Below are 57,671 nucleotides of genomic sequence, written 5' to 3'. Positions count from 1 at the left end.
TGAACGAAGCACGCAACGCCGAACTCGCCAACCTCGAACCCCACCGCCTCATCCTCCTCATCGAGCGACTGACCGGCGAACTGGACGGCATGCTCCACCTCGTCGACGAGATCACCGGCGCAACACCACTACCCCCCGCCGACCACCATCAGTAAATAACTTTGTGCGGGCGCATCGCGTCCTTCTTGAAGCCCAGGCGGGGGCCGAGGACCAGGCACAGCGCCAGACCGGAGGCGCCGGAGGTGACCTCCACCGGCAGACCGCCCGCGAAGTCCAGGGCGCCGAGGTCGCTCACGATCCAGCCGCCGGGACCCCAGACCCAGTGGGTGACCGGAACGTATACGAGCAGCGCCCACACCGGCACGAAGACCAGCCACGCCGCGAACTTCGCCCGGTCCGCGATCGCCCCGCTGGTCAGGGCGGCCGTGATGACCGCGAAGGTCAGCTGGAAGGTGGCGAACAGGAGGGTGGGGACGGTGCCCTGGACGCTGTCCGGGCCGAGGCCGCCCATACCGAGGTGGTCGAGGTTCCCGATGAGGCCGCCGAACGCGTCGTCGCCGAACGCGAGCGAGTACCCGGCCGCCAGCCACACCACGGTGACCAGCGCGATCGACACGAAGCTCATCATCAGCATGTTGAGGACGCTCTTCGTCCTGACCATGCCGCCGTAGAAGAGAGCCAGGCCCGGGGTCATCAGCAGTACGAGGGCGGTGGCGGCGAGCAGCCAGGCGGTGTCGCCGGTGTCGATGCCTTTCGCGGCCAGGGGCGCGGCGAGGGGCGCGGCCAGGGTCACGGTCGTCACGGCCTTTCTCCAGCGGGTACGGGTGCGAAGCTCGTCAGAGGGTCACCGGAGTGCGTTTCCGGACGCATACGGGTGTGTTTCCGTGACGTTTCGTTGCGTGGGGATTTCGGAAAGCTCACGGTCGGCGCTGACGAGGGGGCGGGGCCGGACGAGGCGGGGAGGGCGTTCTCGCGGTCTGTGCGGCGGGGCTCCGGGGATCAGGGAGAATGGGCGCCATGAGCGTTCGTACCCAGTCATCCGAGCAGCCGGCCGAGGCCGCCCACCGTGCCGGTTTCGCCTGCTTCGTGGGCCGCCCCAACGCGGGCAAGTCCACTCTCACGAACGCTCTGGTCGGCCAGAAGGTGGCGATCACGGCGAACCAGCCGCAGACGACGCGGCACACGGTCCGCGGCATCGTGCACCGGCCGGACGCCCAGCTGATCCTCGTCGACACCCCGGGCCTCCACAAGCCGCGCACGCTGCTGGGGGAGCGCCTCAACGACGTCGTCCGCACGACCTGGGCCGAGGTCGACGTGATCGGCTTCTGCCTGCCGGCGAACGAGAAGCTCGGCCCCGGTGACCGGTTCATCGCGAAGGAGCTGGCGTCCATCAAGAAGACGCCGAAGATCGCGATCGTCACCAAGACCGACCTCGTGGACGGCCAGCGGCTCGCCGAGCAGCTCATCGCGATCGACCAGCTCGGCAAGGAGCTGGGCTTCGAGTGGGCCGAGATCGTGCCGGTGTCGGCGGTCGGCGACAAGCAGGTCGACCTGCTGGCCGACCTGATCGTCCCCCTCCTGCCGGAGGGCCCGGCCCTCTACCCGGAGGGCGACCTCACCGACGAGCCCGAGCAGGTCATGATCGCCGAGCTCATCCGGGAGGCCGCGCTGGAGGGCGTCCGCGACGAGCTGCCCCACTCCATCGCCGTCGTCGTCGAGGAGATGCTGCCCCGCGAGGGCCGCCCCGCCGACAAGCCCCTCCTCGACATCCACGCCTTCGTCTACATCGAGCGCCCCAGCCAGAAGGGCATCATCATCGGCCCCAAGGGCAAGCGCCTGAAGGACGTCGGCATCAAGTCCCGCAAGCAGATCGAGGCACTGCTGGGCACACCGGTGTTCCTCGACCTCCATGTGAAGGTCGCGAAGGACTGGCAGCGGGACCCCAAGCAGCTGCGGCGCCTGGGGTTCTGACCCGCCGAGCGGTCGTGTCCCACCGGTCGTGTTCCGCTCCCCGGGGCAGTGCGCGGCGGTCGCCTGCCTACCTCCGTCGGTCCAGGGCGAAGGGGTTTCCCGACGCCCGGCGTCGGCCGAGCGGTGACGTCATCCCGGTCCGCGGGGCGTCACGCGAACGTGCCGTCACCCCCGGCTGCCGGGGGTGACGGCACGTTCAGGTCGTGCGCGCGGGGGCCGCTAGCGCGTCCACCAGGGGGCCGACGCGTTGCGCAGGGTGTTCGTACCGCAGTGGATCTCGCCCATGCCCAGGTGGTACGTCTCCCAGTCGTCGATGTACGACACCTTCATACCGGCGGCGGTGTACGCCGCCGTCACCGCCTCGGTGAAGACGTCCTTGCCGCCGATGACGGGGCCCCACTGGCGCGGCGCCAGGTAGTGGGTGCGGCTGAGGACGATGCCGTTGACGGCGCCGGGGACGTAGGCGCTGGTCATGACGGACGGGGCGGGGGCGGCGGGGCTGCCGACGGCGCCGTCCGCGGACGGGGCGGGGCTGCCCGGCACGGCCCGGTCGAGCTCCCGCTGCTGGCCGTGGTCGCGGGCCACGTCGGGCAGTTCGGCGCCCGCGCCGAGGCGGGTCAGCCGGGGGAGACGGAGCTTCTCGTCACCCGACTCGCCCCGCTGCTCCCGGCCCTGGGTGAACAGGGCCGGAACCCGCACGACCTCGGCGTCCGTGACACCCGTCTCGCGCTTGAGGATGGCGAGGTTGGCCTCGATACGGCGCGTGGCGAGGTTGTTGTCGGAGACCAGCGTCTTGGAGGCGAGCGCCTGGTCGATCGTCTCCCGGGGGCCGCCTGGCACCGAGAACATCCGCTTCGAGCCGTGACCGGCGCTCTTGGCGTCCCGCAGCAGCCGCAGACCCGCCTCGGGGTCGGCGATGGCGAGCTTCCAGCCGCGCGGGGTGTCGGCGGGCAGGAACTGCACGAACTCGTCGACGTGGCCCACGTGCAGCCAGGAGGTGTCCAGGAACAGCGGGTCCTGAAGGCCCTGCGACTTCAGGAACGTCCGCATCACCTTGGCCGGCTTGGAGCCGCTGTCGGGGCGGTGGCCCATGATGATCCGGCCCGCGGGGAAGGAGCGGTCGCCGTGGGCGTAGGGCGGAATGGTCTCCACGTTGCCCATGGAGTTGAGCGTCCACTCCTCGGACGGGCGGGCGCCGGTCACCTGCACGGCGCCGACGTTCGGGCCGCGCAGCTTCTCGAACAGCTCCCGGCCCGCCTCACGGTCCATCTGAGCCGAGCGCAGCATCACCCGCATGACCTGTCGCTGCCCGTCCGCGCCGGTCATGCTGACGTAGCCGGGCTCCACGAAGTCCTGGGCCCAGATGTCCTGGTACTTGGTGAACTCGATCGTCGGCTTGGTGATACCGGCGGCCCGCGCCTCCTTGGCCAGGCCCTCGCGGAAGGCGCGGTTGAGCTTCGCGTAGTCGTCGGTGCCGGGGATCTTGGTGACCAGCATCTGCTGCGCGTTCTGCAGGTGGTGGTGGGTGAGGACCGGCGCCACCCGCAGGGTGACCGTGTCGGAGGAGGTGCCGGCGGAGGACTTCACGGACAGCCGGATCCGGGCGGTGCCGTCCCACTTGGCGGTGTCCCGGATGACGTCCCGCGCCTCGACGCCGAACTCGACGCCCGCGCGCAGCTCGGCGCGCGTCAGCCGGGTCTTCGCGGTGACGGGGACCCACTTGTCGGCCCGCTTCAGGAACACCCGGGTCCTGTCGGCGCCCGCGGTCACCTTCACGCTGCCCTGCGCGCCGGCCGGCAGGCTCTTCATCGGCACGGACCGGACCCGCGCCAGGTCGGCGGCGTCGGCCTTGCCGTTCACCTTGGTGTCGGAGGCGTCGTTGCAGGCGGCCAGCTTGGCGTCGGACAGCGGCTTGCCGCCCGAGCCCTTGGTGGGGCAGCGCTTGGTGTCGTCGTCGATGTTGGGCAGCATCAGCGCGCCCCGTCCGACCGTCCAGCCGTTCTCACCGGCGGTGTCGGTGGTACCGGTGAGGTCGATCCGGCCGTCCCGGTTGGCGTCCACCCGCAGGTCGGTCGGCGGCGCCCCGTCCGCGAAGGCGACGGGTGCCGCGAGCGACGGCACGGCGAGCAGGGTGCCGGAGACGGCGAGCACGGCTATCGCGCGCCGTGCGGGGCGGGTGAGGGCAGATCTCGGTGAACGCGTGGGCACAGGGCGTCCCTTCAGCAACGGGGGTGGTCGTCACAGAAGAGGGACGATCCGGCCGATCAGTTCCCTGTGCGTCGTCCGTGCGTCGAGTGATCTACTCCACTGCCCGGATCCGCCCCACGAACACCGCCCCCGCCAGGCCGATCACCGCCGCCACGAGGTACAGCGCCCGGTAGCCGCCGAGATGCGTCACGATCGGCGCGGCGAGCGCCGGCGCGGCCACCTGGGGAAGGGAGTTGGCGATGTTGATGACGCCGAGGTCCTTGCCCCGGTCGCGGGCCCTGGGCAGTACGTCGGTCATGAGGGCGAAGTCCACGGAGGTGAAGACGCCGAAGCCGAGCCCGAGGAGCGCCGCGGCGACGATCGTGCCCGGCCAGGTCGGCCAGAGCGCGATCAGTCCCGTCGCGGCCGCCATCAGCAGCCCCGACCAGTACACGAACGGCTTGCGGCGCCCCACGCGGTCCGACCACACCCCGGCGACCACCACCGTCGCCAGCAGCATCGCCGCGTTCACCGCCGTAAGGATCAGCACGCCCAGTTCGGGGTCGTGGAACCGGACGCGGTCCCGCAGGTAGAAGAGCAGGTAGAGCAGGCCGATGCTGTTGCTCAGGTTCACCAGGAAACGCGTCAGCCACGCCCAGGCGAAGTCCGGGTACCGGCGCGGACTCAGCCAGAAACCGGCCAGGAAACCCCGCCACGACCACACCGGCCGGTCCGCCGCCGACAGCCGCGGGTCGGGGTGGCCCAGCACATACGGCAGCACGCCCGCCAGCGTGAACACCGCGCACGCCGCGTACCCCGCGCCGATGCCCCCGCCCAGTGTCGCCAGCCCCGTGCCGCCGACCACGCCCAGGATCTGCGCCGCGCCCAACCAGCCGCCCACAGAGCCGCGTTGGAGCCGCGGCACCCGGTCGGGCACCGCCGCGGTGACCGCCGCCCAGGACGCGTTGAGCGTCAGCTGGACCAGGCACCAGCCGGCCGCCAGCGTCCACAGCCCGCCCGCTCCCGCGAGCAGCAGCAACGCCACCGCGCCGCCCGCCGAGCCCGCCACGATCCACGGTGTACGGCGCCCCCACCGGGAGGTCGTACGGTCCGACAGCGCGCCGAACAGCGGTGTGGCGACCAGCGAGACGACCGCGCCGGCGCCCGTCACCCAGGCCAGCATCGTCTCCTTCGACATCCCGGCACCCGGCGCGAAGTCCTCCGCCTGGGAGGCCAGCAGGATCTGCAGCGGGCCGTACCAGCCCACCCAGATGGCCGCGTTGGCCAGTGCCAGCGAGGCGGTCCAGCCCCCGCCCACCCGTTCGACGGGTTCGGCGAGGGCGCCGACCGGCTGTGTCGTCGTCATGCCCGGCGCTGCGCTCTGAGCAGGTCCCGGTACCACCCGTACGACGCCTTCGGCTCGCGCTCCAGCGTCTCGTAGTCGACGTGCACGAGCCCGAACCGCCGGGCGTAGCCCTCCGCCCACTCGAAGTTGTCGAGCAGCGACCACACGAAGTACCCGCGCACGTCGACCCCCGCCTCCACGGCCCGGTGGAGCGCCCGGACATGGCCGTCCAGGTAGGCGATGCGCTCCTGGTCGTCGACGCCCTCGTACGAGCAGCCGTTCTCGGTGATGACCACGGGCGGCAGCCGGTCGCCGTAGCGCTCGCGGAAGCCGGTGAGCAGTTCCGTCAGGCCCTCGGGCACCACAGGCCAGCCGAAGTCGGTCGTCGGGACGCCCTCGATCTCCTTGACGGTGAAGGGGAGTTCGGCGGGGATGGTCACCCCGCCGAACTCGATGTCCGTGCCCTCGGGGGCGCCCACCCGGGTCGGTGCGTAGTAGTTGATCCCGTACCAGTCGATGGGCTCGGAGATGACCTTCAGATCGGACTCGATGTCCGTGCCCGGCATCAACTCGCCGAGCCCCTCCGGGTATTCGCCCAGCAGGACCGGCTCCGCGAACAGACGGTTCAGCAGCAGGTCGTAGAAGCCGGCCGCCTCCACGTCCGCCTGCTCCCGCGACGCGGCCCAGGTCGGCCCGTGCGAGTTGGCGATGCCGACGTCCGTGACTCCGGCCGCGCGCAGCGCCCGTACGGCCAGGCCGTGGCCCAGCAGCTGGTGGTGGGCGGCCGGGAGCGCGTCGAACATGAGCTGCTTGCCCGGCGCGTGGGTGCCCAGCGCATGGCCCAGCAGGGTGTGCTCGGCGGGCTCGTTGAGGGTGATCCACTTGGTGACCCGGTCACCGAGGCGGGCGGCGACGACGGCGACGTACTCGGCGAACCGCTCGGCGGTGTCCCGGTTCAGCCAGCCACCCGCTTCCTGGAGCGACACCGGCAGGTCCCAGTGGAAGAGGGTCGGCACCGGCCGCACGCCCGCCCCGGCCAACTCGTCCACCAGCCGGTCGTAGAAGTCGAGTCCGCCGGGGGCGTTCACCCGGGGCCAGGACACCGAGAAGCGGTACGCGTCCACGCCCAGCTCGCGCAGGAGGGCCACGTCCTCGGGGTAACGGTGGAAGTGGTCGCAGGCCACCGCCGCGTTCGAGCCGTCCTTGACGCGGCCCTCCTCGGCCGTGAAGACGTCCCACACGGAGGGCTCACGCCGGTCCGCGGCACCCTCGATCTGGTGCGCGGAGGTCGAGACGCCCCACAGGAAGCCGGCCGGGAACTGGGGTATCGGGTTCGTCGCCATGCGCGGATCATCCGTACCACGGGTAACGGAAGTCAACGGCCGAGAACGATTGCCCTGTTACCGCCGGGTATCAGAAGGGCGCGGGACTCACGCCCCCTCTTTGAGCACCCTGCTGATCAGCTCCCGCTGCTCCTCCGTCAGCGCGGGATCCGCGCAGTGCACCGTCCTGCCGTCGACCGTGATCTCGTACGAGAACCCGTCCGGCACCCCCGGCGGTGCCGTGCCCCGGCCGGCGGCGAGCGCCCGCTCGGCCAGAGCCCGCCATTCCAGGGCATCGGGCCGCCCCGCGGTGTCCACCACCGCGTGCCGCTCGATGCCCGCGAAACCACCCGTGCGCCGCACCTCGATACGCATGGGTCATGTCTAGTACGGATCGGGGCCGGAGCGCAGCACCGCGCCGCCCGGTCCCGGGACTACAGCGTCCGCACGCCCACCTGCTCCCATGCCTTCAGTACGGCCGTCAGCTCGTCGCCCTGGCCGTACCGGTCCTTCGCCGCCTTCACCGTCAGCGTCGCGAAGTCCACGAACAGCGCCTGCTGCCTGAGTTCGCCGCCGGTCAGCACGTCGTACCAGATCTGACCGGCCCGCTCCCAGGCGTAGCCGCCGAGCGCGGTGGCCACCAGGTAGAACGCGTGGTTGGGGATACCGGAGTTGATGTGCACGCCGCCGTTGTCGCGGCCCGTGCGGACGTAGCCGTCCATCGTCGCCGGCTGCGGGTCCTTGCCGAGGACGTCGTCGTCGTACGCCGTGCCCGGGGCCTTCATCGAGCGCAGGGCGACCCCCGTGACGCGCGGCGCGAGCAGGCCCGCCCCGATCAGCCAGTCCGCCTCGGCGGCGGTCTGGCCCAGCGTGTACTGCTTGATCAGGGCGCCGAAGACGTCCGACATGGACTCGTTGAGGGCACCCGGCTGACCGAAGTACGTCAGGTTCGCCGAGTACTGGGTGAGACCGTGGCTGAGTTCGTGGCCGATGACGTCGACCGGGATGGTGAAGTCGAGGAAGATCTCCCCGTCCCCGTCGCCGAACACCATCTGCTCGCCGTTCCAGAAGGCGTTGTTGTAGTCGCGGTCGTAGTGCACGGTCGCGTCCAGCGGCAGCCCGTTGCCGTCGATCGAGTCGTGTCCGTACGCCTTGAGCAGCAGCTCGAACGTCGCGCCCAGGCCCGCGTAGGCGCGGTTGACCGTGGCGTCCCTGCCGGGCTCCTCGCCCTCGCCGCGCACCTTGCTTCCGGGCAGGGCCGTGCCGTGCCGGGCGTCGTAGATGGTGCGGTGGGGTGTGCCGGCCTCCGCGCCGGCGGGCGCGGCGACGGCCGGGGCGCCGACGACCGTGGTCAGCCGGCGGCGGGTGCGTTCGAGTGCGTCGCGCTCCAGGGTGCGGCGGGCGGCGCCGGAGAGCGCGGAGTCCTCGGCCTGCGCGAGCCTGTCGAGGACGTGTGGCGGTACGACGGTGCAGAAGACGGGCACTTGGCCCCCGTTTGTCGTCATGGTTCGCACGATTGCACTCCGTTAGGGGCGTGTCACTAGAGGCAACCTTGATTGGTGAAATGTCGCCGTATGGGTTGCGTTTCGTCGCCGTCCTGTTGCTGAGGGTTTCGTGCGTACTGCGGCGGGTCGGGGTTGGCCGCGCGGTTCCCGGCACCCCTTCATCGCCGACTGGTGTGGCCTTGCGCACCTTTTGTCCAGATTGCTGCCCTGGTCCCGCATACTGATACGACCCCGCGCGACAGAGAAGACTCGGCTACGCTGCTCCGCATCATGCGTTTCGGGCTGCTTCTCCTTAGCTGCCGCGGCGAGGGCCTGTAGTCGAGGCCGACCCCCTCCCCGCGGTGCTTTGGCGTTGCGTTGTCGGCCGTCCTTTCGGACCATCGAGGAGCCCACGCATCATGGCGAACCGCCAGCAGCCCACGTCCATGCCGATCCACAAGTACGGGCAGTACGAGCAGGTCGACATCCCCGACCGCACCTGGCCGGACAAGCGGATCACCGTCGCCCCCCGCTGGCTCTCCACCGACCTGCGCGACGGCAACCAGTCCCTGATCGACCCGATGTCGCCCGAGCGCAAGCGCCGGATGTTCGATCAGCTGGTCAAGATGGGCTACAAGGAGATCGAGGTCGGCTTCCCGGCGTCGGGGCAGACGGACTTCGACTTCGTACGGTCCATCATCGAGGAGCCGGGCGCCATCCCGGACGACGTCACGATCTCCGTACTGACCCAGGCCCGTGAGGACCTGATCGAGCGGACCGTGGAGTCGCTGAAGGGCGCCAGGCGGGCCACCGTGCACCTGTACAACGCCACCGCCCCGGTCTTCCGCCGCGTCGTCTTCCGCGGTTCCAAGGACGACATCAAGCAGATCGCCGTGGACGGCACCCGGCTGGTGATGGAGTACGCCGAGAAGCTGCTGGGCCCCGAGACCGAGTTCGGCTACCAGTACTCGCCGGAGATCTTCACCGACACCGAGCTGGACTTCGCGCTGGAGGTCTGCGAGGCGGTCATGGACGTCTGGCAGCCCGGTCCGGGCCGCGAGATCATCCTCAACCTGCCCGCCACCGTGGAGCGTTCGACGCCGTCCACGCACGCGGACCGCTTCGAGTGGATGGGCCGCAACCTGTCCCGCCGCGAGCACGTCTGCCTGTCGATCCACCCTCACAACGACCGCGGCACGGCCGTCGCCGCCGCCGAGCTGGCGCTGATGGCCGGCGCCGACCGCGTCGAGGGCTGCCTGTTCGGGCAGGGCGAGCGCACCGGCAACGTCGACCTGGTCACCCTGGGCATGAACCTGTTCTCCCAGGGTGTCGACCCGCAGATCGACTTCTCCGACATCGACGAGATCCGTCGCGTGTGGGAGTACTGCAACCAGATGGAGGTCCACCCGCGCCACCCGTACGTGGGCGACCTGGTCTACACGTCCTTCTCCGGCTCCCACCAGGACGCCATCAAGAAGGGCTTCGACGCGATGGAGGCCGACGCCGCGGCCAAGGGCGTCACCGTCGACGACATCGAGTGGGCGGTCCCGTACCTGCCGATCGACCCCAAGGACGTCGGCCGCTCCTACGAGGCCGTCATCCGCGTCAACTCGCAGTCCGGCAAGGGCGGTATCGCGTACGTCCTGAAGAACGACCACAAGCTGGACCTGCCGCGCCGGATGCAGATCGAGTTCTCGAAGATCATCCAGGCGAAGACGGACGCCGAGGGCGGCGAGGTCACCGGCTCCGACATCTGGGCGGTCTTCCAGGACGAGTACCTGCCGAACCCGGACAACCCGTGGGGCCGTATCCAGGTCCGCAACAACCAGTCGACCACCGACAAGGACGGCGTGGACACGCTGACCGTGGAGGCCGAGGTCGACGGCGCGCGGACCACCCTGGTCGGCACCGGCAACGGCCCGATCTCCGCGTTCTTCCACGCGCTGCAAGGTATTGGTATTGACGCCCGCCTCCTTGACTACCAGGAGCACACGATGAGCGAGGGCGCCTCCGCGCAGGCCGCCTCGTACATCGAGGTCGCCATCGACGGCAAGGTCATGTGGGGCATCGGAATCGACGCGAACACGACGCGCGCCTCCCTGAAGGCCGTCGTCTCCGCCGTCAACCGCGCGACGCGCTGACCAGCCCTACCGGCGGTTTGAAGGCCCCGTTCGCCGAATTCCGGCGGACGGGGCCCGTCGTTTACCGGCCAAACCCTGTGGAGGTCACGGGAAGGCATCGTCCGGAGTACTGACTCCGCCTCATCGATGTGGCTAACATCACGCAAGCGCGGCGATGTTGCCGTGGAGTTACGGAGGTGCGACGTGCTGCCAGGACGGGGACCAATCGGCCGTGCCGCCGGGCTCGCGCGCGGCGGACCGGCCGGAAGCGGCGGTTCTGCCGGAGGTGCCGCGCGGATCTCGCGTCTCATGGGCACCCGGATCGCGTGGACCGGCGTCGGCGACGGCGAGTTCTTCTGCCCCGGCTGCGGAGGCGACCGCAACTACCAGCGCCTCACCGGACGCCGCCGTTTCACCCTCCTCGGCGTCCCCGTGCTGCCGCGCGGCGAGACCGCCCCGGTCGTGGAGTGCGCGGCCTGCCGCCACCACTACGGCACGGAGGTCCTCGACCACCCCACCACCGTCCGCCTCTCGGCGATGCTCCGCGACGCCGTCCACACCGTCGCCCTGGCCGTCCTCGCGGCCGGCGGCACCCGTACCCGTACGTCCCTGAGTGTCGCCGCCGGTGCCGTGCGCTCCGCCGGCTTCGACGACTGCACCGAGGAGCAGCTCGACGCCCTCGTCGAGGCCCTCGCCGCCGACACGGGCCGTCTCTTCGGGGAACCCTGCGGGGCGGCCGGGCTGTCCATAGAGCTCCACGAGGCCCTCGACCCGCTCGCCCCGCACCTCGCCCCCGGGGGCCGTGAGGCGATTCTCCTGCAAGGCGCCCGGATCGCCCTGGCGGACGGGCCCTACACACCCGCCGAGCGCGACGTCCTCTCCACGGTCGGGGCGGCGCTCACCATCGGCGCGGACGAGGTGACCCGGTTGCTGGTGGCGGCACGGACACCGTCCTGACCCTCACCTGAGACCAAGGGGCGCACTCCGCACCGGGGCCCGAACGGCCAGGCGGACGGGCCGGGCGCCCGGCCACCGACGCGGGCAGGGTGTACGACTCCCTCGGCGGCCGCTGCTCCACACCACCGTCGCCGTCATCACCGTCCTGTTGATCGTCAACCAGTGCCCCGGCAGGCAGCGTTTGCGCGACGGGGCGAACGTTGCCTGGTGGGGCAATACAACTAGAGCAGTCCCGCCGCCGCGAGGAACTTGCCCACCCTCGCGACCTCGTCGTCCGACAGCGGCACCTGGGGCTCCGCCGTGGCCGGGCACGCGATGACGCCGCGCAGGTGCAGCGCCGCCTTGAAGGCGCCCAGGGCGGAGGAACCGGGGCCCATGCGGTGCGGGTCGCCGGAGCGGACCATGCCGAAGAGCGCGCAGAGCCGCTCCTGTTCGGCGCGGGCCCGGTCCCGGTCGCCCGCCCGCCACAGGCGGTGGAGGCGGACGTAGCCGGCGGGGTCGACGTTGGCCAGGCCGGGGACCGCGCCGTCCGCGCCCATGGCGAGCGCCGAGTCGACGAGCAGTTCGGAACCGGTGAGGACGGCGAAGCCGGTGACGCGGGCGTCGTCGCGGGCGCCCGTGACGACGGTGCGGAAGGCGGCCAGGTCCCCGCTGGAGTCCTTCAGCCCGGCGATGACCCCGTCCGCGGCCAGCTCCAGCACCACCTCGGCGGGCAGCTTGGTGTGGACGGCGACCGGGATGTCGTACGCGAGGACGGGGACCGGGCAGCGGGAGCCGAGCAGACGGTAGTGGCGGGAGATCTCCGCCGGGTGGGTGGCGGCGTAGAACGGCGCGGTCGCCACGACGGCTTCCGCGCCCGCCGCCGTCACGGCCCGCACATGGTCGAGGACGCGGGGCGTCGTCATGTCGATCGCCCCGGCGAGCACCGGGACCTGACCGCCGACGTGCCCCACCACCGTCTCCACCACCGTCCGCCGCTGCGCGTCCGTCAGGAACGCCGCCTCCGACGACGACCCCAGCACGAACAGCGCGTCCACACCGCCCGCCACCAGATGGTCGACCAGACGGACCAGCGAGGGGACGTCCACCTCGCGGTCCGGTGTCAGGGGGGTGCAGACGGGCGGGATGACACCGGTCAGCGGGGCGGGGACGGGCATGGCTGCTCCCTAGGTATCTCGTACGGCGCTCTCCTGCACGGCCACGGCGGTGGCCGGGGAGACGGACCCGGACGCGGCCTCGGCGACCAGGTCCCGTGTCGACTCCGTCTCCTCCACAGGATGGTGGCAGCGGAAACGGTGCCCGGGGGCCGACGCGGCCGCGAAGTCCGGCATCACCTCCGCGCACACCTCGTCCGCCCTCCAGCAGCGGGTACGGAACGGGCAGCCGCTCGGCGGCCGTGTGGCCGACGGCACGGGGCCGGCCAGCGGGATCGGGTCGATCGGGTCCAGCAGCCCCGGCGTCGCCGAGAACAGGGCGCGCGTGTACGGGTGCCGGGCGCGGCCGGTGACGGCGTCGGCCGGTGACTCCTCCACGATCCGCCCCAGATACATGGTGACCACCCGGTCGCTCATCCGCCGTACCGTCTGGATGTCGTGCGACACGAAGACCAGCGCCAGCCCGAGCCGCTCCTTCAGGTCGAGCAGCAGGTTCAGGATCTGCGCCCGCACCGACACGTCCAGCGCGCTCGTCGGTTCGTCCGCCACGACGAGTTCGGGGTCGAGGGCGAGCGCGCGGGCGATGGCGACCCGCTGGCGCTGCCCGCCCGACAGCCGGCCCGGCAGCCCGTCGGCCAGCACGGCGGGCAGCCCGACCAGCGCCATCAACTCCCGCACCCGTTCCTCGCGTTCGGCGGGCGTGCCGCGCCGGTGCACGTCGAGCGGGTCGCGGAGGATCCGCCGGACGGTCAGCCGGCGGTTCAGGGCCGTGGACGGGTCCTGGAAGATCATGCCGGTGCCGCCGCCCACGGTGACACGACGCTCGGCCGGGGCCATGGACCACAGGTCCCGCCCCCGGAAGGAGACCGTCCCGGCCGTCGGCCGCTCCACACCCACCAGCACCTTCGCCAGCGTCGACTTCCCGCACCCCGACTCGCCCACCACGCCCACCGTCTCGCCGGGCGCGACCGTCAGATCGGCGCCGGTCAGGGCGTACACCCGGTCCCGGGTGAGGAGTCCGCCGCCGCGCGCCCGGTGGACGACATGGGCGCCGGAGACCTGTACGAGTGCGCTGCTCACCGGGTCACCCCGTGCTCCGTCGCGGTCAGGTCCACCACCGGGTGGTGGCACGCCGCCGTGTGCGCACGGGGGCCCAGCAGGGCCGGGACCGACGTACGGCACACCTCGCTCGCGCGGGGGCAGCGGTCGGCGAAGCGGCAGCCCGCCGGGAAGTCGGCGGGGGAGGGGACGACCCCCCTGATCTGCGTCATCCGCTCGGCCGCCGACTCCAGCGACAGGACGCTGCCCAGCAGACCGCGTGTGTAGGGGTGGGCCGGTGCGCCCACGAGGTCCGCCGTCACGCCCGTCTCGACGATCCGGCCGCCGTACATCACCGCGACCCGGTCCGTGACGTCCGCGACCAGCGCCAGGTCGTGCGACACCAGGACCAGCGCGAAGCCCAGTTCCGCGCGCAGCCGCAGCAGCAGCTCGATGACCTGCGCCTGGACCGTCACGTCCAGGGCCGTGGTCGGTTCGTCGGCCACGATCAGCCTCGGGTCGCGGGACAGGGCCATCGCGATCAGCACACGCTGGCGCTGGCCGCCGGAGAGTTCGTGCGGGTAGCTGCGGAGGGTGCGCCCGGGGTCGAGGCCCACCATCTCCAGCAGCTCGGCCGGGGTGCGCCCGCCGCCCCGCCGGACGACCTGCCTCAGCTGGGCGCGGATCGTCATCGCCGGGTTCAGCGACGACAGGGCGTCCTGGTAGACCATCGCCATCTCATGACCGAGCAGCCGGCGCCGCGCCCGCATCGGCTCGCCCACCAGCTGCCGCTCCCCGAAGCGGACCCGGCCGCGCACCCGCGCACCCTTCGGCTCCAGCCCCATCACCGCCAGCGCGGTCAGCGACTTGCCGCACCCCGACTCGCCGACCAGCCCCAGGACCTCACCGGCCCGCACCTCGAAGCTGATCCCGTCGACGATGTCCACGCCCCGGTGCCGCTTCTCGAAGCCGATCGCCAGGTCCTCCACGGCCAGCACGGGCCGCCCGGCGGGCAGGGGCCGCGCCCGTGCCCGCAGCCGCCGGGCCGCCTCTGCCAGCCCCGGCAGTTCGACGAGGTCATCCGCGTCCGCCCCGGCTGCCTCCGGGCGCCCCTCCTCCGGACGGCCGCCCTCCGCCCTGTGCTCCACGTCCCGCCCCGCCGGCGCAGCCCACGCGTCGGAGACTCCCTCGGAGAGGACGTTCAGGGACAGCACCGTGACCAGCATCAGCAGACCGGGGAAGACCGTCGCCCACCAGCCGCCCGTCAGCACCATGTTCTTGCCGTCCGCGATGACGCTGCCCCACGACGGGTCCGGCGGTCGCACGCCCGCGCCGATGAAGGACAGGGACGCCTCGAAGACGATGGCCTCGGCGACCTGGACCGTGCAGAACACCAGCACCGGCGCGGCGCAGTTGACGGCCACGTGCCGGACCACGATGTGCGGGGTGCGGGCGCCGATGACCCGCTCGGCGGTCACGTAGTCCTCGCCGTACTGGTCGAGGACGTTGGCCCTGACGACCCTGGCGACCGGCGGCGTGAACAGGAAGGCGATCGCGCAGATCAGCACCTCGATGCCGCCGCCGAAGACGGCGACGAGCACGGCGGCGAGCGCGATGCCGGGGAACGCCATGACGACGTCCAGACAGCGCATCAGCGTCTCGTCCACCGCCTTGCGGGAGGTCGCGGCCACGGCCCCGACCAGCGCCCCGACCGTGAGGGCCAGCGCGGTGGCCCCGAGCCCGATCGCGAGTGACCAGCGGGCCCCGTGCATCAGCCTGCTGAGGACGTCCCGACCGAGGCTGTCCTGGCCCATCCAGTGCTCGGCGGAGGGCGCCCCCGTGCCGCCGGCGAGGCTCTGCTGGTCGAGCGGGTCGTGCGGGGCGAGCAGCGGCGCGAACAGGGCGGTGAGGACGACGAGCGCGAGGAAGCAGACGGCCACCCGGGACAGGACCGGCAGTCTGCGCCAGGCGCGGAGCCGGACCCCGGGCCCGGACAGGACGTCCGTCAGACGTCGGCGCGTGGTCACCAGCAGACCGAACATCAGCGCATCAGCTCGCATCCCTCAGTCGCGGGTTCACCAGCAGGTGGAGGACGTCGATGACCAGGTTGACGACGACGAAGCCCGCGGCCGTGGTCAGGACGACGCCCTGGACGACCGCCGGGTCACCGTTCTTCACGGCGTCGATCATCAGCTTGCCCATGCCGGGCAGCGAGAAGATCGTCTCGATGACGACCGCGCCGCCCAGCAGATAGCCGACGCGCAGCCCGAGCACCGTGAGCGGGTTGATCAGCGCGTTGCGCAGGACGTTCCGGCCCACCACGACCCGCGGCGGCAGGCCGCTGCCGATCGCCGTCCGCACGTAGTCCTTGTCCAGCTCCTCCACCACGGCCGTCCGCACGATCCGGGTGAGCTGCGCGGCCACCGGCAGCGACAGGGCGAACGCGGGCAGCGTCATCGTCCTGAGCCACCCGGTGAAGGAGTCGGCCGGATTGACGTACCCGCCGGTCGGGAACCACCCCAGGTCCACGGCCAGGTACTGGATCATCAGCAGCGCGAGCCAGAAGCCGGGCGCGGCGACCCCGGTCAGCGACACCACCCGGATGAGCTGGTCCGGCAGCAGGTCGCGGTGGATGGCCGCCGTGACCCCGCCGAGCAGCGCCAGCACCACCGCGATGCCCAGCCCCAGGAAGGTCAGCTGGAGGGTGAGCGGAAGCGCGGTGGTGACCTGCTCGACCACCGGGGCCCGGGTGAGCGCGCTGGTCCCCATGTCGCCGTGCAGCAGGTCCCCGACGAAGGCGGCGTAGCGCACGGGCAGGGGGTCGAGGAGCCCGTTCTCCTCCCGGAACTCCCGCAGTTGCCCCGGGGTCGGATTGGCGCCCTGGAAGAACGCGGACGCCGGGTCGACGTCCGAGAACCGCATGACGACGAAGACGAACAGCACGATCCCGAGCAGCAGGGGGACCAGCAGGGCGATCCGCCGGAGCAGGATGCGCAGGACGCCGATCACGCTAGACCCACTTGGCCTGGAGCAGGTTGATCCCCGGATAGGGCTGTGCCCTGATCCCCGACAGCCGCTTCGGGTCCCACGCCGTCATCAGCTCGTTGTGCACCACCGGGTAGAGCACGGCCTGTTCGGCGACGACGTCGACGCAGTCCTGGACCATCGCCTTCTTCCGGTCGGCGTCCGGCTCCCGCGTGGCCCGGTCCATGTCCTTGAACAGCTTCCTGGCCACCGCGTTGTCGGCCCACCGCGCGTACTGCATCCACAGGTTCTGCGGGCCGTGGTTGTACCGCATGATCAGATCGGCGTCGAGGCCGAACTGGTTCGGGTTCGAGGTGGCGGCCACGACCTGGTAGTCCTGCTTCTGGTCCATCTTGGTGAACACGGCGGTCGTCTCCTGCGGCGAGAGCGTCGTCTCCACCCCGATCGCGTCCCAGGACGCCTTGATGGTGGGCAGGCAGTCCACGATCCAGCTCACGTTCACCGCGAGGATGTCGATCCGCAGCCCGCTCACGCCCGCCTCGGCCAGCAGCGCCTTCGCCTTGCCGGGGTCGTGGCCGTACACCGTCCTCGCCGGCCGGTAGCTCGGATTCCCCTCGTCGAGGAAGGAACTCGCCGGCTTCCCGTGTCCCTTGAGGGCGACCTCGATCATCTTGTCGCGGTCGATGGCGTAGTGCAGGGCCTGGCGGACGCGGACGTCGTCGAAGGGCTTGCGCCGGGTGTTGAACATCAGGAAGAGGTTGTTCATCCCGGAGCCGCCCTGGACGGTCAGCCCGCCCCTCTCCAGCTGACCGATGTTGGCGTACGGGATGTTGTCGGCGATCTGCGCGCCCGCGCTCGCCCCCGAGATCTTCGCGACCCGGGGCGCCGCGTCCACGATGGTCAGCCAGTTCATCTTCCTGAACGCGGCCGGACGCGGCCCGTTGTAGCCGGCGTACGCCTCGAACGTCGTGTTGGACTTCGGGTGGTGGGCCGTCTGCCGGTACGGCCCCGACCCGATCGCCCTGCCCTTGATCGCCTCCTCCCAGGCGCCCGGCCGGGAGAAGACGTGCTTGGGCATGATCTTCGCCAGGGTCAGCCGGGAGATCCCGTCCGGGAAGGGGAACTTCAGGATCAGCTCGACGTTCCGCGCGTCGATCTTCCGGACCTCCTTCAGCCAGCTCGCGAAGAACCCCTTGGCGAGGGTCTGGGTGCCGGGGTCGAGGATCCGCTCGTAGACGAAGACCACGTCGTCGGCGGTGACCGGTTTGCCGTCGTGGAACGTGGCGCCGGGCCGCAGCTCGAACCTCCACGAGGTGCCGCCGAGGTCGCCCGGCACGGCCGTGGCGAGCGCCGGGTACGGCTCGCGGGAGATGGGGTCGGTGTCGAGGAGCCCCTCGTAGACGTGGTTGTTGGCGGCCATGCAGAACGCGGACGCGGTCTGGGTCGGGTCCCAGCTGCCGTCGTTGCCGTAGCCGATGACGGCGGTCAGGGTGCCGTTCCGCCCGCCGCCACCGCCGGTGTCGTTGGTGGACTCCGGCCCGGCCGAACAGGCGGCCAGCGCGGGGGCGAGGGCCGTGGCGGCGCCCAGCGCGCCGGAGTGCTTCAGGAACGAGCGTCGGGCCGGTGCCGGGGCGTCATGGGTCACATCGCGCACGGTTCCTCCAAAGAGGCGGCGAGGGAGCGAAGCGGTGGGGGCTCGATGACGGAGGTACGACGTCCTACGTCCTACAGGGGGCAGCGTGACCTTAGGAGCGCCGATGAGGGCGGTCAAGGGGTCGCACACGAATGGCGTACCTGCCAGAGGTTCGACCAATGACGGGGCAACACCGGTAGGAAATAAGGACAGTTGACGGTCCGTTGGATCAGCGTTCGCCGGGGGACCGTCTGTCGTTCACCCGGCGTTCCCCGGGCCGCTTCCCCTGGTTCCCGTCCGGAGGCGGGGCGTCGGGTGTCCGGCGAGCGTACGATGCGGCGCATGTCACAGGAGAGCGCCGGCCGGCGCCGGCCCGAGCGGCGGGTGAGCGGCCAGGTCCAGCGCGAGGTGATGCAGCTGATCCTCGACCGCAAACTGCGGGCCGGGGCGCCGCTGCCCACCGAGACGGAGCTGATGGAGGACCTCGGGGTCAGCCGCAACTCCGTCCGCGAGGCCCTCAAGGCACTCCAGGCCCTCGACATAGTCGACATCCGGCACGGCTACGGCACCTATGTCGGCGAGGCGTCCCTGACGCCCCTCGTCGACGGCCTGACCTTCCGCACGCTCGCCCGGCCCGACGGCGACACCGCCGCGCTCGCGGAGATCCTCCAGATCCGCGAGGTGCTGGAGGAGGGCCTCGTGCGCCGGGTCGCGGGCACGCTCACCGAGGCGGAGCTCGACGCCCTCGCGGCCGTCGTCGACCGGATGGAGGCGGCCGGCCGGGCGGGCGAGCCCGTCGCCGAACTCGACCGCGACTTCCACGAACTCCTCTACGCCTCCCTCGGCAACGCCCTCGTCCCCCAGCTGCTCGGCGCCTTCTGGACGGTCTTCCTGCGCGTCGCCGGCGCCCGCGGCTGGACCGACGATCCCACCCCGGAGCTGACCGTCCGCCGCCACCGCGACATCGTCGCCGCCCTGCGCGCCCGGGACGTGGAGGGCGCCCAGCGGGCGATGTCCGAGCACTTCCGGGGCGTCGAGGCGCGCGCGGCGACGGGTTCCGCGGAGCGGGCGGCGAGCCGCGACGCGTAGTCCTACGCTGACCGGGTGACCGAGCCGAAGCAGCCGACCGAGCCGAAGCAGCCGACCGCGACGGACCGCGACGACACGGGCCGCACCGACACGGGCCGCGCCACGTCCTCGCCCGGGGACGGTTCCACCGGTGTCGAGCCCTGGGACCCGCGGGCCGCCGGTGTGCTGCGGCTGCCCTCCGGGCGGCTGGTGCGCGGGCGGGGCCTCCGGCATCCGCTGCCCGAAGGTCCCGTGCCGACGTACGCGGTGTACCTGCTCGGCAAGGAGCCACCCGAAGTCCCCTGGGAACACCGCCGGCTGAGGTGGCCCGACTTCCGGCTGCCCGCCGACCGGGCGGAGGCGGCGCAGGTGCTCCGGGACGCCTGGGAACGGGCGGCCGGCGAGCGCGTCGAGCTCGCCTGCGGCGGCGGCCGTGGCCGCACCGGCACCGCGCTGGCCTGCCTGGCGGTGCTGGACGGCGTACCGCCGGAGGAGGCCGTCGCGTATGTGCGCCGGCACTACGACCGGCACGCGGTGGAGACCCCCTGGCAGCGGCGCTACGTACGCCGCTTCGCGAGCTGACGGGACGGGAGGGCGGTCCCCCGGGGCGGGGCGGGGCGGGGACGGGGCGGGTCAGGGCCGGCGGGCGCGGAAGCGGAGGCTGCCGCCCTGCTCGTGCACGGCGACGGACACGTCCGTGAAGCCCGCGGCGGTCAGCCGGGCGGGGAGGGCCGCCGGGTCGACGACGTTCATCGTGTCCCGGATGTGGAGCAGCCGGAACCGGAGGTTCGACCGGCTGTCACTGCCCGCGAAGGTGCCGCCGGGCCGCAGCACGCGGAACGCCTCCGCGAAGATGCGGTCCTGCTGTTCGGCCGTCGGCACGTGGTGCAGCATCGTGAAGCAGACGACCGCGTCGAACGACGCGTCCGGCAGCGGCATGGCCGCCCCGTCCGCGTGCACGATCCGGGCGCGCTCGCCCCACGCCACGTCCAGCAGCCGGGCGGTCTCGGCGTCGATCTCGACGGCGGTCAGCCGCGGTACCCGCTCGACGAGTACCCGGAGGTTGGCGCCGTAGCCCGGCCCGATCTCCAGGACGTCCGTGCCCAGTTCGACGCCGTCGAGCGCCCAGGGCAGCAACAGTTCACGGGTCTTGAGCGCCCACTTCTCGGAGCTGCAGATCTTCCGGTGCATCTGGTTCATCGGCATACGGCCGACGCTAGGCCCGGTCCCGCCGTGTCCACCACGGGCTAGGCTGTCGAACCATGTCGCGAAACGGACAGCCCCGCGCGTGCGCCGTGCCCGGCCTCCGGCGCGACGACGCCGGTGTCGAGCGACGTCCGCCCGCCCCGCGCGACGGCCGGCACCCCACCGCGATCTTCGTCGGCCACTTCACCATGCCGCGCGGCACCGCCTTCTCCCGGCACTGGCATCCCGTCCACCAACTCGCCTGGTCCGAGAAGGGATTGGTGCGGGTCACCACACGGCAGGGGTCCTGGCTCCTGCCGCCCACCCTCGCCCTGTGGATCCCCGCGGGCGTCCCCCACACCACCGAGTCGGCGGGCGACGCGGTGATGCGCAGCCCCTACGTGACCCCCGAGAGCTGCCCGCGGGTCGACTGGGCGGAGCCCACGGTGGTGTCGGTGGGCCCCCTCCTGAGCGCCCTCATCGACCATCTCGTCCGGACCGACCTGAGCCCCGAGGCCCGTGCCCGCGCCGAGGCCGTCCTCCTCGACGTCCTCCACCCCGTGCCCGTCACCAGCGTCTCGGCCCCCGAACCACGGGACCCCCGGGCACGAGAGGTGGCCCGCGCGCTCGCCGCGAACCCGGCGGACCCCCGCCCCCTCGCCGTCTGGGGCACCCGGGTCGGTGCCAGCGCCCGCACCCTGGCCCGCCTCTTCGTCGCCGAGACCGGCCTCGCCTTCGGCCAGTGGCGCGAACAGACGCGTATGCGCGCCGCGATGCCCCTCCTCGCCGAGGGCCTCCCCCTGGAGTCCGTCGCCCACCGGGTCGGCTACGCCTCCGCCAGTTCCTTCGTCGCCGCCTTCCACCGCACCGTCGGTGTGACTCCGCGCGAGTACTTCCCGGTACGCCGCTGAGCGGTGGTACGGACGGCCCGGGCCGCTCCGCACACGACGAAGCCCCCGCCGTCCCTGCCCGCCCCATCCGCTGGGTGCTGCCCGTGAACCCCCGCTACGGGGTTTGCCGCCGAGGCGGCAACAGGGGTTCGGGTACAGCCCTCGGGGATGGGACGGGTAGGGACGGCGGGGGCTTCGAGGGGGTCCCGGGCCCCCAGGCCCCCGGACCCCCTCGGCTACGGGCCGCCGAACTCGGCCGGCCCGTAGAGCGCGTGGGGCGCCCCGGTCATCAGCGCCCAGTAGCGGTCGCCGTAGGACCAGTGCCACCACTCGGTGGGGTAGTTGACCAGCCCCGCCGTGGTGAGCGCCGCCGAGAGGATGCGGCGGTTGCCGCGGGCCGCGTGGGAGATGCGGGGCGCGTCGGTGTAGCAGGCGCCGTCGCTCTCCTCGGGGCTGGCGTCGACCCGGGTGCCCATGTCGAGCTCCTCCCCGGTCGCGGTGCACAGGGTCAGATCGACGGCCGCCCCGGCGACATGCGGCCCGATCTCCGGCGGCGAGAGGGAACGGCTGGTCTGCTCGCGCAGGTACTCCTCCGACCAGTGCGGGTTGGCGAGCCGCAACTCGGCCGCGTACCCCTCGAAGTACTTGATCTGCAGGGCCGGCGGCCGGTACCCCTCGGTCACCAGCAGCCGCAGTCCGTCCGGCAGCAGCCGGGCGGCCCTCGCCAGCCGCCAGGCCACACCCTCGCGCAGGTGCGCGAACGCGCCCTCCGCGTCGGCCTGGCGCGGGTCGACCACCACGAAGGGCAGCTCCCTCAGATCGACGAGGGGTTCACCGCAGTCCCGGACCGGGACGCGGGCGACCTCGGGGTCGCTCATGAGGATGATCGAAGGCATGCGTCGTCTTCCACAGGGTCCACGAGTCCCGAGTGCTTCCCTCGGCTCGTACCGGAGATGTGATGCGGGGGGCGAGGCCGCGCCCCGGGGAGGGACCTGATCCCCTGATGTCCCTCCCCGGGGGCTTCCCCCCTTGAGTGGCGGTCTGTGGCCTGGCGACGGTGGTGCCCCCCGTGCGTTCTGCCGTTCTGATCCCACTGCGTTCATGTTCCCGCCGGTCCGTCCCCTGTGCGTTCCGGTGGGTCGACCGGCCGGGCGGTGGTCGCCCGGCCGATCCGTTGTTCCCCCGAGAACCACGAGAATGCCGGGCTCCGCTGGAAGTTCTCTGCAAGTCGGCCGCAAGCGGGTTCAAGCCGCACCGACGCGGTCGTCGGCCCCGGCGGCCCGCTGCCGTGACCGGGCTCCGCCGGCTACGCCATCGCCCCCGGCCACGGCTCGTACCGTTCCCGGGCCTCGCACGCCTCGAAGACCGCCATCGCCTCGGCGCGCAGCGCGGCGGCGCCCTCCCGGTCGCCGAGGGCGGCGCGCACGGCGGACAGATTGCGCAGGGCACGGGCGCGGGGCAGGGGCAGGGCGAGGACCTCCCAGAGGGCCGCCGAGGCGGTCAGCAGCCCGTCCGCGTCCGCCGGCCGGCCCTCGGCGAAGGCGCACTCGCCCAGGGTGCGCAGCGTCAGCGCCTCGCCGAACCGGTCCTCGTGGACCCGGCAGACGTCGAGGATCTCCCGCAGCTCCGCCTCCGCCTCCCGCGTGTGGCCCAGCCGCATCCGGGCCTTGGCGCGGGCCCGCAGGGCGTACGCGGCCATGTGCGGATCGCCGAGGGCGCGCAGGATCTCCAGCGCCTGCTCGGCCACCCGCGCGGCCTCCTCGTACGCGCCGAGCGAGCGGTGCACCAGGCTGAGCGTGCGCAGCGCCAGCGCCTCGCCGCGCCGGCTGCCGAGCCTCCGGTACGCCCGCAGCGACTCGTCGAGCAGCGGGAACGCCCCCTCCTGGTCGCCGAGTTCGAGCCGTACGGAACCGCCGTACCGGCAGGCCACCCCGACCCCGGTGTCGTCGCCGACCCGCCGGAAGCCGTCGGCCGCGTCGGTCAACGCGCGTTCGGCCTCGCGGAGTTCGCCGACCTCACGGCAGGCGCTGCCCAGTCCGGCGAGCGCGGCGGAACGGCCCCGGACGTCGCCGAGTTCGGTGCAGATCCGCTCGGCGGTGCGGAAGTACTCCTGGGCCTCCGCGATCCGGTCCTGCTCGTACCGCAGCTGTCCGAGGCCGATGATCAGCAGGGCCTCGCCCGAGCGGTCCTCCGCGCGGCGGGCCGCGGCGAGCGCGGCGTCGTGGCTGCGCCACCACGCGTCGAAGCGGTTCTTGATGGCGAACGAGGAGGAGCACAGGGCCGCCGCCGCTTCGCAGGCGAGGGTGTGCAGGCCCATGGCCGCCGCCCGCTCGACCGCGGAGGTGAGGGCGTCCGCCTCGGCGTCGAACCAGGAGAAGGGGTCGCCCAGGGCGAGGCGGGTGGTGCGGGCGCCCACGGGGGAGGGAGTCCCGGCCGGTCCGCCGCCGTCGGCCACGGGGGACTGCTCCCGCCCACGCGGCGGAGCCGCGCAAGGGGTGGTCCCGCGCCCCTTGAGGGCGAAGCTCTGTCTCAGGACCACCGCGCCCGAGGGAGCCGCCTGCGTCACCCGGTCCATCAGCCACAGGCCGGCGGACAGCGCCCGGCCCACCGCCGCCGTGCGGTCGCCGGGCGGGTCCTCCGTCTCGGCGCGTTCGGCGGCGTAGACCCGGACCAGGTCGTGCAGGCGGTAGCGGGGCTGCCCGATGTGGTCGGTGCCCGGGCAGTCGATCAACTGGGCGTCGAGGAGCCGTTCCAGGATCTCCTCCGCCGCGTCCTCGGGGGTGTCGGCGAGCGCGGCCACCGTCCACACGGCGACATCGGCCGAGCCCAGTGTGGCGATGCGCCGCAGCACCCGGCGGGCGCGCTCGTCCAGCGCCTGGTAGCTGAGGCCGAGACTGGCCCGTACCGCCAGGTCGCCGACCGCGAGCTCGTCGAGCCGGCGGTGTTCGTCGGCGAGGCGCTCGGCGAGCACGCTGGGCGTCCAGTGCCGCCGCGTCGCCAGCCGGGCGCCCGCGATCCGCAGCGCCAGCGGCAGCCCGCCGCACAGCTCGACGATGCGCCGGGCGGCGGCCTCCTCCCGGGGCTCGCCCGGGGTGCGTTCCGGGCCGGTCACCCGGGTCAGCAGCTCCAGGCCCCGTACGCCGTCCAGGACGTCGAGGTCGGTCCGCCGGGCCCCGATGAGGCCGCCCAGCCGGGCCCGTGAGGTGACCAGCACCCCGCAGGTGGCGCTGCCCGGCAGCAGCGGCCGGACCTGGGCCTCGCCGCCCGCGTCGTCCAGCACCAGCAGGATCCGCCGCCCGGCGACGAGGCTGCGGAACAGGTCGCCGCGCTCCGCGGTGTCCTCCGGCGGATCCGCGCCGAGGGCCCGCAGCAGCCGGCCCAGCACCTCGGCGGGCGGTACGGGCTCGCTGAAACCGTGGAGTTCGGCGTAGAGCTGCCCGTCGGGATACTCGCCCGCCACCCGGTGCGCGGCCTGCACGGCGAGCGCCGACTTCCCCACCCCGGCGGCCCCCGAGACCACCATGACGGGCATCGCCTCCCGCTCCCCGGACAACCCCTCGACGACCGCCGCCAGTTCCTCCTCGCGCCCGGTGAAGTCCGCGATGGCGGGCGGGAGGAGGGACACGGTCCGGGGAACGGAGGCGGCGCCCCGCGCGGCGGGGGCGGTGGTGCCGGGTGCCAGCAGCTCCGGATCGGCCCGCAGGATCGCCTCGTACAGCCCGGTCAGCTCCGGGCCGGGGTCCAGCCCCAGCTCCTCGGCGAGAACCGCCCGCCCCTCCGCGTGGACCGCGAGCGCGTCCGCCTGCCGCCCCAGCCGGTACAGCCCCAGCATCAGCTGCCCGCGCAGCCGCTCCCGCGTCGGATGCGCCCCCACCAGCGCGGTCAGCTCGGTGACCAGTTCGGCCTCGTGGCCCCCGGCCTCCAGCTCGGCGGCGATACGTTCCTCCAGGGCCGCCTGCCGGGCCTCCTCCAGCCGCCCGGCCTCACCCCGCAGCGCCTCGCCCACGCCGCCGAGCGCCGGACCGCGCCACAGCGCCGACGCGGCCCGCAGCAGCAGCGCGGCGCCCTCGTGATCGCCGCCGGCGGCGGCCTGCCGGCCCTCGGCCGTCAGCGCCTCGAACTCCGCCAGGTCGACCCGCCCCACCCCCGGCCGCATCAGGTACCCGGGCGGCCGGGTCTCGATCGCGTCCGCCGCCTCCGCGGGCAACGCCCGCCGCAGCGCCGACACATACGTCTGCACCAGCGCCCGCGCGGTGTCCGGGGGATCCTCGCCCCAGACGGCGTCCACCAGCACGTCCCCGGGGACCACCTGCCCGGCCCGCAGCAGCAGCACGGCCAGCAGCGCGCGCGGTTTGGGGCCGCCCAGCCGCAGAGGTCTCCCCGCATGCCACGCCTCGACCGGGCCGAGCAGTCGGAATTCCAGCTCCACGGGTCCCCATCTTCCGTGCCGTCGGACCGCCGGGACAGCGGTTGTTCACGCAACGTTCGACGCTCATGTACGCCGAGTGGTTTCCCAGGACGCGTGATGCGCCGGAGAGTTGTCGTAAAACGGGGGAACCGGAGGGAATCTTAGGTGGACGACACGGAGATTCGACATGCCCCTGTGGGTGTGCTGTGCGAGTGGTGTGGCGGAAGCGGGGATCAAGGGGTCCTACCGCCGTGAGCGTCCGATCGGGCGGCGCGACCCGGGCGCTCATGGGGAGGGAACCCCTGAGGGCGTACGGGGCACGCCGCCCGGAACGCCGGCCTCCTCGTGCGCGGAGCCGTGCGGCGGACGGCTCCTCGGCGGGCGTCATCGCACCGACGAGGGCGACGGATACAGCCACCGCCGCAGCACCCTGCTGAGCACCGGCATGACCGCGAACGTCAGCGTCGGCAGCAGGACCAGGGGGAAGACCGCCGCGCGCAACGCCAGCGGCCGGCCGGCCGTGTGCGGCGCCACCAGCCACTGGATGAGCAGGGTGAACGGGTAGGCGCCCAGGAAAGTGGTCAACGCCATCTTCCACCGCGGCGGGGCCTGTCCGGTCGTGCCCGGCAGATCGAACCAGGGCTCCATCCCGGTGGTGGACTGCCGCTCACTGCTCACCTCCGTGGCGACGCCGTCGATGCGCGCGTGCCGGCGGGCCCGTTCGTCGGAGGCCGGCCAGGCGCCCAGCCGACCCGGGTCGGAGAAGCGCAGCACCGCGTGGAAGCGGTGCCCCTCCTCGGGTCGCAGCCAGGCGACGCCCTCGTTGCCGGGGAACCGGGAGGCGCTGCGGGTCACGCCCCGGGTCCACTCCTCGAAGACGTCCTCCTTGCTCGGCCGGACCTGCCAGGTGAACACGGTGGTGACGGGCTCGCCGCACCGGACTCGCGAGGTGTGCATGAGGACGAGGTGCCACACCCGGCGCCGATCATGCCGTGTCGGCGGCCCCCGCGGGCGCGGAGCACAGACTCCTGCCGAGTGTAGACACAGCGGGTCACCGCGGAGATGCGAAGAGTGAAATTCGTCGCGGCGCGGGTAGCACCGTGAAGGCAATGGGCGAAGGGCTCGGGGGACGAGACCCGGCGCGGTGCGTCGAGTGAGGCGGAGGAGACGGTGGAGCAATTGCGGCGGGGACCCGCGAGAACCGCGGAGGCGCGGACCGCACCGGGACACCCGGCGGCCTCGCGGTGAACGGCAGCGGCAGGAAACCGCCGATCGGCACCTACGCGGTGGACACCCGCACCGGGCAGATCGGCCGCGTCATGGGCCACGAGGGACCGTACGTCCAACTGCGGCCCGTCGGCGGCGGCCGGGAGTGGGACTGCCCGCCGAGGGCCGTGCGGGTGGCCACGGCGGCGGAGCGGCTGCGCGCCGCGACCGCCCACGAGAACGCCCCCACCCCCGGGGAGGCCTCATGAATCCCGCCCCCTGATCACGGTCCGTCGCGGTGCCGTCGTAGGCGAGAATGGGCCCATGAGTCTGTTCCGCGACGACGGCATCGTGCTGCGCACCCAGAAGCTGGGCGAGGCGGACCGGATCATCACGCTGCTCACCCGCGGTCACGGACGCGTACGGGCCGTGGCCCGGGGGGTGCGGCGCACGAAGTCGAAGTTCGGGGCGCGGCTGGAGCCGTTCTCCCATGTGGACGTGCAGTTCTTCGCACGGGGCAGCGAGCTGATCGGGCGCGGGCTGCCCCTGTGCACCCAGAGCGAGACGATCGCCCCCTACGGCGGCGGCATCGTCACCGACTACGCCCGCTACACCGCCGGGACGGCCATGCTGGAGACGGCGGAGCGGTTCACCGACCACGAGGGCGAGCCCGCCGTGCAGCAGTATCTGCTGCTCGTCGGCGGACTGCGCACCCTCGCCCGCGGCGAACACGCCCCGCACCTCGTCCTCGACGCCTTCCTGCTGCGCTCCCTCGCCGTCAACGGCTACGCGCCCACCTTCAGCGACTGTGCCAAGTGCGGGCTGCCCGGACCCAATCGGTTCTTCTCGGTCGCGGCCGGCGGCTCGGTCTGCGTGGACTGCCGGGTACCCGGCAGCGTCGTACCCTCTGCGCAGGCCCTGGAACTCCTCGGCGCGCTGCTGACGGGGGACTGGGCGACCGCGGACGCCTGTGAGCCGCGGTACGTCAGGGAGGGGAGCGGGCTGGTGTCCGCCTATCTGCACTGGCATCTGGAGCGCGGACTGCGCTCACTTCGGTACGTGGAAAAGTCGTAAGCACCACAGAGGAGACGAGAAGCACATGGTGGTACGCGGGTTCCTGGGGCGTCAGCGCCGCGAGTACGAGACGCCGGAGCCGCACCCGTCCGGTGCCCGCCCGCCCAAGCTTCCCGGCGAGCTCGTCCCCCACCACGTGGCGATCGTCATGGACGGGAACGGCCGCTGGGCCAAGGAGCGCGGGCTGCCGCGCACCGAGGGCCACAAGGTCGGCGCCGAGCGCGTCCTGGACGTCCTCCAGGGCTCGATAGAGATCGGCGTGCGCAACATCTCCCTCTACGCCTTCTCCACCGAGAACTGGAAGCGCTCGCCCGACGAGGTCCGCTTCCTGATGAACTTCAACCGCGACTTCATCCGCAGGACCCGCGACCAGCTTGACGGCCTCGGCATCCGGGTCCGCTGGGTGGGCCGGATGCCCAAGCTGTGGAAGTCCGTCGCCAAGGAACTCCAGGTCGCCCAGGAGCAGACCAAGGGCAACGACCTGCTGACCCTGTACTTCTGCATGAACTACGGAGGCCGCGCCGAGATCGCCGACGCGGCGCAGGCCCTCGCCGAGGACGTCCGGGCAGGCCGCCTCGACCCGTCGAAGGTCAACGAGAAGACCTTCGCGAAGTACCTCTACTACCCGGACATGCCGGACGTCGACCTGTTCCTGCGCCCCAGCGGGGAGCAGCGCACCTCCAACTACCTGCTCTGGCAGAGCGCGTACGCCGAGATGGTCTTCCAGGACGTCCTCTGGCCGGACTTCGACCGGCGCGACCTGTGGCGCGCCTGTGTGGAGTTCGCCTCCCGCGACCGCCGCTTCGGCGGCGCCATCCCCAACGAGGAACTGCTGGCGATGGAAGGGCGACAGGAGGACTGACCCGTGGCCGAGGCCGGTGGGGGGCACGTCGAGCTGGTGTACCGCGCGACGGCCGGGGACTTCCGCGAGGCGCTGCGCGTCGCCACGCGCGCCTCGGCCGCCGGCCGCTGGGGGCGGGGCCTGCTGCTGTTCGCCGCCGGCGCGGGCGTCCTCGTCACGGCCGCCACCCTGGCGCTCGGCGGCACACCGGGCGCCCAGGCCCTCGTGGGCCTCGCGGCGGCGGTCGTCGGCCTGGTCGTCCTGCCGTGGGCCCAGGCCCGCCGCCTCCACCGCCGGGCGGCGGCCGACGGCGTGCACCGCACGGTGCTGGACCTCTGGGGCGTGACGACCACCACGGACCGGGGCACGGCCCGCATGTCCCGCTGGAGCGAGATCACCCGCTACGCGGAGACCCGCGGCACCTTCGTCCTCCTGGACGCGCACACATACGCCCCGGTGCCGATCCCGCTCCCGAAGCGGGGTGCCAGTGACGTGGACGGTCTCAGGGCACTTCTGGACGAGAGGCTCGGCCGGCCCGGCTAGGGGTTGCGGGGAACTGCGCGCCCGGCGCCGGTGAACCCGCGGTCGCGTGCGCCGGCGCCTACTCGGCTCCCGCGGACGCGCGAGCGCACTCCGCGCACGTGCCGAAGATCTCCACCGTGTGGGCCACGTTCACGAAGCCGTGCTCCGCGGCGATCGCGTCCGCCCACTTCTCCACGGCGGGGCCCTCGACCTCGACGGCCTTGCCGCACATCCGGCACACCAGGTGGTGGTGGTGTTCCCCGGTGGAGCACCGCCGGTACACGGACTCCCCGTCGGACGTCCGCAGGACGTCGACCTCACCCGCGTCCGCGAGGGACTGCAGTGTGCGGTACACGGTGGTCAGCCCCACCGAGTCCCCACGGTGCTTCAGCATGTCGTGGAGTTCCTGCGCGCTGCGGAACTCGTCGACCTCGTCGAGTGCCGCGGCCACGGCCGCCCGCTGCCGGGTGGAACGACCTCGTACAGGTCCAGCGGTCGTCACCGTTGCCTCCTCACGTCGCGGTCTTGCCGGGCCATTGTGCCAGCCCGGCAGGACCCCGGTCAGACGCCGGTCACCCGGCCGACCCCTCGGCGGGGCCCCGGCGGGCCGGAACCGCGTCCCTGGCCACCCCCGCCCCGGCGGCCTCACCGGCCTCCGGGATCACACACTCCGCGGGGTCGCCCGCGCCCGCCTCCAGTGCCCTCGCGCGCCGCCTGGCCAGCGGTGTCGCCAGCGCCGTGAGCAGCATGAACGCGGCGATGGCGAGCAGCACGATCGTCGCGCCGGGCGGCACGTCCTGGTAGTACGAGGTGACGGTGCCGCCGATCGTCACGGACACCCCGATGGCCACGGCGATCGCGAAGGTCGCCGCGAAGCTGCGGCTGAGCTGCTGGGCCGCCGCGACCGGCACCACCATCAGCGCGGACACCAGCAGCAGGCCCACGACCCGCATGGCCACCGTCACGGTCACCGCCGCCGTGACCGCCGTGAGCAGGTTCAGCGCCCGCACCGGCAGGCCGGTGACCCGCGCGAACTCCTCGTCCTGGCTGACGGCGAACAGCTGCCGGCGCAGCGCCAGCGTCATCACGATCACGAACGCGGCCAGGACGCAGATCGCGGTGATGTCCTCCTGGGACACGGTCGACAGCGAGCCGAAGAGGAACGACATCAGGTTGGCGTTGGTCCCGCCGGGCGCGAGGTTGATGAGCATCACACCGCCCGCCATGCCGCCGTAGAAGAGCATGGCGAGGGCGATGTCGCCCCGCGTCCTGCCGTACCACCGGATCAGCTCCATGAGCACCGCGCCCAGCACGGACACCAGGGTCGCCATCCAGACCGGGGACCAGGAGAGCAGGAAGCCGAGGCCGACGCCGGTCATCGCGACATGGCCGATGCCGTCGCCCATGAGGGCCTGGCGGCGCTGGACGAGGTAGACGCCGATCGCGGGGGCGGTGATGCCGACGAGGACGGCGGCGAGCAGGGCCCGCTGCATGAAGGCGTAGTTCAGGATGTCCATGATCGGTGCCTTCTCAGCTCAGCAGACCGGTGCGGACCGGTTCGGTGCCGGGTGCCGCGTGCGGGTGTACGTGGTCGTGGCCGGGCAGCGCGTGCTGGCCGACCGCCTTCGGTGGCGGGCCGTCGTGCAGGACGCAGCCGTCACGCAGGACGACCGCGCGGTCGATCAGCGGCTCCAGCGGGCCGAGTTCGTGCAGGACGAGCAGCACGGTGGTGCCGCGGGCGACCTCGCCCCGCAGGGTGCGCGCCAGCACCTCCTGGCTGGCCAGGTCGACGCCCGCCATCGGCTCGTCCATGATCAGCAGCTCGGGTTCGCAGGCGAGGGCGCGGGCGATGAGGACCCGCTGGTGCTGGCCGCCGGAGAGGGCGTCCACCGAGTCCTTGGCCCGGTCGGCGAGGCCGACGAGCTCGATGGCCCGGCGGATCGCCTCGCGGTCGGCCTTGCGCAGGACGCCGAGGCGGGCGCGGGAGAGCCGGCCCGAGGCGACCACCTCGGTCACCGTCGCCGGCACGCCGCCCGCGGCCGTGGTGCGCTGCGGTACGTAGCCGAGCCGTCGCCAGTCGCGGAAGCGGCGCCTGGGGGTGCCGAACAGTTCGATCTCGCCCTCGGTGACCGGCACCTGGCCGATCACCGTACGGACCGCGGTGGACTTGCCGGAACCGTTGGCGCCGAGCAGGGCGACGACCTCGCCGCGGTTCACGGTGAGGTCGATGCCGCGCAGGACCGTGCGCGAGCCCAGTTCGGCGCGTACCCCGCGCAGCGCTATGACGGGCTCGCTCATGCCTGCATCCTCCGGATGGTCACTTGGCTCCCAGGGCCGTCTGGAGCGCCTTGAGGTTGGCTTCCTGGACCGAGAAGTAGTCCTTGCCGCGGGACTTCCCGGTGATGCCCTCGATCGGGTCGAGGACGTCCGTCCTCAGCCCGGCGTCGGCGGCGATCGTCTTCGCGGTCCTGTCGCTGACCAGTGTCTCGTAGAACACGGTGGTGACGCCGTCGGCCTTCGCCATCTTCTCAAGCGCCCGGACGCGGGCGGCACTCGGCTCGGACTCGGGGTCGAGACCGGAGATGGCCTCCTCGATGAGGCCGTAGCGCTCGGCGAGGTAGCCGAAGGCGGCGTGGGTGGTGATGAAGACCTTGGTCCCGGTGTCCTTCAGGCCGTTCTCGAACCGGTCGTTCAGCGCGCCGAGCTTCTCGACCAGGGCCTCGGTGTTGGTCTTGTACGCCGAGGCGTGGTCCGGGTCGGCCTTCTCGAAGGCGGCGCCGACGCCCTTGGCGATCTCGGCGTACTTCACCGGGTCGAGCCACACATGGGGGTCCTTGCCGGACAACTCCTCGTGCTCGTGGTCGTCGTGCTCGGCGGCGTGCCCGCCGACCTCGTCGCCGTGCTCCTCCAGGGAGGTCAGCGAGGCGGCGTCGATCTTCGTCCCGATCTCCGACTGGCCGACGGCGTCGTCGACGGCGGGCTGGAGTCCCTTGAGATACAGGACCGCGTCCGATTCCTGGAGCCGCGCGGTCTGCTGGGCGCTGATCTCCAGGTCGTGGGGTTCCTGGCCGGGCTCGGTGAGGTTGGTGACGTTCACGTGCTTCCCGCCGATCTGCTCGGCGAGGAAGGCCATCGGGTAGAACGACGCGACGACGTCGAACTTGTCCGTGTTGCCCGCGGCGGCGCTGTCGGTGGAGCAGGCCGAAAGGGTGGTGAGGCTGAGGGCGGCGGCCGCGGTCGCCGCCGCGGGTATCAGGAGTCGTCGTCGTACTACGTTCATGACAGTCATTTTCAGCTTTTCTGGAAACGATTGTCAACAAGCCTGTTGGTAAGCCCTGGGTAAGGCCTATGTCCGGTCTGACCCCGAACCGATTTGATTGGAAGGCAGCCTCCGCCGGTAACCTGAAGCATTCGCTCTGAAGCGCATCGCTTCGTCGCCCGTCGTCGTAATGAAGAGAGCACCGTGGCCGCCGACAAGATCGACACCATCGTCAGCCTGAGCAAGCGCCGTGGCTTCGTATTCCCGTGCAGTGAGATCTACGGCGGCCAGAAGGCCGCCTGGGACTACGGACCGCTGGGTGTCGAGCTCAAGGAGAACCTCAAGCGCCAGTGGTGGCGCTACATGGTGACGTCGCGCGAGGACGTGGTCGGTATCGACTCGTCCGTCATCCTGGCCTCCGAGGTCTGGGTCGCCTCCGGCCACGTCGCCACCTTCTCCGACCCGCTCACCGAGTGCACCTCCTGCCACAAGCGGTTCCGCGCGGACCACCTGGAGGAGGCGTACGAGGCGAAGAAGGGCCGCCTGCCGGAGAACGGCCTCGCGGACATCAACTGCCCGAACTGCGGCACCAAGGGCCAGTTCACCGAGCCCAAGCAGTTCTCGGGTCTGCTCTCCACCCACCTCGGCCCCACCCAGGACACCGGCTCGATCGCCTACCTGCGCCCCGAGACCGCCCAGGGCATCTTCACCAACTTCGCCCAGGTGCAGACCACCTCGCGCAAGAAGCCCCCGTTCGGCATCGCCCAGATGGGCAAGTCCTTCCGCAACGAGATCACGCCCGGCAACTTCATCTTCCGCACCCGCGAGTTCGAGCAGATGGAGATGGAGTTCTTCGTCAAGCCGGGCGAGGACGAGAAGTGGCAGGAGTACTGGATGCAGGAGCGGTGGAACTGGTACACCGGCCTGGGCCTGCGCGAGGAGAACATGCGCTGGTACGAGCACCCGCAGGAGAAGCTCTCCCACTACTCCAAGCGCACCGCCGACATCGAGTACCGCTTCCAGTTCGGCGGCAACGAGTGGGGTGAGCTGGAGGGCGTCGCCAACCGCACCGACTACGACCTCTCCGCGCACTCCAAGGCCTCCGGCCAGGACCTCGTCTACTTCGACCAGGAGGCCGGCGAGAAGTACACCCCGTACGTCATCGAGCCCGCCGCCGGTGTCGGCCGCACGATGCTGGCGTTCCTGCTCGACGCCTACACCGAGGACGAGGCGCCCAATGCCAAGGGCAAGCTGGAGAAGCGGACGGTGCTCCGGCTGGACCACCGCATCGCCCCGGTGAAGGTCGCGGTCCTTCCGCTCTCCCGCAACGCCGAGCTGTCCCCGAAGGCCAAGGGGCTCGCGCAGGCGCTGCGCCGGCACTGGAACATCGAGTTCGACGACGCGGGTGCGATCGGGCGCCGTTACCGCCGTCAGGACGAGATCGGCACGCCGTACTGCGTGACCGTGGACTTCGACACGCTGGACGACAACGCGGTCACCGTGCGTGAGCGTGACTCGATGAAGCAGGAGCGGGTGTCCCTCGACCAGATCGAGGGGTACCTCGCGGCGCGCCTGATCGGCTGCTAGGTCGCTTTCGCCGGTCGGCGTCTGCCCGGCCTGCGTCGCCGGCCGGCCGCGGGTTCGCTCGTGGTCGGCCGCACAGTTCCCCGCGCCCCTGGGGTGGGCCGGGGAACCGTCTGTTTTCGAGGCGTCCCGGAGGCTTCGGCTCAGAGGTCCAGGTCCGCGAACAGGGCCGCGTGGTCCGACGCCTGGTCGATCTTCGAGGTGACCGTGGTGAAGGACGGGAAGGTCCTGGGGGCCCAGATGCCCCGGCGTTCCACGCCCGCATGGGTCACCGTGTCCCACAACTCGGGGGAGAACAGCAGGTAGTCGAGCTTCTGCTCGTCCCGCTTGCCGGTGCCGTGGGTACCGGGCAGGACCCCGTCGTAGCCGTCATGGGTCATCGCCTCGCGCAGGCCCGTGTCGAGGAGGAGCTTCACGGGGGCGCTGTCGAGCGAGTCGTTCAGGTCGCCCGCGACGACGACGCGGGGCGAACGCCTCAGTGCCGCCTCGTAGATCTCCCTGACGCGCCGGGCCTGGGCCTTGCGGCGCCTGTCGTTCTCCGAGGCGCGGCCGAAGCCCTTGCTCTTGAAGTGGTTGCCGAGGACCCACAGGGGCTCACCCGGGACCTCGATCTCGAACTCGGGGCAGTCCCGGCTGAACACCGGCTGCCCGGACTCGCCCGGGTCGAAGATGTGCGACCGCACGGACGTGATCGGGAACCGGCTGAGGATGCCCACGTCGATGCCCCGGCTGTCGTTGCCGTCGACCAGCAGGTTGTACGGGTACGGGCGATTGCCCAGCGCCCCGCCCAGGACCTGGGTGTTGAAGCGGTCCAGGGTGATCCGGTCCTCCACCTCGACGGTGAGGAAGATGTCCGCGTCGACCTCCGCCATCACCCGCGCGGTGTTCTCCACGGCCTGCCAGCTGAGGTCGCCGCGCACCATCTCGGCCCAACCGGCCCATTTCGAGCGGCCCTTGGCGACGATCCGGATGGCCGGGCCGCCCGACTGGCCGACCGTGAACAACTTGGCGCCGCCCCGGGGCTGGTTGACGAGGAACGGGCGGTCGCTGCCCTCCGCCGAATCGTGCGCGCCGTGCTTCACGATCAGTTCGGCGATCCGCTCCCTGTCCGCCTCCTGGTAGATGTCCCTGTCGAGGAGGGCGACCAGTTCGCCGAAGTCGTCCAGGATCTCCTTGCGCCGCTCGGGGTCCTGAAGGCCGAACACCTTCGGCCGGCGGAAGAGGTTCTCGGCGTTGAAGGTGGCGATACGGATGGTCATGCGCCCTCCAGGGGGTCGCGCGCCGATGACGGATCGCCGTGACTGCGCGCCGACCCTTCACACTGTCCGATTGTCCGAGAGCGGACGAACCGTGTCCAACGGAACGTCAGGGCGACTTCCGCCGGGTTCCCGGAAGCGTGAAGGCTGGGGAGCTTTCCGAAGTCGAGGCAGGTGATCGATCCGGCGACAGCGCTGCGGCAGGGCTGACGCCGCCGGCCGGCGGGAGGTGACAAATGACAGCTGACAGATATTGAAATCTGTCAGCTGTCATGTCAGGGTGATGGCATGACGACACCAACCCGCACCCTCGGAACCACCGGCCCCCGGGTCTCCGCCCTCGGCCTCGGCTGCATGGGCATGTCCGCGCTGTACGGCGCGGCCGACCGGGCCGAGTCCATCGCCACCGTCCACGCGGCTCTCGAAGCCGGGGTGACCCTGCTCGACACCGGCGACTTCTACGGAATGGGCCACAACGAGCTGCTGATCGGCGAGGCCCTGCGTGCCGCACCTGCCGCGCACCGGGAGCGGGCGCTGCTCAGCGTGAAGTTCGGGGCGCTGCGCGACCCGGACGGCGGCTGGGCCGGCTACGACGGCCGGCCCGTGGCCGTGAGGAACTTCGCCGCGTACTCGCTCCAGCGTCTCGGCACGGACCACATCGACGTCTACCGGATCGCCCGCGTCGACCCCGACGTCCCGATCGAGGAGACGGTCGGCGCGATCGCGGAGCTGGTCGAGAAGGGGTACGTCCGGCACATCGGCCTCAGTGAGGTCGGCGCGGAGACCATCCGCCGTGCCGCGGCCACCGCCCCGATCGCCGACCTCCAGATCGAGTACTCCCTCATCTCGCGCGGCATCGAGGACGAGATCCTGCCGACCGCCCGCGAACTGGGCATCGCCGTCACCGCGTACGGGGTGCTCTCCCGCGGTCTGATCTCCGGCCGCTTCACCCCTGACCGGCAGTTGGCGGAGGGCGACTTCCGGGCCGTCTCGCCGCGCTTCCAGGGCGACAACCTCCGGCACAACCTGGATCTTGTCGAGGCGCTGCGGAAGATCGCCGAGCAGAAGGGCGTGACCGTCGCGCAGATCGCGATCGCCTGGGTCCTCTCGCGCGGCGCGGACATCGTGCCGCTGGTGGGCGCCCGCCGCCGCGACCGGCTGGCCGAGGCGCTGGGCGCGCTGGAGGTGCGGCTGGACGCGGCCGACCTGGCGGCGATCGAGGACGCCGTCCCGGCCGGCGCGGCGGCGGGTGAGCGCTACCCGGCGGCCCAGATGGCACACCTCGACAGCGAGCGCTGAATCCCGCTCCGGGTACGGTTCCCGGTATGACGCCGCCCACCGAGACCCTGACCGCCGAGCGCATCCTCGAAGCGACCGAGGAGGTCCTGCGCCGGCACGGCCCGGCCAAGGCCACCGTGGTCGACGTCGCCCGCGCGCTCGGCGTCAGCCATGGCAGCGTCTACCGCCACTTCCGTACGAAGGCGGCGCTGCGGGAGGCGGTCACCAAGCGGTGGCTGGACCGTACCTCCGCGTCCCTGACCGGCATCGCGACCGAGGACCGCGACGCGGAAGCCCGGCTGCGCGACTGGCTCGCCGCCCTCTTCACGGCCAAGCGGCGCAAGGCGGGCGACGACCCCGAGCTGTTCGCCACGTACCAGGTCCTGACGGGCGAGAACGTCGAGGCCGTGGGCGCCCACATCACCGACCTGACCGGCCAGCTGACCCGGATCATCCGGGAGGGGGCGGACACCGGCACCTTCGCCGTCGCCGACCCGGCGGTCACCGCCCGCGCCGTCTTCCACGCCACCGCCCGCTTCCACGACCCCGGCTACGTCCAGGACTGGGGGCAGCCGGACATCGACGCCCAGTTCGAGGCCGTCGTGGACCTGGTGGTCCGGGGCCTGCGGGCCTGAACGGGGCGGCGCCCACGGCGCGTGCGGCGTTCGACGCCGGCTCCCGCCGGGCGCCTCGCGCGGGCTGCTGGTGCCACGGTCGGGGCTCCGGCGTCCGGCTTCGTCGCCCCACGTTCCGTCCGGCGTTCGGCATCCGCTTCGGCGTCCGGCGTCCGGCTCGGTGTCCGGTGCCAGGTGCCCGGCGTTCGACGTCCGGTCCCGGTGTTCGCCGTCCGGCGTCCGCGTTGGCGTCGGGCTCGGCGCCCTGCGTCCGGCGCCCGTCGTTCTGGCCCGGCGTCCGTCGGGCGTGCGCCTTTCTCCCAAGGGTTGTCCCGTAACCCCCGGCGGGCGTGCGACGCCGGCTACGGCACCTCGCCGCGTTGTCGGAATGTCCGCATACATCCAGTATGCGGACGCTCCTCCGCCTTGCGATGCACCGCATCCGACGCCGCGCGCTGATCCACCGGAAACTACGGGACAACCCTTAGGCGACGCAGAACTCGTTGCCCTCCGGGTCGTGCATCACCCACCAGTGGCCCGCCGGGCCCTTGTCCACCTCGTGCAGCCGGGTGGCGCCCAGGGTCTCCAGGCGGGCCACCAGCTCGTCCAGGCCGCCGGGCTCGGCATGGACGTCGATGTGGAGGCGGTTCTTCACCGTCTTCGGCTCCGGGACGTCCTGGAAGAGCAGGCGGCGGCCCTTGCCGATGCCGGTGAAGGGGTCGTACGGGTCCTCGGGGTGGCGGACCGCGGCGTAACCGCGGAAGACGGCGTGGCCGCCGTGCTCGCCCACGGCTTCCTCCGGGAGGTCGCCCGAGGAGCGGAGACGGGCGATCAGCGCGCTCGGGTCCTCCACCTCGTAGCCCAGCGCGGCGGCCCAGAAGTCGGCCAGGTGCTGGGCGTCCCTTGTGTCGATGACCAGTTTCCAGCTCAGTGCGGCAGTCATGTAACCGGTTATATTGGTTACATGCCCTCGTCGTCCACGGCAGCCACGCCGGAAGGGGCCCCCGGAGGGCCGGGAATCCCCCTGCGGTCGTACTCCGGCCATGTCTTCCGGTTCGATCCGGGCGCCCTGTGCCTGGAACTCCTCGTCACCGGCGGCCCCGGCGCCCTCACCCGCTACGAGGTGCTGCACACCCCCGAGGACCTGGCCGCCTGGGTCGGACGGTCCAGGCTCACCCCCACCCCCTCGGCCCTGGAACTCACCGACGCCGACGTGGCACACATCCGGCGGCTGCGCGACGCCCTGCTGCGCACGGTGGTCTCACGCCTCCACGCGGACGGGCTGCCCCGGCTGGACATCCCACCGGCCGGCCCGGCCGACCGGCATGTGATCAACGCCGCGGCCGCCCGCCCGTCGCTCGCCCCCGCCCTCGGGGAGGACGGCACCCGGCGCTGGTCGCCGCACCCGGCGAGCGGGGTCCAGCTCGCCTCCACCGTCGCCCGCGACGCCGTCGACCTGCTCACCGGGCCCCACGCGGACCGCATACGGATGTGTTCCGGGGAGCGCTGCTATCTGATCTACGTCGACACCTCGCGGCCCGGCCGCCGACGCTGGTGCTCGATGGAGCACTGCGGCAACCGCAGCAAGGTGCGCGCCCACCGCGCGCGCCGCACCCAGGAGCCCGCCCCGAACGAGGAGTGATCGCCATGGCCGCCACCGGACTCACCGGGGACGCGGGATGGGAGATCGGCGTCTCCCGCACCCTTTCCCAACCGCCCTCGACTGTCTGGGAGTTCATCAGCGGATCGCAAGGGCTGGAGCTGTGGCTCGGGGCCGGGGCGCGGCTCACCCCCGAGCGCGGCGCCCCGTACACCACCGACGCGGGAGTCGGCGGCGAGGTGCGCGGATACCGCCCCGGCGACCGCATCCGGGTCACATACGGTGACACGACGGTCCAGGTCACCGTCTCGGCCGCCACGGGCGGCAGGGCGGTCCTCCGCTTCCATCAGGAGCGGATGGCCGGCGCGGAGGAGCGTGAGCGGCGAAGGGCGCACTGGCGGCGGGTGATGGACCGGGTCGCCGCGGCCCTCGACGCCCGCGACGAACCGGTCTGAGCCCGCCCGCGACGAACCGGCCGCCCCGGCGAACCGGCCTCACCTCCCGGCGGGTTCAGGAGTGCGCCGGGTCCACGGTCGCCTGGTGGGCCTCGGCGAGGTGCTCCTGCGCCTTCAGCCACGGCAGGAACTGCGCGCCCCTGCGCCAGCCGCACGTGTCGCATCTGATCGTGCGCTGCACACCGGAGCGCTGGACCCGCACCACGTGCTGCCGTCCGTGCTGGTCCCAGCGGCTCACCTTGCTCGAGTCGATCTCCGACATGACCTCTCCAGCCGACACTTCGAGGGTCGTCGGCTCTTCACCGACCGCTGCCCGTCAGGAGTGTGCAGCAAGACCAACATCAACAGGGTGCATCCGGCCATGAGTTGTCCACCACACGCGGCGGAGGGCGCCCCTCCGCCGGCGGGCCCGCACGGTCCCCGCATGACGGCCGGGTCCGCACCGCGTGCGAGGATGACGGCTGATTCGAGACGGGTCACGGTGGCGGAGATTGGGACGCGATGATCGGGACGGTGTTCCGTAGCGAGGACGTGCCGGTGGACGACAGGTTCGACCACTGGCGGGAGATGGTCGGCCGGATGCGCTCGCCCAGCGACATCATCAGCGCCCACACCACCGACTTCTGGGCCGAGTTCCGGCTGATGGAGCTGGGCCCGGTGACCGTGTGGCCCACCTCGTTCCTGCCCACGCGCTACCGGCGCAGCCAGAAGATGGTGCGGCAGTCCGACCCCGAGCTGTACCACCTGTCGCTGTTGCTGGACGGCGAGCTGACCCTCGACCACGCCGGACGGCACGGCACCTTCGGCGCGTTCGACCTGCACCTCGCCGACAGTTCTCAGCCGTACGACCTCCGGCCCACGGACGAGCTGCGGCCCGCCCCCGTCCGGGGTGTGGGCGTCGACTTCCCCAAGTCGCTGCTGCCGCTCCCGCCGCACCGCGTGGGGGAGTTGCTGGGCCGAGGCATACCGGGCCGGGAGGGCATCGGCGCCCTGCTGACGGACTTCCTCATCGGCCTGGAACGGCAGGCCGACACCCTCGGCCCGTCCGACGCGCCCCGCCTGGGGACGGTCGTCCTCGACCTGGTGTCCGCCGTACTGGGACAGGCACTGGACGCGGAGGCCGCGCTGCCGCCGGAGACCCGGCAGGAGGCCCTCGCCCGGCGCGTCACCGCGTTCATCCGGCAGAACCTGCACGACCCGGAGCTGACACCGCGGGTGATCGCCGCGGCGCACCACATCTCCGTCAGCTATCTGCACCGCGTCTTCCAGCAGCACACCCGGGGCGAGACGGTCGCCGCCTGGATCCGCGGCCGACGCCTGGAAGGCGCCCACCGCGACCTCGCCGACCGCTCGCTGCGCACCACCCCGGTCCACGTCATCGCCGCCCGCTGGGGCTACCCCCGCGCCTCCGACTTCACCCGGGCCTTCCGCACCGCGTACGGTCTCCCGCCCACGGAGTACCGCCAGGAGGCGCTGGCCGGCCGGGACTCGCAGTACACCCCGTAGACGTCTCCCCGTCTACGAGCCGACGCCCGCCGCGTCCCGTACCTCCGCCGACTCCAGCCGGGCCGCCGTCCGTTCGGCGGTCCCGCGGGCCCAGGCGCCGGTGGTCAGGGCGCCCAGGACCAGTACGGCGAAACCGCACGCGGCGACGATCCACCACGCGGGGCGGGCCGCCGACACGAACGACTCGGCGTACGACGACGACGCCACGCCCGCCGCCAGCACCGCGCCGATCACGGCGACGCCCAGGGTCTGGCCGATCTGCCGGCTGGTGGAGGCGACGGCGGCGGCGACACCGGCCTGGGCACGGGGCATGCCGGAGACCGCCGTGTTGGTGATGGGCGCGTTGACGAAGCCGAAACCGATACCGAACAGGACGTACCCCGTGACCAGGGTGACGTTCGCCGTCTCGGCCTCGAACGCGGCGAAGAGCACCCCGCTCGCGGTCATCGTCACCCCCGCGACGAGCAACGGCAGCCGGGGACCCCGGCTGCCGACCAGCCGCCCGGCCACCGGCGCGCCCACGAAGCACAGCAGGGCCATCGGGAGCATCCACAGCCCGGCGTGCAGGGCGTCCAGCCCGCGTACGTTCTGCAGGTACAGCGTCGACAGGAACAGGAAACCGCCGAGCGCCGCGAACGCGCTGACCGCGATCACGGTCGCCCCGCTGAACGGGGCCGACCGGAAGAAGCGCAGGTCGATGAGGGGCTCGTCACGGCGGGGCTCGTACCGGAGCAGGCCGAGGAACGCGGCGAGGGCGACACCGCCCAACACCAGGGTCCGCCCCGCGGGCGCGGTCGGCGCCTCGATGATCGCGTACGTCAGCGAACCGAGCAGCGCGATGACCAGGAGCTGTCCCACGGGATCGGGGCGGCGTGCCCTGGGTGCCCGGGACTCGGGGACGAACCGCCAGGTCAGCACGAGGGCGGCCACACCGACCGGGAGGTTTATCCAGAAGATCGAGCGCCAGCCGACCGATTCCACCAGGACACCGCCGATGATCGGTCCCGCCGCCATCGAGATGCCGACCACCGCGCCCCACGCCCCGATCGCCCGGGCCCGCTCGCGCGGGTCGGTGAACGTGTTGGTGATGATCGACATCGCGACCGGGTTGAGCATCGAACCGCCGACCGCCTGCACCATCCGGAACACCACGAGCGCGTCGAGGTTCGGGGCGAGGGAGCAGAGCAGCGAGCCGACGGTGAAGACGACGAGTCCCGCCATGAAGACCCGTTTGCGTCCGATCCGGTCCGCCGTCGAGCCCGCCAGCATCAGCAGCGAGGCCAGGACCAGGGTGTACGCGTCGATCGTCCACTGGAGACCGGCGACACTCGCGTCCAGGTCGCGCTGCAGGGTGGGCAGGGCGACGTTGAGGACGGTGTTGTCCAGGCTCACGATCAGGAGGCTGGTGCAGCAGATCGCGAGCACCAGCAGACGGTGGCGACGGCCGAGCTCGGGCATGCGCTCCATCGTACGCCCGAGTCAATAGTGCGCCTAACTAATGAATGGAGTGTCGTGCGGCGCCGCCACCGGCCCCCGCACCGGCCCCCGCTCCGGGCCCGGCCGCGGGTGCGGGACAATGGGGGAATGTCCACGCCCTCGACCACGGCCGCCGCGCCCCTGCGGATCGGTCCGCACACCGTCACCCCGCCCGTCGTCCTGGCCCCCATGGCCGGGATCACGAACGCGCCCTTCCGCACCCTGTGCCGAGAGTTCAGCGGCGGCAAGGGGCTCTTCGTCAGCGAGATGATCACGACGAGGGCGCTGGTCGAACGCAACGAGAAGACCATGCAGCTGATCCACTTCGACGCGACCGAGAAGCCGCGTTCGATCCAGTTGTACGGCGTGGACCCGGCGACCGTCGGCAAGGCCGTCCGCATGATCGCGGAGGAGGACCTCGCCGACCACATCGACCTGAACTTCGGCTGCCCCGTCCCCAAGGTCACCCGCAAGGGCGGCGGCTCGGCCCTCCCGTACAAGCGGAACCTGCTGCGCGCGATCCTCCGCGAGGCCGTCGCCGGTGCCGGGGACCTCCCCGTCACCATGAAGATGCGCAAGGGCATCGACGACGACCACATCACCTACCTCGACGCCGGCCGTATCGCCGTCGAGGAGGGTGTCACCGCCATCGCCCTGCACGGCCGCACCGCCGCCCAGCACTACGGCGGCACGGCGGACTGGGACGCCATCGCCCGGCTCAAGGAGCACGTCCCCGAGATCCCCGTCCTCGGCAACGGCGACATCTGGTCGGCCCGGGACGCGCTGCGCATGGTCCGCGAGACGGGCTGCGACGGCGTGGTCGTGGGCCGCGGCTGCCTGGGCCGGCCGTGGCTGTTCGCGGACCTGGTGGCGGCCTTCGAGGGGCGTACGGAGGACATCGCGCGTCCGACGCTGCGCCAGGTGGCCGACATCATGGTCCGGCACGCCACCCTCCTCGGCGAGTGGATCGAGAACGGCGGGGAGGCCCGAAGGGCCACCGTTGAGGGTGACGGGGGGCGAGGGGCGGGCGAGACCAAGGGCGTCGTCGACTTCCGCAAGCACGTGGCCTGGTACCTCAAGGGCTTCGCCGTCGGCTCCGAGATGCGGAGGCGGCTCGCCGTCACCTCCTCCCTGGCCGAACTCCGTTCGGGCCTCGACGAGTTGGACCTGGACCAGCCCTGGCCGGCCGGCGCCGACGGCCCCCGCGGCCGTACGTCGGGCAACAACCGCGTCGTCCTCCCCGACGGCTGGCTCAAGGACCCCTACGACTGCGCGGGCGTCGGCGAGGACGCCGAACTCGACACGTCCGGCGGCTGACCGAGCCGAACCCGGCTCCCGCCCGCCCGCAACCGGGCGGGTACGGGGGCCTGTTGCCCGGATTCGTCGATGTTCCGGCCGTTGTGCGGCCGGTTTCCGTCATCTCGGAATGAGTGGGGAAATGTCCGGGTAGCGCGCTTCGGTGTGCGGAGCGAACGAGACCCCGAAGAAGACGACGAGGCTCCCTCGGCGGGCCGCGCGAAGACCGCCGGCACGGCCGGTCACCCCTCCCCGGCCGCCGCGCCCTCCCCGTCCCCGCCGCCCCGCGTCCCGCACTGTTCCCCCTATGTCTCGTACCTCCTGACCGTCCTGGACCGGCTCGTGCCCGCCGGCACCCGGTGCGCGGTCATCGGCGCCCCGCTCGACTCCGACGTCGGCGACAGCGCGATCTGGCTCGGCCAGCGGGCCCTCCTCGACGCGCTCGGCGCCGAGGTGCGTTACGTCTGCGACCTGATGTCGTACGACGCCGCGCACCTCAGGGCCTGTGCGCCGGAGGGGCCGATCATGCTGACCGGTGGCGGCGCCCTCGGCGATCTCCGGGAGGACAGCCAGCTGCTGCGGGAGCGGGTGCTGCGCGACTTCCCCGACCGGCGGATCCTCCAACTGCCCCAGTCCGCGCACTTCACCGACCCCGCCGGCCTCACCCGCGCCCGCCGTGCCTTCGACGCCCACCCCGACCTCACCCTGCTGCTGCGCGACCGGCGCAGCCTGCACCGCTGCCGCACCGTCTTCGAGGCGCCCGCGCTGCTCGTCCCCGACCTCGCCTTCGCCGTGCCCCCGGACGCGCTGACCGGCGGTGCGCCCGGCCATGACGTGGTCTGGCTGGCCCGCGAGGACAAGGAGTCCGCGAAGGGCCCGCCGGCCGGACGGGGCGCGGCCGCCGCGGGACGCGGTGGCCCGTACGTCCTCGACTGGACCCGCGAGGCCCCGGACGCCCAGTGGCGGCAGGCGAAGGAGACCCTGTGGCGGGGCCGGGCCCGCGCGCTGTGCCGGGCCTCCTCGGGTGATCCCGCGGGAGCCGTCCCCGGTCTCCTCGCCGCCTACGACGGGCTCGCCCGCCTCCAGCTCGCCCGCGGCTGCCGCCTGCTGACGTCCGGCCGGGTCGTCGTCACCGACCGCCTCCACGGTCATGTCCTCGGCCTCCTCCTGGCCCTCCCGCACGTCCTCGTCCCCGACCGCTACGGCAAGATCCGCAGCTACTGGGACACCTGGACCGCCCACCGGCCCCCCACGGCACCGGGTGCGAGGGTGGCATGGGCGGGGACGGAGGAGGAGGCGAGGGAAACGGCGGGAAGGCTGCTGGGGGAACTGCCCTGAGGTGTGGCGTGCCCGGGGGCGCCCTACGCGCCCCCCACCGCCGTCAACAGCGCCAGCGGAGCCGCCGCCGAGCGGGACTCCACCACACACGCGTGCGGGTACGGCACCGGCTCCGGATGCGTGTCCCTCCCGTACCCGGCGAGCACCTCCGGCAGCCGGTGCCCCGTGGCCGTGGCCGCGTCCACCAGGCCGCCCGCGACCGTGCGGGCCTCGTCGTGCAGGCCGTACCGGGCCAGCCCCAGGGTGATCAGCGCGTTGTCGTGCGGCCAGACCGAGCCCCGGTGGTACGACAGCGGATGGAACGCGGGCTGCCCCGCGGCCAGGGTCCGCACGCCCCACCCGGAGAAGAAGTCGGGTTCGAGCAGCCGCCGGCCGACCGTCTTGCCGTACTCCTTGTCCAGCAGCCCCGACCAGAGCAGATGCCCCGCGTCGGAGGCGAGCGCGTCGATCTGCCGGCCCTCGCCGTCCAGCGCCAGCGCCGGGAAGCCGTGCTCCGGCATCCAGAAGTCGCGCTGGAAGCGGTCGCGGAGATCGCCGGCGGCCTGTTCGAGGAGGGCCGCGAAGACCTCGTCCTCCCAGACCGTACGGGCCAGCGCGGCGGTCCGGCGCAGCGCGTCGTACGCGTAGCCCTGGGCGCCCGCGGCCATCACCGGCCCGGCGGGCGGGCGGCCGCCGTCGGCGAAGCAGATGGAGCCGGGGGAGTCCTTCCAGTTCTGGTTGGCGAGACCGCCCTGGTCCGCGCGGTAGACGAGGTAGCCGCGGGAGGTGAGGCCGCCGTGGTCCAGCATCCAGCCGATCGCGGCCCGGGCGTGCGGCTCCAGCCGGCGGGCCAGGGTGACGTCGCCGGTCTGCTCCACATACGCGCCGAGCAGGACGAGGAACAGCGGGGTCGCGTCGACCGAACCGTAGTAACGGCCGTACGGCACCTGCCCGAAGTGGGCCAGCTCACCGTGCCGTACCTCGTGGACGATCTTCCCGGGCTGGGCGACCGCTTCCACGCCGATCCCGGCCGCCTGGGTGGCGGCGAGCGCGAGAAGCGTGGCGGCGGCCGGCTCCGGGCGGTAGGGCAGGGTGAACAGCGAGGTCAGCAGGGCGTCACGGCCGAGGAGGGTGAGGAACCAGGGCGCCCCGGCGGCCGGCACCCGCACGTTCTCGCCGTCCGGTCCGGTCGCGGGGATCTGGAGCGCCGCGAGGTCGGCGAGGCCGCGCGCACAGGCCGCGGCCAGCTCGGGCCAGCCGGTCGGGAAGGCGACGCCCTCCATGAACTCGCCCTCCGACGCGAGCACCTGGTGCGTCACGGCGGCCGGGGAGGCCGGCACGCGCAGGGGGCGCCGGTCGCCGTGCGGCCGGGCCATCACCCGCAGGGTCAGCTCCACCGAGCCGTGCGGGTCCAGCTCCAGGGCCCAGACGAGGCGTCGCGCGCCCGTCCCCGTCTCCTCCACGGCGTCCGGCGCGGGCTCGGCCGTGACCGTCGTGCGGGACCGCCACTCACCGCGCCGGTAGGTGAACTCCACCCCGTCGTCGAGGACTTCACGTGTCCTGACGGCACCGGTCTTGGCGTACGTACGGAAGTCGGAACGCAGCTCGAACTGGTCGGTGAAGTCCGCGTCCACGGTGAGCGCGATCCGCACCGTCGTCGGCACCGGACGGTTGCTGGTGACGCCCAGCGACTCGACGAACGCGCTGTCGGAAACGGCCTGTTGCCGGAAGAGCGTGTACGCGGGCGGTTCCTGCCGCCCGCCCCGGGGGACGAGCACACACCGTGCGGTGTCGCCGTCGCCGACCGGGGTGAGCGTCTCGGGTACGGCCCCGTCGACGGTGAGCTGCCACCGGCTCAGATGCCGGGCGTCCCGTACGAACAACCCGTCCGGGGAACTGCCGCCCCGCCGCCCGCTGATGTCGCCGCCGTCGCCCACGGCGGCGAACGTCCCGCCGCGCACGAGCAGGTGATGCCGGTCCGTCATCGCCGGTCCCCTCCCTTGTCACTCATGTCGCACGTATGGACGACGGCGTGGCCGTCGTGGCACCGGTCGCCGGCGCGGTCCCGTCCGTCGTCGCCTCGGTGACCGTGGTCGTCCTGGTGGAGCAGGTCGAGGGCGAGCGCGGCCGTCCAGCTGAAGCCGAGGGCGCCGCAGGGCTCGCCCGTGTACGGGTCGACGTACTCGGCGAAACCGGAGGCGACCGCGGTCTCCAGCAGCGCCGTCCGCAGCGCGTCCGCCCGCCCCAGCTCCCCGTGGAGCCTCAGGCCCCGCTCCAGCATCCAGTTGGTGTTGAACCAGGCCGGGCCCCGCCAGTACCGGTGCGGATCGAACGCCTCGCCCAGGAGGTCGTACGACGGCACGAGCCGGGTGGTGTCCCCGAGCCCGAAGTGCGGCCCGTGCGCCGTCCGCACGAGGGCGGCGACGATCTCGCGGGGCAGGCCGGGCAGGAGCAGGGGGAGGAGACCGGAGACACCGCGCTCGCGGACGAGGACGCCGCCGATGACGTCCCGGCAGAAGAACATCCCCTCCGCCGGGTCCCACAGCCGCTCCACCAGGGCCGCCGTCAGCCGCTCCGCGCGGGCGTTCCGCGCCGTGCCCGTCGCCCCCAACTCCGCGGCGATACGGGCGAGGGCGTGTTCGGAGGCGATGAGGAGGGCGTTGAAGGCGGGGTCCTCGACGGCGAACTCCGTCCGCCCGTCGGCGTATCCCCCGTCCCGGTAGTCCGCCGCCAGCCGCACGTACCGCCCGTAGTCCAGATCCGTCGGCCGGTCCTCGGCGGCGCCGTGGTCCAGGTCGGCACGGCGGAAGGAGCGGGCCGGGGCCGGGGTCACCCGGGACAGGGGCGCGTCCCAGGCCGGGCTGTTGTCCATGCCCTGCTCCCAGGGGTGGACGACGGAGGCCAGACCGCCGCCGCCCAGGTCCCGGCGGTGCAGCAGATAGCGGTGCCAGGCCGCGAGCCGCGGGTACACCCGGGGCAGGAAGCCGCGCGCGCGGGACAGCCCCGGGTCCGAGAGGTGCACCAGCCACGCGGCCAGCGCGTGCACCGGCGGCTGCACGATGCCGGAGGTCTGGGTGGTGCGCGGGGCGCCCGCAGCGCGCCCCGCGGTCGAGGAGCGCCAGAAGTCGGGGCTCGGGAAGTACGCCTCCAGCGGTACCGAGGGGTTGAAGACGATGTGCGGGATCCGTCCGTCCCCCCATTGCGCGTCGAGCAGGGTCTCCAGCTCGGTCTGCGCCCGCAGCGGCGACAGATGGCGCAGTCCGATCGCGATGAACGCCGAGTCCCACGACCACTGGTGGGGATACAGCCGGTGGGACGGCACCGTGGACGTCCCCGTCCAGTTGCCGTCCAGCACCTCGGCCGCCCCGTGGTGCAGCGATCCTGGCGGACCGCCCGGATCGTATACGGCGCCTTCACGGCGGACGCCCGTGCCTGGTCGGCGGGCTGTGAGCTGGGTTGTGCGATCCACTCAGGGCTCCCCGAGGACAAGGTGCCGACCGGTTCGGCAGTAGGTACCGTAGGGTTACGTCTATTTAACACGCAAAACTCAATATGTAATGCAGAGTTGGTGAACGCAAGAGGGTGAGCGCAAGCGGTCGCGCGGAACGGTCCGCGCACGATCGCGTGAGCGGTGCGCCGTTGGCCCGCCGGGGCGGGGATGATCGGGTGAGTGGTCGCGCGAACGGGAGGACGTGAAGGTGGGTAGTCACGCCGGTGCAGGAGATCTGCTGGAGCTGGTCCGCAGCGGCCGGGCCACCACCCGTGGCGCGCTCCAGCAGGCCACGGGCCTGTCCCGGGCCACCGTCGGCCAGCGCCTGGACCGCCTCTTCCGCGCGGGCTGGCTCCGCGAGGGGGCGGGCGGCCCGGTCGGCTCGCCGCTCGGCGGACGCCCCTCCATCACACTGGAGTTCGACGACGAGCACGCGGTCGTCCTCGCCGCCGACCTCGACACCCGCCACGCCCGCGCCGCCGTGCTCTCCCTCACCGGTGAGATACAGGCCGAGCACACCGGGACGCTCCTCGTCGAGGACGGCCCCGAGGCCGTACTGGACGAACTGGGGCGCTGGTTCGCCGAACTGCTGGAGAAGGCGGGGCAGTCGGCCGACGCTGTCTGCGGCATCGGGCTCGCCGTCCCCGGCCCGGTGGACACGGACACCGGCCGGGTCGTGCAGCCGCCGATCATGCCCGGCTGGGACGGCCACGACATACGCGGCCGGATGGCCCGAGCCTTCACCGACCACGCGGCGGGCCCGCCCGGGGTGCCGGTCCTAGTCGACAACGACGCCAACCTCATGGCGTACGGCGAACAGCGCACGGGGTACCCGGACTGCTCGGCGTTCGCGCTGGTCAAGGTGTCCACGGGTATCGGCGCCGGGGTGGTGGTCGGCGGCTCGATCTACCGCGGCGTGGACGGCGGCGCCGGCGACATCGGCCACATCCGGGTGCCCGGCGGCGCGGACGCGCAGTGCAAGTGCGGGTCCTACGGCTGTCTGGCGGCGGTCGCGAGCGGCGGTGCCGTCGCGCGGCGGCTGAACGAGGCCGGTGTCCCGGCGGCCTCCGGCTCGGACGTGCGCGATCTGCTGGTCGCCGGGCACCCCGGGGCGATGGCCCTCGCACGGGAGGCGGGCCGGGCCGTGGGGGACGTACTGGCGACGGTCGTGACCCTGCTGAACCCCGGCGTCCTGATGATCGCCGGAGATCTGGCCGGAACCCCCTTCCTCACGGGTGTGCGCGAACTCCTCTACCAGCGGGCGCTGCCCCGCTCCACGGCCCACCTGGACGTGGTCACGTCCCGGCTGGGCGAGCGGGCGGGTCTGATCGGTGCGGGAGCCCTGGTCGTCGAGTACCTGTACGCGCCCGAACGGGCGGAGGAGCGCTTGGCGGCGCTGGGGGTGTGACGGGAGGTCCGCCGGGGTTGTGACAGGCGGGTTTCCATCCCGGGCGGCGGTCCGGATAGTGAAATCCGGGCCTCCCCGAACGCGTGATTCTCGCCACCCTTGATAAGGGTTGCGCTCAGATGAGCGGATCTTGGGCGGTTCCGGGTCTTCAAAGGGTGGCACTCAGTGCCACCCTTTGATCGTTCATCGCGCGAACTCAGACGTGTTGAACGGTGCTCATCTGAGCGTCAAATGCCGCTCCTGATCCCTCGCGCCTTCAAGAGGTGAACGCATCTGCGTTCAACTCCTTGCCAATCTTTGACTTTCGATCTGCTGGCGGACGGGTGGTTACAGGCGCATGACGCGCAAGTGGACGTACCCAGGAGCCTTCGATCTGGGTATGTTCCTCGCCGTCAGGGCAGCCACCGCGTCCTCAAGGAGTTGGGACCTGTGTCGGAAAACAAAGATCCCCACGTAGGCCACGTAGCTCAGAGCGTTGAGGGCGTGAAGTTCGTCTATGACTTCACCGAGGGCAACAAGGACCTCAAGGACCTCCTCGGTGGCAAGGGCGCGAACCTCGCCGAGATGACCAACCTGGGTCTTCCGGTGCCTCCCGGCTTCACCATCACCACCGAGGCGTGCAAGGTCTACCTCGACAGCGGCGACGAACCCGCGGCACTGCGTGACGAGGTGACCGCCCACCTGGAGGCCCTCGAGAAGCGCATGGGCAAGAAGCTCGGCCAGGCCGACGACCCGCTCCTCGTCTCGGTCCGCTCCGGCGCCAAGTTCTCCATGCCCGGCATGATGGACACCGTCCTCAACATCGGCCTCTCCGACAAGTCCGTGAAGGGCCTCGCCGACCAGGCCGGCGACGAGCGTTTCGCGTGGGACTCCTACCGCCGGCTCATCCAGATGTTCGGCAAGACCGTCCTCGGCGTCGACGGCGAACTCTTCGAGGACGCCCTCGACAAGGCCAAGGAGACCAAGAACGTCACGGTCGACACCGAGCTGGAGGCCGCCGACCTCAAGAAGCTGGTCACCACCTTCAAGAAGATCGTCAAGAAGGAGGCCGGCCGGGACTTCCCGCAGGACCCGCGCGAGCAGATGGACCTGGCCATCAAGGCCGTCTTCGAGTCGTGGAACGGCGACCGCGCGAAGCTCTACCGCCGCCAGGAGCGCATCCCGCACGACCTCGGCACCGCCGTCAACGTCTGCTCCATGGTCTTCGGCAACCTCGGCCCCGACTCCGGCACCGGCGTCGCCTTCACCCGTGACCCCGCCTCCGGCCACCAGGGCGTCTACGGCGACTACCTGCAGAACGCCCAGGGCGAGGACGTGGTCGCGGGCATCCGCAACACGGTCCCCCTCGCCGAGCTGGAGTCGATCGACAAGAAGTCGTACGACCAGCTGATGCAGATCATGGAGACCCTGGAGAACCACTACAAGGATCTCTGCGACATCGAGTTCACCATCGAGCGCGGCCGGCTGTGGATGCTCCAGACCCGCGTCGGCAAGCGCACGGCGGGCGCGGCCTTCCGGATCGCCACCCAGCTCGTCGACCAGGGCCTCATCGACGAGGCGGAGGCGCTCCAGCGCGTCAACGGGGCGCAGCTGGCGCAGCTGATGTTCCCGCGCTTCGACGAGGAGGCGAAGGTCCAGCAGGTCGGCCGGGGCATCGCGGCGTCGCCGGGCGCGGCCGTCGGCAAGGCGGTCTTCGACTCGTACACGGCCGTGAAGTGGTCCCGGTCCGGCGAGAAGGTCATCCTGGTCCGCCGGGAGACCAACCCCGACGACCTCGACGGCATGATCGCGGCCGAGGGCATCCTGACCTCGCGCGGCGGCAAGACCTCCCACGCGGCCGTGGTCGCCCGCGGTATGGGCAAGACCTGTGTCTGCGGCGCCGAGGAGCTGGAGGTCGACACCAAGCGCCGCCGGATGACGGTGCCCGGCGGCCATGTGGTGGAGGAGGGCGACCTGATCTCCATCGACGGGTCGTCCGGCAAGGTCTACCTGGGCGAGGTCCCGGTGGTCCCGTCCCCGGTCGTGGAGTACTTCGAGGGCCGGATGCACGCCGGCGCCAACGACGCCGACGAACTGGTCGAGGCCGTCCACCGGATCATGGCCTTCGCCGACCGCAAGCGCCGGCTGCGGGTGCGGGCCAACGCGGACAACGCCGAGGACGCGATGCGCGCCCGCCGCTTCGGCGCCCAGGGCATCGGGCTGTGCCGTACGGAGCACATGTTCCTCGGCGACCGCCGTGAGCTGGTCGAGCGGCTGATCCTGGCCGACACGGAGGCGGAGCGCGAGGAGTCCCTGAAGGCGCTGCTCCCGCTGCAGAAGCAGGACTTCGTCGAGCTGTTCTCCGCGATGGACGGCCTGCCGGTGACGATCCGTCTCCTCGACCCGCCGCTGCACGAGTTCCTGCCGGACATCACCGAGCTGTCGGTCCGGGTCGCCCTGGCGGAGTCCCGCCAGGAGCCCCACGAGAACGAGCTGCGCCTCCTCCAGGCCGTCCACCGGCTGCACGAGCAGAACCCGATGCTGGGTCTGCGCGGCGTCCGCCTCGGCCTGGTCATCCCCGGCCTGTTCACCATGCAGGTGCGGGCCATCGCGGAGGCGGCGGCCGAGCGGAAGAACGCCAAGGGCGACCCCCGCGCCGAGATCATGATTCCGCTCGTCGGCACCGTCCAGGAGCTGGAGATCGTCCGCGAGGAGGCCGACCAGGTCATCGCCGAGGTCGAGGCCACGACCGGTACGCGACTGAAGCTGTCGATCGGCACGATGATCGAACTGCCGCGGGCCGCGCTGACCGCCGGTCAGATCGCCGAGGCGGCGGAGTTCTTCTCCTTCGGCACGAACGACCTCACCCAGACGGTGTGGGGCTTCAGCCGGGACGACGTGGAGGCGTCCTTCTTCACCGCTTACCTGGAGAAGGGCATCTTCGGCGTCAGCCCGTTCGAGACCATCGACAAGGACGGTGTGGGCTCCCTGGTGAAGCTGGCCGCCGAGGCCGGCCGCGCCACCCGCCCCGACCTCAAGCTCGGCGTCTGCGGCGAGCACGGCGGCGACCCCGAGTCGGTCCACTTCTTCCACGAGGTCGGTCTCGACTACGTCTCCTGCTCCCCGTTCCGCATCCCGGTGGCCCGCCTGGAGGCCGGCCGTGCGGCGACCCAGTCGGAGGGCAGCGACCACCGCTAGCCGATCCACCGCGAGGCACCCGGCCTCGCACCCCGTTCCCCGGAACCGCCGTTCGTCCCCGACCGACCCTCACCGATGGGCGGCGGTTCCGGATCACGAAAGGAGGGCGGCACCCCGTGCGGGGGGTGCCGCCCTCCACCTGTTCTGGAGCTCGACGCGTTCAACGCCCACATCGTGGGCGCGATCGAGGTCACTCACGAGTTCCGCTGAGCGTCCCCGATCTCCCGCAGCACCCCCACGAGTTCGTCGTGCACGGCGTCGTTGATCTCTTGTGCCTCGGGTGTGTCGACGTGCAACGTGTTGACGTGCAGGCCCGCGGCGGTCCGGTGGAACCAGTGGCTGATGCCGTTGCCGCAGGCCGCCCACACGTGCAGCCTGGGGTTCCACCGGGGGTGTTGTTCGCCGCCGGGGGTCCTGCGGAAGTCGATGTACGAGAAGAAGTTCACGGCGTACGGCCAGTGGTGCAGGCAGTAGGCCTCCGGCGCGAGCAGCTCCCAGGCCCGTACGAACGGGACGTCCACGTGCCGCTGCATCTCGGTGTAGGCGGCGGCCGCCCGGGCCATGGTGGCGGCGTGGCCCCCGGCACCCTCCTCGCCCACCTCGAACTCGATGGGCATCGTGTTCACGAACCAGCCCACGGAGTGCTCCCACACCTCCGCGTTCCTCTCGCTGACCGGCAGCAGACCCCGGTACACCGTGGGTCCTCCCAGCCGGCGCAGCGCCGTCGCGGCCGCCGCCAGCACACCGGTGAAGACGCTGCCCCCCGCCGCACGCGCACCCGCCGCGAGGGCGTTCGTCTCGTCGGCGTCCAGCAGCCGGCGGCTCCGGTTCGCCATCGGGTACAGGCGGTCGTCCGCCACCCCGATGTCGAAGGGGAACCGGGGGAAGAACCCGCCGTTCCGGGCGATGAAGCCCTTCCAGTACTCCAGCCGGTGGTCGTCGGGCCGCAGGGACGACCAGCGGCGGCGTTGCGCGTCCCCGAAGGTCAGGTAGCTGGCCGTGGGCGGGAGTTCGGGAAGACGGCCGGCCGTGTGCGCCGCGTATGCCGTCTGGATCTCGTTCACCACCACGGGCATCGACATGCCGTCGCACACGAGGTGGTCGAAGCAGAGATAGACCGTGGAACGCGACTCCCGGACCACCGCGCCCATCAGGAGCAGCGGCCAGGACAGCGTGTCGAGGCTCTTGAATTCCTTGTCCAGATGGGTGTGCAGTTCCTCCGAGGTGTGGAAATGGCCGACCTGCTCCGCTTCCAGCGAGATGGACTCGGGTGACATCGCCGTGCAGGTCAGATCACCGGCCAGTCGCCGGAATTCACAGCGGAGCACCTCATGGCGGCGCACGAGGAGCAGGAGGGCGGATTCCAGCGCCGCGAGGTCCAGGCGGCCCTCGATCTCGAAGGTGATCGTGATGGAACTGGCGATGCAGTCACTCGTGCTCCGCGTCGCCTGGAACGACGAATGATGCTTGTCCTGGTTGAAGGACGCGGACTTGGACACGGCGGCCGGATCGTCTCCCCCCGAACGGGGGGCGTGTTTGCTGCGCAGGGACCAGGAAATGACGGTACCGGGCGCGATCCGGGTCTCGGTCAAAGGGATCTGTAGCACTCGGAGGCTCTCTGTTCGTGTGCGTGGGGGACGGGGGGTGTGGGGGGCGCTCGGAGGTGTCGGGGGAGCGGATTTCCGGTGGCTGATCAGGAACCGCTGATCGGAAATCGGAAATCGGAAATCGGGGATCGGTAACCGGTGATTGGTGATCGGGATTCGGGATTCGGGATTCGTGATTCGGGAAGGAGTCAAGCGAGTCGGGCCAGCAGGGAACTCACCGCCGCGTCGACGCCGTTCTCGGCGCGGATCAAAGGGGCCATCTCCGTCGCCCGGTACCACAGGTGCCGGTCCTCGACCGCCCGGCCGATCGCCTCCGCGAGCTTCGCCGCCGTGAGGTGCTGGGCGGGCAGGGGAGCGGGGGCCACGCCCAGCGCCCGCATACGCGCGGACCAGTGGGACTGGTCGCCCATGTGGGGGCAGAGGACCTGGGGGCGGCCGGCGGCGAGGGCGGCTCCGACGGTGCTGGGGCCGCCGTGGTGGACGACCGCCGCCGTACGCGGGAAGAGCCAGTCGTGCGGCGCCGCCCCGATCGTCAGGACGTCCCGCGACGGGGGAGACGGCTCGGTGCCGCCGCACCCCGCCACCACGACGGCCCTGACCCCGGCCAGTCGGATCGCCTCCATGACCAGGGCGTTGTACGGGGGCGTCCAGGTGTCGGCCATCCTCCCGAAGTCGACGCAGACCGGTGCCGGTCCCTCGTCCAGGAACCGGGTCAGCTCCGCGGGCGGCGTCCAGTCGGGGCGCGCCGGCATGAACCAGAAGCCCGTGGTGTGGACGGCGTCACCCCAGACGGGGTCGACCGGCATCACATGCCGGCTGAACGACTGGAGCACCTGCCGCCGTCTGCCCTCGGGGTCGCGCAGCCAGCCCAGGGCGCCGTACCTGCGCGCCGTGAGCCCCAGCTCCGTCGTCCGCCAGCGCTCCACGTCACGGGACCGCTGGGTCGCCGTCACCACCGCGTAGGTGCTCCGGTTCAGGAAACGGGGCACCCTCGGCAACGGCAGCAGAGAGCAGGGGAATTCATCGGTGGGAATCCAGCCGGGCTGCAGGGCGACGATGACGGCGGGCACCTCCAGTATGTCGGCCACATGCTGGGCGGGGAATGCCGCCGAATGCACTACGGCCGCCACATCCCCGTGATCGTGGGCGATCGCGGCCACGTCCTGCAGAGAGGGAATCAGTAGTTTCTTCAGACGGGCCACCGTTCTGGCGGCCGCGATGTTCCCACGTACCCCCAGCGGTCCGTGGTCGATGATCCGGCGGGTTTCCGGCTCGTCGAGGATACGGGTGGGTCCGTCGTCGATCGACGCGAAATCCACCCCGTACGCGGCCGCTTCGGGCGCATAGGGCGAGGGGGCGGCCAATAACGGTGTGTGGCCGTGGCGACGGAGCGCCACGGCCAATGCGAGGAAGGGTTGCACGTCCTCGCGAGTACCGCATGCCGCGAGGAGAACCTTGCGCGGGCGGGTGCCGACTCCGGGGCTCGCCGGCCCCGATTCTTTGGGCAAGACCACGCGCAGAACCTAGCAGAAGGAAAATCGAATGAGTTTTGCGTGGAGAAGAGTTCGAAATTCCTTCGGGGGAATACTCAGGTACGGAACGGCCCCGTCACCTCGTACGTGATGCCGCCCGACGAACTGCCGCTGGTGCCGCGCTGGCTGGAGAAGTACAGGCGGCGGCCGTCGGGGGAGAAGGCCGGACCGGTGATCTCCGAGGAGGACTGGCCGTCGATGCGCAGGAACGGGGCGATGACGTCGTCCGGGGTGATCACGCAGATCTCCATGGTGCCGCCGTCCTCCGCGACGAAGAGATCACCGGAGACGGCGCCGGTGACGTTGTCGACGCCGGTGAGGGGGGCCGTGCCACCGGTCACCAGGGAGTCGTCGTAGGCGAGTTCGATGGTCTGCGCGGCGGCGTCGTACTGCCAGACGCGGTTGTCGCCCTTCGTCGTGAACCAGCAGGTGTCGTCGGCGTAGTAGCAGCCCTCGCCGCCGTTGAAGCGCTTGGCGCCCGGGACCTGGTCGCGGGTGGCGGTCGCCCCGGACGGGTCGGGCACCCTCGCCCAGGTCACCGGGCCGCTGGTGGCGGTGCCGGCCACCAGGACCTCCAGTGTGCCCGCCGACAGATCGCCCCAGGTCGCCGGCCGGAAGCGGTAGAAGCATCCGTCGGTGACGTCCTCCGTCATGTAGACGACCCCGCGGGTGGGGTCCGCGGCGGCCGCCTCGTGCTTGAAGCGGCCCATGGCGTCCCGGCGGACCGCCGCCTTCGCACCCCACGGGTCGGTCTCGTAGACGTACCCGCGGTCGACCTCCTCGCACGACAGCCAGGTGTTCCACGGCGTCCTGCCGCCCGCGCAGTTCGTCCGGGTGCCGGAGAGGATGCGGTACGCGGACGTGATCGTGCCCGTGGAGGAGAACCGCACCGCGCTCGCACCGCCGGACGGGCTGATCTCCGAGTTGGAGACATAGATCCAGCCGCTGCCGTCCGCGTAACAGGCTCCGCCGTCGGGCGCGTTGTGCCAGGTGTACGACGTGCCGGGCACCGTCCGGCCGGAGCGGGCGATCACCCGGCTGGTGAAACCGCTCGGGAGCCTGATGCCGTGGGCGTCCGGCGCGCCGAGGGCGCCGTACGGGCCCGCGCCGGGCTGGGCGGGCGCGGCGTACGCGGCGCCGCGCCACAGGGTTCCGCCGAACGCGGTCGAGGTGCCGCCGAGGACGGCCGCGCGTAGCAGGGTACGACGTTCCACTGTCGCTCCAAGGATGCGTTGACCGGCCCGCCTGCCGGTCGGCGGCGGGGTCGCGCGGTGATGGAACCTAGGGGACCGTGATGGACGCGGCATGGACAATCGATGACCGCGCGGGGGCGCTCCCGGGCGACGGCTGCCCGTGGGCGCACGGTCGCCCGCAGCGCGCCCCCCGAGCCGTGACGCGGTCGGGTCACGCGGGCAGCGGCGGCGCC

49 protein-coding genes and 1 pseudogene (2 of these 50 cut by a window edge) are annotated in these 57,671 nt (G+C 72.0%); 21 read left to right on the top strand and 29 right to left on the bottom strand.

What is annotated here, in order from left to right; translation table 11 throughout:
• Nucleotides 1-155, top strand: the 3' portion of a protein-coding gene (locus AC067N_RS19135; protein WP_478680054.1) for a hypothetical protein. It extends 82 nt beyond the left edge of the window; only the last 155 of its 237 coding nucleotides appear in the window; the start codon falls outside the window, past its left edge; its stop codon occupies nt 153-155.
• Nucleotides 156-157: 2 nt separating this feature from the next.
• Here the strand turns inward: AC067N_RS19135 and AC067N_RS19130 are convergent.
• Nucleotides 158-793: pseudogene (locus tag AC067N_RS19130) on the bottom strand (ammonium transporter); the annotation flags it as partial.
• A gap of 215 nt (nt 794-1,008) precedes the next feature.
• On the opposite strand from AC067N_RS19130, the gene era reads away from it, so the two are divergent.
• Nucleotides 1,009-1,971 carry a GTPase Era gene (gene era, locus AC067N_RS19125; protein ID WP_468102585.1) on the top strand — a complete coding sequence of 321 codons (963 nt, stop codon included), beginning with the start codon at nt 1,009-1,011 and terminating at the stop codon, nt 1,969-1,971.
• Between the two features lie 219 nt (nt 1,972-2,190).
• Here era and AC067N_RS19120 read toward each other — a convergent pair whose 3' ends face one another.
• From AC067N_RS19120 to AC067N_RS19100, 5 genes are all read right to left on the bottom strand, one after another.
• The gene (locus AC067N_RS19120; protein ID WP_478680126.1) at nt 2,191-4,122 is read right to left on the bottom strand and encodes a protein-arginine deiminase domain-containing protein; all 1,932 of its coding nucleotides are present in this window, start codon (nt 4,120-4,122) and stop codon (nt 2,191-2,193) included.
• Between the two features lie 148 nt (nt 4,123-4,270).
• A complete protein-coding gene (locus tag AC067N_RS19115) occupies nt 4,271-5,524 on the bottom strand; it encodes an MFS transporter (RefSeq protein WP_478680053.1) in 1,254 nt (417 codons plus the stop codon).
• Nucleotides 5,521-6,846 (bottom strand): GH1 family beta-glucosidase, encoded by a 1,326-nt coding sequence (locus AC067N_RS19110; protein ID WP_478680052.1) that lies wholly within the window; start codon nt 6,844-6,846, stop codon nt 5,521-5,523. The genes AC067N_RS19115 and AC067N_RS19110 overlap by 4 nt, the downstream gene beginning before the upstream one ends.
• An 87-nt stretch (nt 6,847-6,933) precedes the next feature.
• Entirely contained in the window at nt 6,934-7,200 is a 267-nt protein-coding gene (locus AC067N_RS19105; protein ID WP_478680051.1) for a protealysin inhibitor emfourin, read from the bottom strand.
• Between the two features lie 59 nt (nt 7,201-7,259).
• The gene (locus tag AC067N_RS19100; RefSeq protein ID WP_478680050.1) at nt 7,260-8,330 is read right to left on the bottom strand and encodes a M4 family metallopeptidase; all 1,071 of its coding nucleotides are present in this window, start codon (nt 8,328-8,330) and stop codon (nt 7,260-7,262) included.
• Nucleotides 8,331-8,728: 398 nt separating this feature from the next.
• Here AC067N_RS19100 and leuA point away from each other — a divergent pair, with 398 nt between their 5' ends.
• Together leuA and AC067N_RS19090 are read left to right on the top strand one after the other, a co-directional pair.
• A complete protein-coding gene (leuA, locus tag AC067N_RS19095; protein WP_478680049.1) occupies nt 8,729-10,450 on the top strand; it encodes a 2-isopropylmalate synthase in 1,722 nt (573 codons plus the stop codon).
• Nucleotides 10,451-10,633: 183 nt separating this feature from the next.
• Complete coding sequence (locus tag AC067N_RS19090) at nt 10,634-11,386, top strand: tellurite resistance TerB family protein (RefSeq protein ID WP_478680048.1); 753 nt, start codon at nt 10,634-10,636, stop codon at nt 11,384-11,386.
• A 221-nt stretch (nt 11,387-11,607) separates the two neighbouring features.
• Here the strand turns inward: AC067N_RS19090 and AC067N_RS19085 are convergent, their stop codons facing one another.
• From AC067N_RS19085 to AC067N_RS19065, 5 genes are read right to left on the bottom strand one after another with little or no spacing between them, the layout of a single operon-like run.
• A complete protein-coding gene (locus AC067N_RS19085) occupies nt 11,608-12,543 on the bottom strand; it encodes a dihydrodipicolinate synthase family protein (protein WP_478680047.1) in 936 nt (311 codons plus the stop codon).
• Between the two features lie 9 nt (nt 12,544-12,552).
• Nucleotides 12,553-13,620: an oligopeptide/dipeptide ABC transporter ATP-binding protein gene (locus AC067N_RS19080; RefSeq protein ID WP_478680046.1), complete on the bottom strand. Its 1,068-nt coding sequence runs from the start codon at nt 13,618-13,620 to the stop codon at nt 12,553-12,555.
• On the bottom strand, nt 13,617-15,638 hold the full coding sequence (locus tag AC067N_RS19075; RefSeq protein WP_478680045.1) for a dipeptide/oligopeptide/nickel ABC transporter permease/ATP-binding protein: 2,022 nt from the start codon (nt 15,636-15,638) through the stop codon (nt 13,617-13,619). The genes AC067N_RS19080 and AC067N_RS19075 overlap by 4 nt, the downstream gene beginning before the upstream one ends.
• Nucleotides 15,628-16,587, bottom strand: coding sequence for an ABC transporter permease (locus AC067N_RS19070; protein WP_478680044.1), 960 nt, complete (start codon nt 16,585-16,587; stop codon nt 15,628-15,630). Before AC067N_RS19070 ends, AC067N_RS19075 begins: the two co-directional genes overlap by 11 nt.
• A 1-nt stretch (nt 16,588) precedes the next feature.
• Nucleotides 16,589-18,217 carry an ABC transporter substrate-binding protein gene (locus AC067N_RS19065; RefSeq protein ID WP_478680043.1) on the bottom strand — a complete coding sequence of 543 codons (1,629 nt, stop codon included), beginning with the start codon at nt 18,215-18,217 and terminating at the stop codon, nt 16,589-16,591.
• 312 nt (nt 18,218-18,529) lie between these two features.
• Here AC067N_RS19065 and AC067N_RS19060 point away from each other — a divergent pair, with 312 nt between their 5' ends.
• The gene (locus tag AC067N_RS19060; RefSeq protein WP_478680125.1) at nt 18,530-19,285 is read left to right on the top strand and encodes a FadR/GntR family transcriptional regulator; all 756 of its coding nucleotides are present in this window, start codon (nt 18,530-18,532) and stop codon (nt 19,283-19,285) included.
• 162 nt (nt 19,286-19,447) lie between these two features.
• Nucleotides 19,448-19,846, top strand: coding sequence for a protein-tyrosine phosphatase family protein (locus AC067N_RS19055; RefSeq protein ID WP_478680124.1), 399 nt, complete (start codon nt 19,448-19,450; stop codon nt 19,844-19,846).
• Nucleotides 19,847-19,897: 51 nt separating this feature from the next.
• Here AC067N_RS19055 and AC067N_RS19050 read toward each other — a convergent pair whose 3' ends face one another.
• Nucleotides 19,898-20,470 carry a class I SAM-dependent methyltransferase gene (locus tag AC067N_RS19050; protein ID WP_478680042.1) on the bottom strand — a complete coding sequence of 191 codons (573 nt, stop codon included), beginning with the start codon at nt 20,468-20,470 and terminating at the stop codon, nt 19,898-19,900.
• 56 nt (nt 20,471-20,526) lie between these two features.
• Here AC067N_RS19050 and AC067N_RS19045 point away from each other — a divergent pair, with 56 nt between their 5' ends.
• Nucleotides 20,527-21,360, top strand: coding sequence for an AraC family transcriptional regulator (locus AC067N_RS19045; protein ID WP_478680041.1), 834 nt, complete (start codon nt 20,527-20,529; stop codon nt 21,358-21,360).
• Nucleotides 21,361-21,575: 215 nt separating this feature from the next.
• Here the strand turns inward: AC067N_RS19045 and AC067N_RS19040 are convergent, their stop codons facing one another.
• The 3 genes from AC067N_RS19040 to AC067N_RS19030 form a co-directional block, all read right to left on the bottom strand.
• Nucleotides 21,576-22,235 carry a M15 family metallopeptidase gene (locus tag AC067N_RS19040; protein WP_478680040.1) on the bottom strand — a complete coding sequence of 220 codons (660 nt, stop codon included), beginning with the start codon at nt 22,233-22,235 and terminating at the stop codon, nt 21,576-21,578.
• A gap of 410 nt (nt 22,236-22,645) precedes the next feature.
• Entirely contained in the window at nt 22,646-25,768 is a 3,123-nt protein-coding gene (locus AC067N_RS19035; protein ID WP_478680039.1) for an AfsR/SARP family transcriptional regulator, read from the bottom strand.
• A gap of 363 nt (nt 25,769-26,131) precedes the next feature.
• On the bottom strand, nt 26,132-26,704 hold the full coding sequence (locus AC067N_RS19030; RefSeq protein ID WP_478680038.1) for an antibiotic biosynthesis monooxygenase: 573 nt from the start codon (nt 26,702-26,704) through the stop codon (nt 26,132-26,134).
• A 287-nt stretch (nt 26,705-26,991) separates the two neighbouring features.
• On the opposite strand from AC067N_RS19030, the gene AC067N_RS19025 reads away from it, so the two are divergent.
• The 4 genes from AC067N_RS19025 to AC067N_RS19010 are packed head-to-tail and all read left to right on the top strand — an operon-like array spanning nt 26,992 to nt 29,411.
• Nucleotides 26,992-27,222 carry a hypothetical protein gene (locus AC067N_RS19025; RefSeq protein WP_478680037.1) on the top strand — a complete coding sequence of 77 codons (231 nt, stop codon included), beginning with the start codon at nt 26,992-26,994 and terminating at the stop codon, nt 27,220-27,222.
• A gap of 55 nt (nt 27,223-27,277) precedes the next feature.
• A complete protein-coding gene (gene recO / locus AC067N_RS19020; RefSeq protein ID WP_159767311.1) occupies nt 27,278-28,027 on the top strand; it encodes a DNA repair protein RecO in 750 nt (249 codons plus the stop codon).
• Between the two features lie 25 nt (nt 28,028-28,052).
• Nucleotides 28,053-28,889 carry an isoprenyl transferase gene (locus AC067N_RS19015; protein WP_478680036.1) on the top strand — a complete coding sequence of 279 codons (837 nt, stop codon included), beginning with the start codon at nt 28,053-28,055 and terminating at the stop codon, nt 28,887-28,889.
• A gap of 3 nt (nt 28,890-28,892) precedes the next feature.
• Nucleotides 28,893-29,411 (top strand): YcxB family protein, encoded by a 519-nt coding sequence (locus tag AC067N_RS19010; protein WP_478680035.1) that lies wholly within the window; start codon nt 28,893-28,895, stop codon nt 29,409-29,411.
• Between the two features lie 58 nt (nt 29,412-29,469).
• On the opposite strand, the gene AC067N_RS19005 is transcribed toward AC067N_RS19010, so the two are convergent.
• From AC067N_RS19005 to AC067N_RS18990, 4 genes are all read right to left on the bottom strand, one after another.
• On the bottom strand, nt 29,470-29,892 hold the full coding sequence (locus AC067N_RS19005) for a Fur family transcriptional regulator (RefSeq protein WP_055516229.1): 423 nt from the start codon (nt 29,890-29,892) through the stop codon (nt 29,470-29,472).
• Nucleotides 29,893-29,962: 70 nt separating this feature from the next.
• Nucleotides 29,963-30,907 carry a metal ABC transporter permease gene (locus tag AC067N_RS19000; RefSeq protein WP_478680034.1) on the bottom strand — a complete coding sequence of 315 codons (945 nt, stop codon included), beginning with the start codon at nt 30,905-30,907 and terminating at the stop codon, nt 29,963-29,965.
• Between the two features lie 13 nt (nt 30,908-30,920).
• Nucleotides 30,921-31,688: a metal ABC transporter ATP-binding protein gene (locus AC067N_RS18995; protein ID WP_478680033.1), complete on the bottom strand. Its 768-nt coding sequence runs from the start codon at nt 31,686-31,688 to the stop codon at nt 30,921-30,923.
• 19 nt (nt 31,689-31,707) lie between these two features.
• Nucleotides 31,708-32,670, bottom strand: coding sequence for a metal ABC transporter substrate-binding protein (locus AC067N_RS18990; protein ID WP_478680032.1), 963 nt, complete (start codon nt 32,668-32,670; stop codon nt 31,708-31,710).
• Nucleotides 32,671-32,853: 183 nt separating this feature from the next.
• On the opposite strand from AC067N_RS18990, the gene AC067N_RS18985 reads away from it, so the two are divergent.
• Nucleotides 32,854-34,236: a glycine--tRNA ligase gene (locus AC067N_RS18985; RefSeq protein ID WP_478680031.1), complete on the top strand. Its 1,383-nt coding sequence runs from the start codon at nt 32,854-32,856 to the stop codon at nt 34,234-34,236.
• 140 nt (nt 34,237-34,376) lie between these two features.
• On the opposite strand, the gene AC067N_RS18980 is transcribed toward AC067N_RS18985, so the two are convergent.
• The gene (locus AC067N_RS18980; protein WP_478680030.1) at nt 34,377-35,492 is read right to left on the bottom strand and encodes an endonuclease/exonuclease/phosphatase family protein; all 1,116 of its coding nucleotides are present in this window, start codon (nt 35,490-35,492) and stop codon (nt 34,377-34,379) included.
• 285 nt (nt 35,493-35,777) lie between these two features.
• On the opposite strand from AC067N_RS18980, the gene AC067N_RS18975 reads away from it, so the two are divergent.
• A complete protein-coding gene (locus AC067N_RS18975; RefSeq protein WP_478680029.1) occupies nt 35,778-36,788 on the top strand; it encodes an aldo/keto reductase in 1,011 nt (336 codons plus the stop codon).
• A gap of 26 nt (nt 36,789-36,814) precedes the next feature.
• Nucleotides 36,815-37,402 carry a TetR/AcrR family transcriptional regulator gene (locus AC067N_RS18970; protein ID WP_478680028.1) on the top strand — a complete coding sequence of 196 codons (588 nt, stop codon included), beginning with the start codon at nt 36,815-36,817 and terminating at the stop codon, nt 37,400-37,402.
• A gap of 463 nt (nt 37,403-37,865) precedes the next feature.
• Here AC067N_RS18970 and AC067N_RS18965 read toward each other — a convergent pair whose 3' ends face one another.
• A complete protein-coding gene (locus AC067N_RS18965; protein ID WP_478680027.1) occupies nt 37,866-38,324 on the bottom strand; it encodes a VOC family protein in 459 nt (152 codons plus the stop codon).
• 21 nt (nt 38,325-38,345) lie between these two features.
• On the opposite strand from AC067N_RS18965, the gene AC067N_RS18960 reads away from it, so the two are divergent.
• Nucleotides 38,346-39,023 (top strand): CGNR zinc finger domain-containing protein, encoded by a 678-nt coding sequence (locus tag AC067N_RS18960; RefSeq protein ID WP_478680026.1) that lies wholly within the window; start codon nt 38,346-38,348, stop codon nt 39,021-39,023.
• Nucleotides 39,024-39,028: 5 nt separating this feature from the next.
• Nucleotides 39,029-39,436, top strand: a complete 408-nt coding sequence (locus AC067N_RS18955) for an SRPBCC domain-containing protein (protein WP_478680025.1) — start codon at nt 39,029-39,031, stop codon at nt 39,434-39,436.
• A 55-nt stretch (nt 39,437-39,491) separates the two neighbouring features.
• Here the strand turns inward: AC067N_RS18955 and AC067N_RS18950 are convergent, their stop codons facing one another.
• Nucleotides 39,492-39,698, bottom strand: coding sequence for a hypothetical protein (locus AC067N_RS18950; protein ID WP_478680024.1), 207 nt, complete (start codon nt 39,696-39,698; stop codon nt 39,492-39,494).
• 239 nt (nt 39,699-39,937) lie between these two features.
• On the opposite strand from AC067N_RS18950, the gene AC067N_RS18945 reads away from it, so the two are divergent.
• Nucleotides 39,938-40,942 (top strand): helix-turn-helix domain-containing protein, encoded by a 1,005-nt coding sequence (locus AC067N_RS18945; protein ID WP_478680023.1) that lies wholly within the window; start codon nt 39,938-39,940, stop codon nt 40,940-40,942.
• A 12-nt stretch (nt 40,943-40,954) separates the two neighbouring features.
• Here AC067N_RS18945 and AC067N_RS18940 read toward each other — a convergent pair whose 3' ends face one another.
• Complete coding sequence (locus AC067N_RS18940; protein ID WP_478680022.1) at nt 40,955-42,400, bottom strand: MFS transporter; 1,446 nt, start codon at nt 42,398-42,400, stop codon at nt 40,955-40,957.
• 126 nt (nt 42,401-42,526) lie between these two features.
• Here AC067N_RS18940 and dusB point away from each other — a divergent pair, with 126 nt between their 5' ends.
• Both dusB and AC067N_RS18930 read left to right on the top strand, forming a co-directional pair.
• Nucleotides 42,527-43,735, top strand: coding sequence for a tRNA dihydrouridine synthase DusB (gene dusB, locus AC067N_RS18935; RefSeq protein ID WP_478680021.1), 1,209 nt, complete (start codon nt 42,527-42,529; stop codon nt 43,733-43,735).
• Nucleotides 43,736-43,879: 144 nt separating this feature from the next.
• Nucleotides 43,880-45,052, top strand: coding sequence for a polysaccharide pyruvyl transferase family protein (locus AC067N_RS18930; protein ID WP_478680020.1), 1,173 nt, complete (start codon nt 43,880-43,882; stop codon nt 45,050-45,052).
• A gap of 23 nt (nt 45,053-45,075) precedes the next feature.
• On the opposite strand, the gene AC067N_RS18925 is transcribed toward AC067N_RS18930, so the two are convergent.
• Nucleotides 45,076-47,016: an amylo-alpha-1,6-glucosidase gene (locus tag AC067N_RS18925; RefSeq protein WP_478680019.1), complete on the bottom strand. Its 1,941-nt coding sequence runs from the start codon at nt 47,014-47,016 to the stop codon at nt 45,076-45,078.
• Nucleotides 47,013-48,500 carry an MGH1-like glycoside hydrolase domain-containing protein gene (locus tag AC067N_RS18920; protein WP_478680018.1) on the bottom strand — a complete coding sequence of 496 codons (1,488 nt, stop codon included), beginning with the start codon at nt 48,498-48,500 and terminating at the stop codon, nt 47,013-47,015. Before AC067N_RS18920 ends, AC067N_RS18925 begins: the two co-directional genes overlap by 4 nt.
• 229 nt (nt 48,501-48,729) lie before the next feature.
• On the opposite strand from AC067N_RS18920, the gene AC067N_RS18915 reads away from it, so the two are divergent.
• Complete coding sequence (locus AC067N_RS18915) at nt 48,730-49,929, top strand: ROK family protein (RefSeq protein WP_478680017.1); 1,200 nt, start codon at nt 48,730-48,732, stop codon at nt 49,927-49,929.
• A gap of 429 nt (nt 49,930-50,358) precedes the next feature.
• A complete protein-coding gene (gene ppdK, locus AC067N_RS18910; RefSeq protein ID WP_478680016.1) occupies nt 50,359-53,106 on the top strand; it encodes a pyruvate, phosphate dikinase in 2,748 nt (915 codons plus the stop codon).
• Nucleotides 53,107-53,300: 194 nt separating this feature from the next.
• Here the strand turns inward: ppdK and AC067N_RS18905 are convergent, their stop codons facing one another.
• The 4 genes from AC067N_RS18905 to AC067N_RS18890 form a co-directional block, all read right to left on the bottom strand.
• Complete coding sequence (locus AC067N_RS18905; protein WP_478680015.1) at nt 53,301-54,605, bottom strand: condensation domain-containing protein; 1,305 nt, start codon at nt 54,603-54,605, stop codon at nt 53,301-53,303.
• A gap of 296 nt (nt 54,606-54,901) precedes the next feature.
• Entirely contained in the window at nt 54,902-56,227 is a 1,326-nt protein-coding gene (locus AC067N_RS18900) for a glycosyltransferase (RefSeq protein ID WP_478680014.1), read from the bottom strand.
• Between the two features lie 74 nt (nt 56,228-56,301).
• Nucleotides 56,302-57,459, bottom strand: a complete 1,158-nt coding sequence (locus tag AC067N_RS18895; protein ID WP_478680013.1) for an alkaline phosphatase PhoX — start codon at nt 57,457-57,459, stop codon at nt 56,302-56,304.
• 190 nt (nt 57,460-57,649) lie between these two features.
• A protein-coding gene (locus tag AC067N_RS18890) for a sensor histidine kinase (protein WP_478680012.1) crosses the window boundary here: on the bottom strand, nt 57,650-57,671 show its 3' portion. It continues 1,622 nt past the right edge of the window; only the last 22 of its 1,644 coding nucleotides appear in the window; its start codon lies off the right edge, out of view; the stop codon is at nt 57,650-57,652.

Source organism: Streptomyces sp. NPDC042364, from assembly GCF_056437585.1.
Note: the sequence above shows the minus strand (reverse complement) of the source record. Positions and strands in the feature narration are given on the sequence as shown.

Excerpts from the sequence above, each read along its gene's own strand:
- era (WP_468102585.1), top strand. The coding sequence starts at position 1,009 with ATGGGCGCCATGAGCGTTCGTACCCAGTCATCCGAGCAGCCGGCCGAG.
- AC067N_RS19115 (WP_478680053.1), bottom strand. The coding sequence starts at position 5,524 with ATGACGACGACACAGCCGGTCGGCGCCCTCGCCGAACCCGTCGAACGG.
- AC067N_RS19110 (WP_478680052.1), bottom strand. The coding sequence starts at position 6,846 with ATGGCGACGAACCCGATACCCCAGTTCCCGGCCGGCTTCCTGTGGGGC.
- AC067N_RS19105 (WP_478680051.1), bottom strand. The coding sequence starts at position 7,200 with ATGCGTATCGAGGTGCGGCGCACGGGTGGTTTCGCGGGCATCGAGCGG.
- AC067N_RS19100 (WP_478680050.1), bottom strand. The coding sequence starts at position 8,330 with ATGACGACAAACGGGGGCCAAGTGCCCGTCTTCTGCACCGTCGTACCG.
- leuA (WP_478680049.1), top strand. The coding sequence starts at position 8,729 with ATGGCGAACCGCCAGCAGCCCACGTCCATGCCGATCCACAAGTACGGG.
- AC067N_RS19085 (WP_478680047.1), bottom strand. The coding sequence starts at position 12,543 with ATGCCCGTCCCCGCCCCGCTGACCGGTGTCATCCCGCCCGTCTGCACC.
- AC067N_RS19075 (WP_478680045.1), bottom strand. The coding sequence starts at position 15,638 with ATGCGAGCTGATGCGCTGATGTTCGGTCTGCTGGTGACCACGCGCCGA.
- AC067N_RS19060 (WP_478680125.1), top strand. The coding sequence starts at position 18,530 with ATGCGGCGCATGTCACAGGAGAGCGCCGGCCGGCGCCGGCCCGAGCGG.
- AC067N_RS19050 (WP_478680042.1), bottom strand. The coding sequence starts at position 20,470 with ATGCCGATGAACCAGATGCACCGGAAGATCTGCAGCTCCGAGAAGTGG.
- AC067N_RS19045 (WP_478680041.1), top strand. The coding sequence starts at position 20,527 with ATGTCGCGAAACGGACAGCCCCGCGCGTGCGCCGTGCCCGGCCTCCGG.
- AC067N_RS19040 (WP_478680040.1), bottom strand. The coding sequence starts at position 22,235 with ATGCCTTCGATCATCCTCATGAGCGACCCCGAGGTCGCCCGCGTCCCG.
- AC067N_RS19030 (WP_478680038.1), bottom strand. The coding sequence starts at position 26,704 with ATGCACACCTCGCGAGTCCGGTGCGGCGAGCCCGTCACCACCGTGTTC.
- recO (WP_159767311.1), top strand. The coding sequence starts at position 27,278 with ATGAGTCTGTTCCGCGACGACGGCATCGTGCTGCGCACCCAGAAGCTG.
- AC067N_RS19015 (WP_478680036.1), top strand. The coding sequence starts at position 28,053 with ATGGTGGTACGCGGGTTCCTGGGGCGTCAGCGCCGCGAGTACGAGACG.
- AC067N_RS19000 (WP_478680034.1), bottom strand. The coding sequence starts at position 30,907 with ATGGACATCCTGAACTACGCCTTCATGCAGCGGGCCCTGCTCGCCGCC.
- AC067N_RS18995 (WP_478680033.1), bottom strand. The coding sequence starts at position 31,688 with ATGAGCGAGCCCGTCATAGCGCTGCGCGGGGTACGCGCCGAACTGGGC.
- AC067N_RS18990 (WP_478680032.1), bottom strand. The coding sequence starts at position 32,670 with ATGAACGTAGTACGACGACGACTCCTGATACCCGCGGCGGCGACCGCG.
- AC067N_RS18980 (WP_478680030.1), bottom strand. The coding sequence starts at position 35,492 with ATGACCATCCGTATCGCCACCTTCAACGCCGAGAACCTCTTCCGCCGG.
- AC067N_RS18975 (WP_478680029.1), top strand. The coding sequence starts at position 35,778 with ATGACGACACCAACCCGCACCCTCGGAACCACCGGCCCCCGGGTCTCC.
- AC067N_RS18970 (WP_478680028.1), top strand. The coding sequence starts at position 36,815 with ATGACGCCGCCCACCGAGACCCTGACCGCCGAGCGCATCCTCGAAGCG.
- AC067N_RS18965 (WP_478680027.1), bottom strand. The coding sequence starts at position 38,324 with ATGACTGCCGCACTGAGCTGGAAACTGGTCATCGACACAAGGGACGCC.
- AC067N_RS18960 (WP_478680026.1), top strand. The coding sequence starts at position 38,346 with ATGCCCTCGTCGTCCACGGCAGCCACGCCGGAAGGGGCCCCCGGAGGG.
- AC067N_RS18955 (WP_478680025.1), top strand. The coding sequence starts at position 39,029 with ATGGCCGCCACCGGACTCACCGGGGACGCGGGATGGGAGATCGGCGTC.
- AC067N_RS18950 (WP_478680024.1), bottom strand. The coding sequence starts at position 39,698 with ATGTCGGAGATCGACTCGAGCAAGGTGAGCCGCTGGGACCAGCACGGA.
- AC067N_RS18945 (WP_478680023.1), top strand. The coding sequence starts at position 39,938 with ATGATCGGGACGGTGTTCCGTAGCGAGGACGTGCCGGTGGACGACAGG.
- AC067N_RS18940 (WP_478680022.1), bottom strand. The coding sequence starts at position 42,400 with ATGCCCGAGCTCGGCCGTCGCCACCGTCTGCTGGTGCTCGCGATCTGC.
- dusB (WP_478680021.1), top strand. The coding sequence starts at position 42,527 with ATGTCCACGCCCTCGACCACGGCCGCCGCGCCCCTGCGGATCGGTCCG.
- AC067N_RS18925 (WP_478680019.1), bottom strand. The coding sequence starts at position 47,016 with ATGACGGACCGGCATCACCTGCTCGTGCGCGGCGGGACGTTCGCCGCC.